Raw genomic sequence first — 57,671 nt, forward strand, 5'->3', positions numbered from 1 at the left:
AACTCGTTGCCATACCGGCTTTGACCAGGCACGCGCTGAACTTCTAGCAATGTTCACAACCACCGACTAAACAACGGCATCTACAAGAAATGGTTTTTCTATTTACACAAATTTCTTGACGCTACCACTTCTACACAGGGATCTCATAATTAGGAATTACAATTGAGTTATAAAAACTCATATAAGATAACCAAGAAAGGAAGTGAAGGTAAGATGAATTGGTACTGGTTGTTAATGCTTGTTTGTCCAATAATGATGATATGGATGATGAAAGGAATGCATGGCGATCATAAAGCCGGAAACTCAAATAACAGTCATTCTCTTGAACAAGTGACTAACGAGTTGAACGAATTAAAGGAACGGAATAACGAACTACATCGACAGGTTGAAAATTTGCAACAAAAACAGCATGTTTAAAACACGGAAGGGGCATATGCCTCTTCTTTGTATTTTTACATCGATTCTAAGCGCTATAACAAGGGACATAAAAACTCCCTGGTTTGTAGCGCTTTTTCCATGTCGTGGAATTATACTGAAATATGGTTGAAGCCTTTTTTAAACACAGTCAAATTTTCATTTGAATGTATAAAAAGATCGTGCTATGATAATAATCAAATAAAGGTTTGATTGAAGGGGTGACGAAATGAGCAAAAAGGAAAAAGACACTTGTGATATTTACTGTTATGACGAACCCAAGGTTCAAAGGGTACAAAAATCGCTTGAAGGGCAAAATATTCACGGCATGGTCAAAATGTTTAAGATATTAGCCGACGAAACACGTATGAAGATCGCCTTCGCCCTTTGTGAAGAAGATGAACTTTGCGTTTGCGACGTCGCGAATATTATCGGTTCAACAATGGCGACGGCTTCGCACCACTTACGGACGTTAAATCAACTTGGATTGGCGAAAAACCGTAAGGAAGGCAAATTAGTGTTCTACTCGTTAGAAGACGATCATGTTCGTCAATTGGTACAGTTAGCATCCACACATTCGGGGGATTTGATTACTAATGGCAAGTAATGTAGAAAATAACGCTATAAGTGAAGAAAATAAAAATGTTTTCCGCGTGCAAGGCTTTACATGTACCAATTGCGCGGGGAAATTTGAAAAGAACGTCAAGGACTTACCCGGTGTAAAGGGCGCACAAGTTAACTTCGGTGCTTCAAAAATAACTGTTTACGGCAAGACAAGCGTTCAAGAACTTGAAAAAGCTGGCGCTTTCGAGAACTTAAAAGTTACGCCAGAAAAAGAACGTGTAGTCGAGAAGAAAAAACCATTTTGGTTAGCAAACTGGAATGTATTACTTTCGGTCGTTCTACTGGTTGCGGGTTATTTACTTGGTGAACAATACGGGGAAGAAAGCATTCTATCTTCAATAACATACGGCGCATCGATCATAATTGGCGGGTACGCATTATTCATTAAAGGTATAAAGAATCTTTTCCGTCTTAATTTTGATATGAACACGCTTATGACCGTAGCAATTATCGGCGCCGCGGCTATCGGCGAATGGGGCGAAGGCGCAACGGTCGTCATTCTATTCGCTATCAGTGAAGTTCTGGAACGCTACTCGATGGAAAAAGCCCGTCAATCCATTCGTTCCCTTATGGACATTGCACCGAAAGAAGCGCTAATACGTCGCGGTTCCGCTGAACTAATGGTTAACGTTGAGGATATTCAAGTAGGCGATATTATGATCGTGAAACCGGGACAAAAACTTGCGATGGACGGCGTTGTTATTAAAGGGACATCAACGATTAACCAAGCCGCGATAACAGGCGAATCCGTTCCCGTATCTAAAACAATTGACGATGAAGTATTTGCGGGAACCTTAAACGAAGAAGGTTTGCTTGAAGTTAAAGTTACAAAATTAGTCGAGGATACGACGATTTCAAAAATTATCAACCTTGTCGAAGAAGCACAGGCGGAACGCGCACCTTCGCAAGCGTTCGTTGATCGGTTCGCGAAATACTATACGCCCGCGATTATGATTTTGGCGTTAGGTATTGCCGTTGTTCCTCCGCTTATCCTTGGTGGCGATTGGGGCGAATGGGTTTATAGGGGATTGGCGCTACTCGTCGTCGGTTGTCCTTGTGCGTTAGTTATTTCAACACCTATTTCGATTGTTACGGCTATTGGTAACGCGGCAAAGAATGGCGTTCTTATCAAAGGCGGTATTCACCTTGAAGAAGCTGGACGCCTTTCAGCAATCGCTTTTGATAAAACAGGTACTTTGACAAAAGGCTTCCCGGAAGTAACTAACGTTGAAACTTTCGGAACGATAGACGAAAAGGGATTGCTTGCTATCGCGTCAGTTATCGAAAAAGGGTCGCAACACCCGCTTGCTTCCGCGATTGTTCGAAAAGCTGAAAGCATCTGCGCCGATTTATCACTTACCGTTGAAGACTTTCAGTCCATTACGGGCAAAGGTGTAAAAGCGAAGGTAAACGGGGAATTGTATTACATCGGAAGTCCGAAACTTTTCACAGAACTTCATTCCAATATGAATGTTGAAGCGAATCAGCGTATCGAAGTTCTTCAAAAGCAGGGGAAAACAGTTATGGTATTGGGTACTGAACAACAAGTTCTTGCCTTAATCGCCGTTGCTGACGAAGTACGCGATTCCAGTAAAGACGTTATCAAACAACTGCACGAAATTGGCATCAAGAAGACGATTATGCTTACGGGCGACAATCAAGCAACCGCCGAAGCTATCGGGCAACGACTGAATGTTACGGACGTTAAAGCCGATCTAATGCCACAAGATAAATTAGACTATATCAAGCAACTTCGCAAAGATTACGGCAATGTCGCAATGATCGGCGACGGCGTAAACGACGCGCCAGCGCTTGCGGCTTCAACGGTTGGTATCGCAATGGGTGGCGCCGGTACAGATACGGCACTTGAAACGGCAGATATTGCGCTTATGGCGGATGATTTAAGTAAATTACCATATACAATTCGATTAAGCCGTAAAACCCTAACGATAATTAAACAAAACATTACGTTTTCGCTCGGTATAAAACTTCTTGCATTGGCGTTTATTGTTCCCGGATGGCTTACGTTGTGGATGGCGGTTTTCGCCGATATGGGCGCGACGTTGATCGTTACGCTAAATAGCCTTAGATTGTTGAAGATCAGAAATAGTAAGTAATTGAAGAAGCCCCGCCACTTTCCGTTACATTGAAAGGTCAGCTAAGCGCGGGGTTCGCTTCGAATAGCGAAGGTCGGGCGGCAATAACTATCGGCTTCGGCGTTCGCTTCGTCTACGCTTCATTTCTCGATCTGCATGTTGTTTGTGGATGTTTAGTTCAATTAATGCGACTTTCTTCGACAATACACCCGCCACGGTCAACGAAGTATGGGATTTTCGGCGATGGGAGTATTTATATAGACGTTGGCCACTTCAAGCATCACAACTGAACTATTAAAAAAATTCTCATCATGTTTTTCCAGTAATCCATTCCGTTGTCCATTGCATTGATACGTGTGAGTATGTGCGACTTGCATCATAATATCACTAAATATTGAAACACTATATTTCTACTAACTACTCGGATTTAGCACGACACACTTTATGCAAATGGCTTATGAGATCATCTAGCCTAAAACAAGTTTTGTAAAAGTATTTTTTGAATAACACAAACCAAATATGGATAAATTTAACTTATTAACCAAACTTGAAGGGGGATTAGGTTTGTTTGCTGGACAAAAACCAAAGCAACCAAAGAAATGTAAGAATTGTATCTGGGGATATTGGGACGGAATTAAACAATTTTGTTCGAAACAAACATGTGTTCATGCGCGTGACGCGAAAACACGGAATGAAACGGTGACGGTAGAATAGCGGTATCGGACCAGTTGTAAGCGAAAATGTCTAAAGAGAAGGGGCAACAAAAAATGACAATATTATCACTGAGATAACATTGTCATTTTTATTTGTTACTTTAAAATACTTCCTCCGAACAAGAAGCGCTTTTCCCACTGTTTACCCTCAATCGTATCGATTCTGACTCCACCCGACTTTTTGGAATAAGTGTGAAGGATTTTTCCATTCCCTAGATAAATACCGTTATGTGTAATACGTTCCTTACTTTTATCGATCCCGCGATAATTCGAATCTTTGCTGCCTTTATAGGACATAAAAAACATAATATCCCCTGGTTTTAGTTTTCGCCAATCTGTTGTGACTGTTCCGTTCTTCTTTACATAATCCCCTTGCTTTCTCGAATCAGCCGGAAGCTTAATTTTGGCTCCCTCCAGGTAGGCTTGTCTGACAAAATCGGAACAATCAAATGTCCTGGTGTTAGAACGGCTCGACCCAAATTCATAAGGAGTTCCTAAATATTTCTTCCCGCTACTGATCACACTATGCCTGACCGAAGAAATGTTTGTTAGCTTAATATCCTGTTGATTTTGCGAAGCGGCATAAGCTTGTCCTTGGTAGAAGAGAGGACTTACAACTAGAGTGCTGGTTATCAACCCTATTGCTGCGATCTTTTTCATAGAATCCCTCCTAAAATTAAAGATATATAACTTGCTTGTTCTCCCATGGTAACATGTGCGATAGGAGGGGGTTGGATGGAATGTTTTCCAATATACAAAAAGAGATAGGGAAAACGAATTGAGAGATTAATAGTTAATAGAGTTGCCGTGTTCATAAATCATTCGAATTTACAAGATAAATTAAACGATAAGACAGGTAAGCATGGCTGCGCAAATTGACACTAACTCGACATTACACTACAATGAGTAGTATAAAAACGGGTTAAAATACTACAATGAGACTTGGTAATAGGTTGCGATAGAAATTTCACTTTGAAGTTTGAACAAACGATTGGCGGTAAACCCGATTTCTTACAGAAAGGCTAATAAACCGGATGGGCCCTTTATTTAATGTCGATGTTATTGCAGAATGGCTAAGAAGTTATGGGGTATGGGCCATCCTGATTAGTTTACTGATCAACATTCTGATCAGTATATTAGGACTCGTTCCCACCCTGTTTTTATCAGGAGCTAACGCTGTTGTATTCGGATTTATCCCTGGATTTTTTCTTTCCTTGGCAGGGGAAGCACTTGGGGCAGCAGTTTCATTCTGGTTGTATCGATGGGGGTTCGGTAAGCAAAAGAAAGTAAAAAAAGAGAATTGGAAATGGTTACAACGATTTAACGAGGCGGGCCGCAGTCGTCGGGCAATGATTCTGTTTATAGCTCGGTTGACTCCACTGATTCCTTCCGGCGTCATAACTTTTGCCGCAGCGATCTCGCGAATGCCTTTTACCGATTTTTTTCTTATTACTTCGCTGGGCAAAGCCCCTTCCATTGCGTTGGAGACAATGGTGGGACATGATTTGATTCGCATCGGCGAATATTATCCCAGACTATTAATTTCGCTTTTTTGTTTATTATTAATTTATTTGTTATATAGAAAGAAACGAATATGAGACAATGTTCAGTTGCATTAGATTTGACTACATCATTACAGAAGAAGGGAATTTCATTATGAACACATTATTAATTGGAACAGGTGCATTATTTGTTCTATTCTTTGCGTTACATTGGAACGCATCCCACAAAGTAAAGCAGCTCAAAGATGTGAAGAGGCAGGAAGACCGATATCAGCGACAGAAGTGGACCAAAATAGCAACCGGATTCAGGTGGGCATGGGTCGCATCTCTAATCGCGGTCATCATTAGCGGCGTGTTGTCTTTGCAGGGAACGACTTCAAAAACGATTACGTTGACGCATGTCCATGGTCTCGGTTATTCAGGGGACGGACAGCGAATTTTAATCCCTTCTCACCTCGGTTTGAAAGTTTACTCACAAGGGAAATGGTCAGACGGTCAAGGAGAAAAACACGATTATATGGGATTTACCACTGTGGACAACGGTTTTTATAGCAGCGGGCATCCGGCACAGGGTTCGAATAAAAGGAATCCTTTTGGAATTGTAAAAAGTTCAGATGAAGGTAAAAGCTTTGAAATACTGGATTTGTATGGGAAAATTGATTTTCATTTAATGAGTGCAAGTTACAAGACGCACACCATTTACGCAGTTAACCCGGAGCCGAACTCTAGGTTAACAACAACGGGATTATATTATTCCAAAGACGATGCAAAGACATGGAACAAAAGCGAAATGACTGGAATAGATGTTGAACTGTCCGAACTGACATCTTTAGCTGTTCACCCGACCGATGATTCAATCGTTGCAGTTGGAACGACAAAAGCGTTGTATGTATCCAAAGATTCAGGCAACCAATTCGAAAAAATAGCCGATCTACAGGTAACTTCTCTTACCTTTGGTATGGAAGGAAATATAATCGTTGGCAGCTACAAACAAAAAGGGGTTATTTATCAAATGGATCTGCAACAGAAACAGTTGGTTGAGGTGAATATTCCAGATCTTGTTGAAGATGCAGCATCGTATATTGCACAGAACCCAACGAATACCAAAGAACTTGTTTTCGCCACTTTTAATCTGGATGTATATATATCCTTGGATGAAGGGATGAACTGGAGGAAAATTGCGGATAAAGGAAAAGGGGTTTAAGAATAACAGTGAAACGTAATCGAAGATGGATTCAAATTGTTGTATTGTCGGTCGTATTGGTAATTGGAGCTTATACAATTGGATCAGCGTTATTTAGATCAGATTCTTCCGTAAAAATTGGCTCAAAAGCCCCCGAGTTTAAGCTTTTTGGTTTGGATCAACAGGTTCATCAATTAGCAGACTATGAAGGGAAAGCACTGGTAATCAATTTTTGGGGTACGTTTTGTCCGCCATGTGTGAACGAGATGCCGGCTCTGCAAAAACAATATGATCAATGGAAAGACGACAATGTGGTAGTGCTTGGCATTAACTTAAGTGAAAGCCGGGTTACAGTCCAAAGTTTTATTGATCGATTCGCGATTACGTTTCCGATCATTATCGACAACGACAACGAAATCCGAAACAAATATAATGTTATGTCTTATCCCACGACGTTTTTCGTAGATTCATCTGGCGTGATCAAAGATAAATTTATTGGTGAGATGAAAGAACAAGATATCCTCATCCGGATAAATCGATTATTACAATAATTGCTTCGTGAGCAGTTTATGATCAGGAGGCTGCAATGGATAAATTATTCAACAAATATTATGATCGGTTGATGCAGCCGCTAGAAACAAAAATATTCGGCCGGATAAGAAAACAGCTTCTTTCTAAGGCGAAAGGAAAAGTGCTGGAAATTGGCTCAGGTACGGGTATTAACTTTTTGTACTATGAGTTTGCAGATCAAGTCATTGCAATAGAGCCAGATCCAATGATGTTGGAGCAATCCCTAATTAAAGCACGTGAAGCTACAGTTCCGATCGAAGTGGTACCGGGAGATGCCCAAAAACTACCGTATCCAACCAATTCGTTCGATTCAATCGTTGGAACACTAGTATTATGTACGATACCTGACCCGGCGAAAGCACTGGCCGAAATCCATAGAGTATGCAAGCCTGAAGGAACGATTTTAATTTTTGAACACGTAAGGTTAAATCATCTGGTCCTTGGTAAAATACAAGACTGGTTAACGCCCGTTTGGAAACGATTATGTGTTGGTTGTCATTTAAACCGCAATACACTTGAAACCGTTGAACAAGCAGGTTTCAGAGTGGTGCAAACGACGTCGATGTGTAGGGAACTGTTCCTAGTAATTGAAGCAAGAATAAAATAAATTGGAAATGTGAGACTGCGGTGAACGATAAAGCGGCAGTTATTCTGGAAATAAAATAGACAGCTTTTATGTCCGCTAAACACTACGTTATGTAGTTTATAATAGATGCTTGTCAAGGTTCGATGTGTGATGAAAGCATAACTGCCAAATCTATTTAACGGATTTTTGGGGGGTGAATAGTTAATGTACTCCTTTTTTAGTAAAATTAGCGCCTTCCTTAGCGAACCATTCGTTAACGCGGCGAACACTGATATCGCCTTTCTTGCGGCGCTGTTTCTCGGTTTTGTTGGTTCGGTTGCTCCTTGTCAAATGTCAGCGAACGTTGCGGCTATTACTTACTTTGGGCAGCGTCAAGCGCAAGCAAGGTTGTCGTGGCCCGAAACGTTCATGTATTTATTAGGGAAGATGATTGTATTCAGTATTTTCGGTGCTTTGTTTTGGTTTTTCGGTCAAAAGATATCCACTGACATGATCCCTTTATATTCTTTTGCAAGAAAGCTGCTTGGGCCGTTATTGATTTTAATCGGATTGTTTTTGCTTGGCTGGATTCGGCTTCCTTTTCAACTTGGGGCTCGAGTGGCAGGATTTTTTGAAAAATTGGCCGATCGAACCGGAGGAAGGAGCGGAGCCTTTTTAATGGGGATTGCATTTTCGCTAGGATTTTGTCCAACAATGTTTGTTTTGTTCTTCGGTTCGCTTATGCCTTTGGCATTGCAATCAACATATGGCGTAGTGTTGCCATCTGTTTTTGCAATCGGTACCGCGATGCCGTTTTTACTAATTGCCGGGCTTGCTGTAGGTTTCGGGTTAGATCGAGTTATTGTTAAGCGTGCCAAAAGGTGGGGGTTGTGGATACAAAAACTCGCGGGTATGTTATTTATAGTGCTGGGCATAAGCGATACCTTGACATATTGGACTTTGTTCTAGCACATGGGATTGTAGATGTACTAAAAGTGCATAATAGAATTTAGAAAAATCGAATGGACCCATTATGGCAGATATTTATCGCGCACCAATTCCTCATGTTCCTATGGTTTACTCTATATCGTTTTTATTAACACTAAGCAACACACGGGACTTAGGAATGTGCTCGAACTAATACTATGATTTGTGTAAAAATAATAGGAAAAATGGCAAACCAGATCGAAAGACTGGGACGCAAAGCCACGGGTCTTCTGCACTTTTGCAATGATCGCCGGGTTACCCTCTCATTGTGCATCAATGATTCGATCAGACACTACCTTTTGAGGGTACGTGTCTTTTTGTTGTGATTCTAGAATGAATATGAGGTGATGATTGATGGAGGAGCGTGCAAGTTATGTCATAGAAGTTGAAGAAGTCTTGCGCTGGAAGGCAGGCAGGATACAAGTATTACTGGTGGACAGTGACCCCGTCTGGCAACAACGGATGGCGGCGTTGATCGATGCTGAGCCAGATATGAATATATCTCATATTGCAACAAACAAAGAATCGGCCATTCGAGCCAGTACGCAATTGGATTTAGATGTGATTATTCTTGACCTTGCGTTACATTCATCAAAACAGGATGGACTGGATACGATTGCCGAAGTGATGAAGATCAAACCGCTGCCAATCGTTATCTTGACTTCGCTCTATGAGCCTGAGATCATTGTGGACTCAATGCTGGTCGGTGCTATCAATTATATTACCAAGAACAATTATGTGGATGTCGCGAGTGCCGTCAGGGAAGCCTATCAGGGTCAATCCTCACTTCATGCCGATGTTGCATCCATCATCCGTAATGAAATTGGGCTTGTCAAGCGAAAGGAGTTGCATCGAATGTTGACTCCTACTGAAAAAGAAATCTTGCAGTTGATCGGTTGGGGCTATACACAGTCGGTAATCAGAGAGTTGCTCGGTATCACGTCTAACACAATGAAGACGCATGTTCGTAACATCATTCGCAAATTCAACGCCTGTTCCATTCGCGAAGCAGCGGAAATAGCAAAACGAAGAGGTTTGTACGATCGGCAAGATCACATAACCTGTTAGCGATTCGTCTCCGGTTCGAGCCGTTTCGTGATCGTTCGACAACCATTGATCTGCTGGTGTGATGGGAAAATCACACTCCTCTTTTGATTGGATTATAGGTAAAATGGTGGGTATAGACGGATAAATATAGGAGAATTTTACCGGGTATGCAGGAGGTGGAAATTAAAAAAACTGGAATTGAGAAAAAAGGCATCTTTACAGCATCTCCAACATTACTAGGGGAAGGATGATGACGATGGAAACGGAGCGTGAACAATGTAAAACCATGACGATTAACAGGCAGACTGGGGGAAGAACGTACATTCAGTATGCCCCGCAAGGAGGGACTTGTGATGAAACTGACTACGCACTTCGTCCCCTATGAGAAAGTAGAATTATGGCTGAAATCCTACAAGGACTGGAAGGCGAGACTAGAGTACGTTCAGTCTGAACTATCCTACATCCCCGCATTGACGCGTACGCTGCAAATGGTTGCGGCTCACAGCAGCGGTAGAAAACAGGAAACGGTATTGCGCACGGTTATAAGACGCATCGAAATCACCGAACATGAAATCCCGTTGCTACTATCCAGAATCGGTTTAATCGACTACGCTTTCTCGGCTCTCACCCCGGAAGAAAGCTTGTTCATTCGGTTGCGATATATGGATAAACTGGCGCTTTCAGACGCCATGAGCCGCCTGGCACTTTCCCGCCGCGCATATTTCTACCTTCGAAAACGGACTTTGCACAAAATCTATATGAAAGTCAAAGATCGAGCGGTATTGTTGGATTTGGATTCGTCTCACGAAGACTGACCGATTTCAGAAGATGCACATGCGCATATTCTTTTTTTGCCTATTTTTCATTTTAATCCGTTTTTATTCGGTCTGTCCAATCCCGTTAAATACGATTAATGTCTTTACAACTGATTCGATGTGGTTGAAATAATTGTAACACACATTATGTATTCTGTGAATTGCGAATTCATCGAGTGTTCATTTGACTTTCCCCGCCTTATATGCTGAATGAATAAGGTGGTGGAAATGTTGATTTCAATTCGGAAATTATTTGGTCAGCGCATTCGCACATTGCGGGAACAATACGGATGGACGCAGGAGCAGCTCGCTGAGCGGGCGGATCTACATCCTAATTATATTGGACAAATTGAACGCGGGCTAAAAAATGTTTCGTTAGATAATATTCATAAGCTAGCTATTGGTTTGCGCATGAATTTATCCCAGTTATTCACTTTTGATAATCATGAGCTTCCAGCTCCGTCATCCCGGATCACCCAAATGCTTCAACACTGTTCCGAAGAAGATTTGGAGTTTCTCATGCAGCACATCGAACATCTGTTGAAGTGGAGACAAAAGTAGGCGGCTTTCTCAAAAGGGAGCGCCGAAATCGCACCGAACACGCACCGAACCAGCACTGGCTTTGCTCTTCATTTGCACAAAGTCTGCACGCTATATGCACGTATTACGTGATATGATGATAGTGTGGACAGGCAGTGCAGCCGTAAGTATCATGAAGGCTGGTTGTCACCCATCGTCTAGCGCCGTTTCTTTCCCTGCTTAACCAGTGGAAAGAACTCCGGCGCTATTTTATTTTGTCACTGATACAGCAGTCGTCGGCAATATCTCGGATGTAAAGGAGTTGAACTAAACATAGGGCAACGCTAACCATCAAAGGCCCGCACAATTTCTCGCACGGTGTTGCCAGGTGAGAAAGGGAGTTGATGTTGATGTTTCCCGACGACACATAATAACAAGCGGCGAATGATTCATCGGCATGCGTGGAATCAAGTTTATCAAGTCTTACGATCAGACCTGGTCGCAATCAAGCGTTGGCACGCTCTGCGGCAAGGTCTTTTTTGTTGTCCTTCCCGCTTGTCAGGAAGCGTCGGCTGTCGCTCTCCCCCCTCTGTTTTGATTGATCAAACAAACCAAAACGGAGGGACGAGTATGAAAAAGATCAATTTGAAAGACATATATCCTTTTTGGAAAACGGATGTATGGGTTGAAGTGGATGACGAGGTGGCTCAGGAGCTGCATCGGTTTGAATTAATTGAAAGCGCATACAAACTGCGCACGTATCGTCACCGGGCGTATTACTCGCTGGATCGAAACGATGGAATTGAGAAGGACGTTCTTTTTCTTTCGATTTCGCCGGAGGAGTACTATGAACGCAAGCTCTCCCGGCAACAGCTTTACGAAGCGTTGTGCCAGTTGCCGGAGAAATCGGCCAGACGAATTTATGCACACTTTTTTCTAGGCATGAGCAAAGTCGCTATTGCCAGAGCTGAGCATGTCGATGAACGGGCCGTTCGTAAATCTATTAAACAAGGCTTAAAGATAATGGAGCGTCTACTCAAAAACATGTGATTTTTCGTCATTGGGTCCGGTTTTCCCGTCAGAATGAAATGTTATATAGAGGATCTTTTCAGACAGCGGCTGGTTGCATCCAGCCGCTCATCATTCTCGGTGAGAGGGGCAAGTATCGATGCATCCTATTCGATTTCGGGATGAAGAACACGAGAGGTTCTATCATCAAATGCTGGCTGAAAGGAAATGCAACGACGGCTATCATCGTGCGCTTTTTTACACATTGGGCATTTCCCGGGAAACTAGGAGTCATGTACGTGATTTGTTTGATTTTTCTAACGGCGGCATTAATCCCAAGGGCCTTTCGGCCCCATGGCAAACCGGCAGTTCCATTCGAATATGTCGGCTCGCCTTTAACCTATGGAACGAGTGGACCGAACCAGGCGGGGAACGCTACTCCACTCCCAACGAATTATTCGATTGCAGATACGCCCCTTTCTTTTTCGAAGCAATTCATCTTCGTTATCCGGAATATTTCCGAGGTCAGGAAAGGATTTTCAAACGGCTATCTGAACAAACCCGCTGAACAGATACCAATTGTCGGGGGTGCATAAGAAGATGAAAGAAATTAAAACGAGGGTTGTTGTAAAAAACATAAAACGGCTGGATAGGTTCAAAAATTTAATGGAACGAGCAAGGAAAACGGGTGTCCGAGACAAGAATCATACAGACAACGATGAGACGACTTCCCCATCTCCTGTTGAATTTGCGCAACACCGCACCGCATCGTCAATTAAAACAATGGCTCAAATGGGCATTCGCATGAGGACCAACAGTAGACTGATTCGGTTGATTCAAAAAAAGAGGGCAACTCCAGTTGAAGATGCTGCCAATCCACAATCGAGTGGGTTACCCGTAAAAAAGTATAAGAAAAAGACAGATGGGGTTATGAAGGCGAGAAAAAATTCCGTTAACGATTCCCGACTTTCCCCGAATGCCGATACTTCTAACATGAGTACACTGCGATTTTCCCGTAGGATGCAACCCCGTGAGCCGGTCGATGGAAAATACCTTTTGCCTTCTGGTCAACTACCGGGAAAACAACGCTTTGTACGAAGCCGGGTCAATGCCCGGCTTTTGCATCGTTTTCGAAAAAATAGCTCTACTAGCCAGATATTAATACGGGAAGCTAGCAGTCCAAAGTCGGTCGGGAAAAAAGAAATAATCAGCGCCGTGGCATCTCCTTCAGACAATGTACGAAGCAATCGCCCTAAAACGCTGACGCCGGAGAGATTGAAGCCGCGACATTTCAAACAAGCGTTATCCCCCTCCGCCAAATCCAAACAACCAGGTTTTACGATTAAATTTAAGAACCGAAAGTTCAAGGCGTTGCCCCTATTTATTAAAACGGGGCAACGGATTAACCAGTTTAAACATCATTCGGATGCGCGTGTGGTGAGGAAAATGAATGCGTTCAAAACGGCACGGCGGACAGTACAAATGGTGATGAATGCCCGCCGATCTGTTCAAAGGGCACAAGCCGCCGCGAGATTTAATCTTCGGATCATTAGAATGGTTGCAAAAGCAACCGCCCTGCTCGTCAAGGGATTGACGGCGCTTTTGGGGATCAGTAGTTTTGTTATCATCTTGTTGTGCATTGTAATGGCAATAGCTGCAGTCATTTCCTCTCCCTTTGGCATCTTTGTATCCGGCGAAAATACGGACGCTGATGTAAAGCCTCTTTCCCGAATTGTTCAACAGATGGACGATGAATTTGCCGCCAGACTGGAAGAGGTACAGCAATCAGCCGGCCCCGTAGACCGGGTGGAATTTTATTATCCCGGTAGCGCGGACAATACCCGAATGGATAATTGGATGGATATTATAGCCGTATTCGCCGTGAAGACCGTTATGGATACAGAAAAAGGAATGGACGTGGCTACGCTAGATACAACAAGAATCGGTATCATCGAATCCGTGTTTTGGGATATGAATCCAATAGAATCTCTCGTTGAAACGATAGAATATAAGGAAACTATTACGGTTGAACATGAAAATGGGAGCATCAGCGAAGAAACGATTACCAGCTACGAGTACATTTTGCATATTACGGTCGCAAGCAGGACTGCGGAGCAACAGGCCGATATATACAGCTTTACAAGTGAACAGATTGACTTAATGAATGAAATGCTATCCGTTGAATTTCGACCTTTCATGCTAGCGATCTTAGGTAAAGAACAGGATATTGGATTTACGCCGGAATAACCTGAAACGATTAAACATCATCTGCCCTAAGAGGAATTGTTCGATTTGGATAAACAAGTCCTGTTTGGCAGATCGCATTCTACGAACGCAAATTGATCCTCCGAAAAGATAAGGCTCAAGTTCTGAGCCTTATTCGCGTTAGCGTGCCCCATGACAGCATATATCTTCTTGCTGGACAAAATTGGTTCACGGGCGGTTATCAAGTGTTGGCTTCAATAAACTTTGGCTGTGGAAAGCGCGTTTATTGCGAAAAAGAAGGAATAAAGTCCCCTTTTGTCAAATAGGTAACTTTCGGGAGTAGCGAAAGGTGGGTCTTCATGAACATATGTAATTATATGCATGACGATTTGTTTTATCAAAACAGGTCGGAATTATTTTATACTGTTCTCCAGTTAATTCTTTACGGATCGAGCTTGCTTTATATGACTGGTAACGGGCGGTATTTTGGCACGACAGCCATTGTCAGTTCTATGTGGAGGATTAATATTATGAGTACTGGTACCCTACCTCGAGTAAATGAACGATTATTTTTTTTCGATAAAGAGGTAATCGTTGTGAAAGTATTTTCTATTTTTCAATTGGCAGAAATTCGATACGCTTGCTCACTCGCTACATTTATGGTTGATATAAAAGTTTTGCGCCAAGAAGCAGATAAAAGTAGTTCTATCTCTATTAAGTTATTAGGTGGTACAGATAAATGATCTTAAATTTTATTGAAGGACCTTTAAACGGTGATTCTTGGGAAAGTCTAATTACTTCTTGTTACAGGATGAAATACCAAGATGAGCACTTCACCGAAATACCAGCAGTTCACGGAGGTGATGCTGGTATTGAGGGATTTACACGTCATGGAAGGGTTTATCAATGTTATTGCCCTGAACGTGAGTATTCTGATGATGAATTGCACGATCATCTAAGAGATAAAATGACAGCGGATATAAACAAATTGATATCGCCCAAATATGCCAAAAGATTAAAGGAATTGGGTGTGCCCAAAATAAAAGAATGGCATTTTGTAATTCCTCAGTACAGGGATTCAAGAATTGTTACACATGCAGAGACTAAACGTAAAGAAGTGCTTCTGAAGAAAGAATCCGAACCAAATAATTATGATTATATAGATGATGATTTTGTAATAGTCATTAAGCAAGCAGAAGACTTTAAAGTGGAAATATCTAAAATCATTCGAACAACATTGACGGATATGCAACTTAACTTTGCAATTTACCATACTACTAGTCCCGACTGGTCGAAATGCGATTCTGAGAAAGCCGGCAATATTAAAAGAAAGGTTAAAGCAGTAATGGGAGATGTTGAAGAGTCTGATGAGGATTTAAATGATATTGTTAATACTTACATAGATTCCTACATTAAAGGCATTGAAATTCTAAGAATATTACGTGTTTCTTACCCTGAGGTCTATGAAGAAATTTACATGCTGGAGCAATCGTATAAAAAGCAGGTATCCCTAAAAACTAAAATGAATACAGACAGTTCAATTAACTCTAAGTTATTTTTCGAAATACTCGATGATTTTCAGAATAAGCTAGAACAACAGTTTAAATATCTTACAACTGCATCAGTAATGGAATTAAAAATTGATCTTATTAGCGGGTGGCTTGCTGATTGTTCGATGCAGTTTAGAAGTAGGTGAACTGGGATAATGCTAGAGAAAAATTTTCTAATTGCGGATGAGATATTGTTTGATGCGAAGCCCGATGCAGTACCGTACAACTATAGAATTAGTTATAAGTTGGCACAACTTTGCTTAATTCTTGAAATGTGCTGTGGCCGTGGAGGGTGTTCATTGTTAAAGTTGCATATGATTTCACTCGGTCTTAGTACAAACAATGACATGGAGAAATTAAGTGATTTCGCTAACGATAGACTAACCAATTATACTATAGTGAGATTTGATCCAGCAGTAAACCATGCTGTAAAGTATGCACTTGCTGAAGAACTGTTCTTTCAACAACAAAATGGTTTATTTCGTCTGACAAAGAAGGGTAAGGCCTACGTAAAGAAAATTATTAGAAACACAGATTTATTAAGTAATGAAAAGCGGTATTTATTCACCTTGTCAAATAAACTAACAGAAGAAAAAATTAACAACCTCACTTCGCTTTGGAGGTATTCCAATGTTGAGAATTAGAAGATTGAAAACTGAAATTAAGACAAGTAACGGTGTGTTTGGATCTGACGATAAATTCACTGAAGGTCTGAATTTTATTGCAAGTGAAGATAACACCTGTGGAAAGAGTTCAATAATAGCTGCAATTTATTACTGTCTTGGTCTTGAAGAAATAATTGGTGGTCGCGGTGAGAAAGTCCTGACATCAGTGTATAAAACTTCTATTGAAGAAGGAGAAAGCGTATGGCCAGTACTTGAGTCAGGGGCTTATTTGGAAATTTCAAATGGTAAAGACGTGATTACAATTTACCGGGCAGCTAAGATGGAAAATAGAGATAGTAAACTGATTACGGTGTGTCACAGTGAATTAGACGATATCGGAAAACCCAATATATTGTGCGAAGATATGTACGTACATATGCCCAATTCAGCAGTTAACAAAAAAGGATTTCATAGCTTCTTAGAAACATTCTTACATATTGAATTACCGTTAGTACCAGCTTCTGATGATGCAATTAGAAAGTTATATTTGCAATTAATTTTCTCAGGGATGTTTATTGAACAGAAGCACGGGTGGGCGGATCTCTTATCAGGAATGCCTGTTCTCGGAATTAGAGAGTCCAAGAAACGGGTATTAGAATTTATTTTGCGCCTAGATACTTTGGAAAATGAAAAGAAAAAGGATTACCTTCGGACATCGGAAAGTAACATTAAGCATAAATGGGAGTCCCTTGTAAAGGAATTAATCATTTATACAAATAGGGAGTCATGTACAATAAGTGGGCTTCCAGCAGGCCCGAAGTTGCTGTCCGAGGATGATTTCTCAAAAATCCTTATTAGTAAGGATAATGACAGTATAGAGGAATATATTGAAGACCTTAACGAGCAGTATAAAGAATTGGGGCTTATGAAGCCCAAAATCATCGATAATTTTGATGAGGTTCAAGAAGAACTAAATGAGACTGAAAATTCAATAGACCAATTCGAAAGCGAGCTTCATAAACATAGAGATATGTTGCTTTCAGAAAATAGCAGTATTGAAAGATTAGCTAGTAATCTGGAAATAATCGATTCTGATATTAGAAATAATAAAGATGCTGCACGTCTTCGAGATCTCGGTTCTGAATTGAATTTAGCTACTTCGAAGGATCTTTGTCCTGTATGTAGTCAAGCTATTCAGGATACTTTGATTCCAGATTCAAGTCATATGCAGGTCATGAGTATTGATGAAAACATTAGGCATTTGAACGCACAGAAAGAGATGCTAGAATTTGCCCGAAATAGTCATAGACAAAATAAAGAGAAATTGCAGGGTAAAATAACTCAATTGGAAAATAGCTTATTTAAGCTTCGTAGTTTAGCTAAATCGTTACGCAGCGATCTTTATTCGACGAACGATAATATGTCAGAATCTATTGTTTATAAGAGATTGCAACTTGATTCCGAAATAAACAATCTCAATAAATTGTGTGATCTTTTATCAAGCCAGAAACTGAAACTAAAAGAGCTATCGGATGAATGGAAACAATATCTAACAGAAAAATCCGGATTGCCAAGTAAAAAGTTTACGGACTTGGATGAGGAAAAAATAAAGACATTAAGAAATCATTTTATTAACAATCTGAGGCAATTTGGTTATAAAAGTATTCTCAACTTAAATCAAATAGATATCTCTTTAGAGTCATATCTACCCATAATTGAAGGATTCGATATGAAATTTGATTCTTCAGCAAGTGATAATATACGAGCGATATGGGCTTTTATACTGGCATTACTCCAAACATCTAATGAAAAAGCAGGAAATCACCCCGGAGTATTAATCTTTGACGAACCTGCCCAGCATAGCATCGTTATTAATGATATGGAGCAATTTTTTAATTGTATTATCAAGTTGAAAAAGAGTCAGGTCATTGTTGGAATTACGATAAAGGATAGCGATACACGTCAAGTAATAAGTAAATTACCTTCGGAAGATTATAATTTAATTAGAGTACCCAATAAAGCTTTTCGAAAGTTCGAATCAGAAAGCGAATAGCAAATATCTAGAATCCCCGGGGAATTTATAACTAAGTTCAATCCAAAACCAGAATGAATGAGGGATTGAATGTTCTCGTTATAATAATCGTTCCGGGGATTTAGCTTGTTCAGGAGAATTGTCAGCACTTACAACTTACGTGCTTCGTCGGTGACGTAATACCGCCATTAACGTAAGCGCTTGTGAGTCAGACTCGACCACAGCGTAAAAAGTCTAACGCTACTGAACGGCGGTAATGCATTAAACCAATAAAGTCTGTGCCTATTTATCTCGACAGAGTAGCAATACCCCTTTCACGTCTGGCATCAAAAGAACGTATCCTCGTGTCTCGTTTTCCTTAGCCCCCTCGCCTTTTTCTTAGAAAACGCTCTCCGATCTGATCGATAGTTTTGCAACCAAGGTCCGATTTTGCATTGAAAATGAAATGAATATTAGAGGGACATTATTCAACCCCTCATTGATCCTTGAAAACTGAATAAAATCTTATCCGGTACGTTCCCCGCATGACCTGAAAGGAAAGCCAGATTGCAGGCGCGCCATGACCATTTTGCCGGTTCTTGTTTCTACATGCCCTGAAATCAGAAGCGGTAAACTGCGAGCGATTTTGCCCATGCAATGAAAAATGGTGGTGCTATTTATGGCGAAGACCCATGCGGAGGGATAATGATACTTCCGTCCAGCCACAGTTCAGCGCAATGGGGGCGGCTTGCAGCGATCCTGGAAGAGGTTTGAAGCCTATGAGGACGGCTAACCACTGTCCGCCGGATAGGATATTTGAGAGAAGCAACCAAAACAGAGGCGAAAACAGAGATGCGCACATACGGTTATGTTCGTTGCGCATCTCTGATTTTCAGCTTTGATGGATTAATGGGAGGTTATTATGAACCATAAACTCATCCGGTACAGCATGCAAATAGCTATGATAAGACAGTTACTGGCTTTATCTTTGATTACCGAAAACGAATTTCATTTGATAAAGAACAAAACGATGCGGGATTACGGCATCATTTCGGACCTTACTTCTTGATTCGCACATTTGTCGGTTCGCCCATCTCTTATTAAACTGATGGCGAGTAAATAAGAATGGAGGACAACACCATGGCTCTTGAAGTGGAAGTGATTAAAGCAAGTCGGAAAATATCGGATCGCAACGCCGGAAAGTTATCGGATGTTCTTCGCGTCGCCCCTTATGCCCGCGTAAGTACCGACACTGAGGAGCAATTGAACAGCTACAAATCGCAAGTCGCATATTATACCGATCTCGTAAGCAAGCGCAGCGACTGGATGCTTGTCGATATTTATGCGGACGAAGCCATAACCGGGACACAGGTAACGAAGCGCGAGGATTTTCAGCGCATGATTAACGATTGTATGGATGGGAAAATTGATATGATCATCACAAAGTCTATCTCCAGGTTTGCAAGAAACACGCTGGATACGTTGAAATACGTCCGAATGTTGAAGGAAAAGAACATCGCCGTATTTTTTGAAGACGAAAATATCAATACGCTGACGATGGACGGCGAATTGTTGCTTGTCATTCTAAGCTCCGTAGCGCAGCAGGAAGTGGAGAATATCTCCACCAACGTGAAAAAAGGTTTGAAAATGAAAATGAAGCGCGGCGAACTGGTGGGCTTTCAAAGTTGTCTGGGATACGATTACGATGTGAATACGAAACAGATAACCGTTAATCAAGAAGAAGCCGAAATCGTCCGCTATATTTTTGAACGATACTTATCGGGAATCGGCGCTTACGTTATTGCAAAGGAACTGACTGAGGCGGGACATAAAACCAAGTATGGAAGAGTCGAATGGCAGGACACAACCGTTCTTGGTATCATAAAGAATGAGAAGTACAAAGGCGATTTGTTGCAAGGAAAGACATTTACCGTCGATCCCATTTCCAAGAGAAGATTGGACAATTACGGCGAGGAAGATCAGTTTTATGTCAAAAATCATCATGAGCCGATTGTCAGCGAGGAAGTTTTTGAAAAGGCGCAGGACATATTGCATCGAAGAGGCGAGAATCGCCGCCGCGGCGCAAAAGGCAAGCGGGACAAGTACAGCAGGAAATTTGCTTTCAGCAGCAAGTTGGAATGTGCTTTCTGCGGAAGCAATCTCTCGCGGCGGAACTGGCACAGCGGAACCCCGCATGAAAAGGTGATTTGGCAGTGTGTGACAGCCACGAAAAAAGGGAAGAAATACTGCTCTCTCAGTAAAGCCTTGGAGGAAAAGCTGATTGAGGGTGCTTTTGTCGAATCGTACAAATTGGTGTGCCGCAACAATTCGGATGTGCTAGACGAGCTTATGAAAAGAATGGAGTCCGTGTTTAGCGACCAGAATAATCAAAAGCGACTGAACAAAATTATCAGCGATATTCAGGCTACGGAGCAAAAACGTTGCAAACTGATTGATTTGTGCCTGGATGAGAAAATAGACAGGGCTACTTACGAACAGAAGTATGCGGAGCTCGATACTTCGCTTACTAAATTGCTCGAAGAAAAGGAACAGTTAGAGCAATCCGCGCAAGATGAAATTGACTTGGGAAAACGGCTTGAACATTTTCGCAAAGTGCTTCAAACGAATGAGCTTCTGACCGCATTCGACCGGAACGTATTCGAAAGCATTGTCGATAAAGTGATTATTGGGGAGAACCCCGATCAAGGTAGTCCCGAGCCGTACAAATTGACCTTCGTCTATAAAACCGGCTTTCATAACAGCATCCAAAGCAAGATGCATAAGCAAAAAAAGTCCATGCGAAGTGAAAGGGGGAAAGTGCATTCCTATTCCCAGCACAACACATGTGGAGTGCGTAATATGGATGGAATGGAGGGGCGAGCTTAAATAGGCTACGCTCCCTGTATTAATGGGTTTTGGAAGTTGTAACTGATTTCGCTTGAACCGTCTTCATGAACGTCTATACGGTTAATCATCTTGTGAATCATATCTCGCAGGATTTCCTCGTTGCTTACGTCTAGCGCGGCGAACTTCATTAACTCCGCCTTAAACGCCGATACGCGCGCTTCCGTATCGTGTTCGTGGGCGATTTTAGTGTGTTCTCAATGTATATAGTGGATTGTGTGATATTGATGGTTCATACAGACGAAGATATGCCAATATTACTCACGATACAAAAGAAATGGGGATTGAAATGAAGGTTAAACGAATTGTTGCCAATATACATACGAAAGGTATCGCAGAAGGCGAACGCTTTTACCATGACGTGCTCGGTCTCGAAGTGTTAATGGATCATGGGTGGATTCGAACCTATGGTTCAGAGGAACAGATGAGCATACAAATTAGCTGTGCTTCACAGGGGGGCTCCGATACGGCTACGCCTGATCTATCGATTGAAGTTGATGATGTCGATGTTGCGTTTGAACGAATGAAGAATGCCGGATTTTCAATAGAATATGGGCCTGCGGACGAGCCTTGGGGGGTTCGGCGATTTTATGTACGCGATCCTTTTGGCAAGCTTGTCAATATTCTAGCGCATAAACATTAATACTTGAAATAACGTAGATGAACTGGAGTCATTTCTCGACGGATGAAGCGTTATTGAAAATGCTCAATTTGGCGATTATGGATGTTATCCGCAAATAGACAGGTCGCATCCAAAACTGGGGGCGAATTCTTCTACAACTATCTTTTTTTTCTTAGATCGTATTGACCACCATCTAAACTGGGAATTCGGGTTTACATAAAATTCCAGATAGGTCCAAAAAGAAGGGGGCTATAATGGGCCTCTCTCAAATCCGGTACGTGCGAGTCATTGCATATGGCTGAAGTACGATAATGGTGAACGTCCGCACCAGCTCTGTTAGTGTGAAAGGTCAAGTAGGCCGGTGCTGTATAGGCGCAGGTTAAGAACAATAAATTGAATGGCGGATTAGAGAGGTATGAATCCATGTAGATATCTAATTTTTATATGAAATTTGGGAAAATATTCTTAGTAGAAATGAAAATAAAAACATATTACAATTTTTTGGACACTTTTATTTGTGTTTTACTCAAAAAAATGCAAGGAGGATTCGGAATGATAAAGAAATGGTTGAGTGTATTCACAATTGCTGCCATGTTCTTTAGTTTTTTTTGTTAGCGCTTCCATTATTGAAGCTAAGGAGAAAGCGTTTACAATCCAGGAGTATGAGTGGAATAATGCACAAGTGGTCGGCGGGGGTTTCATTCCTGGTATAATTTTCAACCAAACAGAAAAAGATTTGGTTTATGTCCGCACAGACATGGGCGGAGCTTACCGTTGGGATTCCGAGAATGAACTCTGGATTCAACTGCTCGATTGGGTTGGATTTGACGAGTGGAGCAAAGCAGGTGTTGACGCTTTAGCAACGGACGCTATGGACCCGGATCGCTTATATTTAGTTGTAGGTACATATACGAATAGCTGGGATCCTGATAATGGGTATATTTTACGTTCGACAGATCGAGGAGAAACCTTTGAGGCGACCGAGCTGCCATTTAAGGCGGGCGGCAATATGCCTGGTCGTTCTATGGGCGAGCGCTTGATGATTGACCCGAATGACAACAGTATCATTTATTATGGCGCACGCAGCGGCAACGGTTTGTGGAAGAGCACAGACTACGGGGTTACTTGGTCTAAGGTAGAGAGTTTCCCTAATGCAGGCACTTATGTGGAAAATCCCGATTATGAATATCAAGCAGACATTGTTGGACTTTCTTGGATTACCTTTGATCCAACGACAGGCAGCGCAGGCGAAGCTACACAGACGATCTATGTCGGTGTGGCCGATAAAGCAGAAAGTGTTTATCGCAGTACGGATGGTGGAGTGACTTGGGAAGCCGTTCCAGGTCAACCAACCGGCTATTTGCCTCATCATGGGGTATTGGCGTCTACAGGTATGTTGTATATCTCTTACAGTGATGGCGTAGGACCGTATGACGGAGAGAAAGGCGAAGTATGGAAATTCGATACGAAGACTGGTGAATGGACAGAAATCAGTCCGGTACCTGCTTCTTCCGAGGACAGCAACTGGGGTTACGGCGGAATAGCTGTCGATGCTCAAAATCCAGACACTGTGATGGTTGCAACATTAAACACATGGTGGCCGGATGAGCATATTTACCGCAGCACTGACGGTGGCGAAAGCTGGACAGAAATGTGGCAGCTGGGTGAATATCCGAACCGGATCAATCGATTTACATTGGATTACTCCATTGCGCCATGGCTGGACTGGGGCGATAAGAATAAGGCACTGCCAGAGATTTCTCCAAAGCTCGGCTGGATGATAGGGGATCTGGAGATTGATCCATTCAACTCGGACCGCATCATGTATGGCACCGGCGCGACGATTTGGGGATCAGAAAATATCACAGCGCTGGATACAGAAGACGGTATTGTTCACATGAAAGTTATGGCTAATGGCATTGAAGAGACAAACGTACTTGGGTTAATTAGCCCGCCATCCGGCGCGCCGTTGATCAGTTCCATGGGAGACATTGGCGGATTCCGCCATGCGGATCTGACAAAGGCTCCTGAAATGATGACGAACCCGTTGATCTCTAACAGTCATGATCTGGATTATGCAGAGTTAAATCCGGACATCGTTGTACGTGTTGGAGAGGGTGGAGTAATTGGCATTTCGACCGATAACGGAAAGTCCTGGATCCCAGGAAGGACAATTGAGGGGGCAGCCGAAGGCGGCGGATGGGTAGCGCTTTCCGCAGACGCTTCATCTTTGGTTTGGGCGCCTGCAGGCGCACCGGTCAGCTATTCGACTGACTTGGGACAATCCTGGACTGCATCCCAAGGTATTCCTGCCGATGCGATAGTTTCTTCCGATCGTGTCAATCCAAATCTGATCTACGGATTGCATGATGGTGTATTCTATGTAAGTAAAGACGGCGGCGCGACGTTTGAAGCAACTGTCAACGAAGGATTGCCGACGATCATGACCAGCAAGATCAAAGCCGTACCTGGACAAGAAGGCCATGTATGGTTAGGAAGTGCAAAAAGCAACAGTGAAGAGGAAAGTGTGTATGGACTTTGGCAGACTGCAGATGCTGGTCAGACCTTTACGAAGCTGGATAACATCGATGAAGCCGCAACTGTAGGCTTCGGTAAAGCTGCACCGGGTGAGGACTATATGGCCATCTATACCTACGGTAATATCGATGGACAATATGGCATCTTCCGTTCCGACGACGCTGGAGCGACATGGATTCGTATCAATGATGACAAACATCAATTTGCTTCAGCTAACCGGGCCATTACGGGCGATCCAAGAGTTTACGGACGTGTGTATGTTGGAGGTAACGGCTTTGGCATTAATATCGGGGATATTGCCGGTTCAGAGATGCCGGAGTATATCGACAATAGTGGTGAATCCACAACAGCATCCAGCCAGGGGGTATACCAAGGCACACTTCCGGGCGGATGGCTGAGTGCATGGGGCGGCGCAACACCAGAAAAAACTGAAAATGACAGCACTCCGATTGATTCGGAAGTCAAATATAACGGAATCGGTGCCATGAAGTACAACATTACCGCAGAAGACGATGCATCTGGTGCGGGTTGGAATTCAGGAATGTACAAGTCGGATTGGAGCAAGTTCGATCTGTTTGAATTCGAGCAGACGGGTTACCTGCAGTTCATGATTAAAGGTGCTGAAGGCGGCGAGAATTTCAATATTCAATTGATGGATGGGACAGAAACTTCTACCCGATCGATTTCTGTAAGTGATTATGCAACGGTGGGAACAGATTGGACAGAGGTCCGAATTCCAATTGCAGATTTTGCTGCAGGCGAATCCGGTGTTGATCTATCTCAGGTTGGTATCGTCTTAAGCGGTTCTCCGGTTACGTTCTGGATTGCGGAAATTGTTTTTGAAAAAGAGGTTGCACAAAGCAGCTTTGAAGATTTGGGCGAAGTGGAATGGGCGAAAACGAGTATTGAAAAGCTTACAAAGCAAGGCATAATCAAAGGTACCTCAGCCTCCACCTTCTCGCCATTAGACGATATGACAAAATCAGAATTCTTCCGGTTGTTAACGAAATTTCTATATTTAACAGGCGTAGAGAATTTTGTAGACGGACAATTGACTTCAATCGATTCCATCACGCGTCTGGATATGATGCTGTGTACAGCCAAGGCATTGGAAGTCAGAGGACTGCTGAATCCAGAAGGTCAAACGATTCCGGCAGGCATGTTCGAGGATCAAGGTGAATTGGCTTCCGACGCAGCACCGTATATTGCGGCGTTGGTTAATGAAGGAATCATCAAGGGAGATGGCACTTTGTTGAATCTGCAGGACACATTGACTCGAGCAGAGGCAGTTGTACTATTAGATCAACTGGCGGAATGGTTGAATTAAATCATATCAAGTAAAAAGCAGGCCAGATCAATTTCTGGTCTGCTTTATTATTAAATCTGTTCTACGGGACGACGAGGAAACAATCTCGGTTTTTTCGGGATATGCGAAGATTCGCTTGTGTGTGTTAATCTCGATACTGAACATATATGGAAAAAAGCCCAGTCCCGAGCGAACCTCAACAAGGTTTTAACCGAATTAGGCTCATGCAATTGTATTCATGTTTACCCTTGACATATACTGCTGATTGATTCACGCTGCTTAAATATGCTATAAGTGAAGAAAAAGCTGGGACATGAACAAACTTGATTTTTATGATAGTGACTTGTCCAGAGTATAGAGAGGTTTTTGAGATGACACAACATTTTTGGCGTGATTTGCCACGGCCTTTTTTTATATTGGCGCCTATGGAAGATGTGACGGATGTCGTTTTTCGCCATGTCGTAAGTGAAGCGGCGAGACCGGATGTGTTTTTTACGGAGTTTGCGAACACGGAGAGTTACTGTCACCCGAAGGGAAACCATAGTGTGCGCGGGCGTTTGACGTTTACAGAGGATGAACAGCCCATTGTAGCCCATATATGGGGAGACAAGCCGGAATATTTTCGTCAAATGAGTATCGGTATGGCGAAGGAAGGCTTCAAAGGAATCGATATTAATATGGGTTGTCCTGTACCCAATGTAGCGGAGCATGGGAAGGGGAGCGGCCTGATCTGCCGTCCCGAAATCGCTGCGGAGCTCATTCAGGCTGCCAAAGCCGGGGGACTGCCCGTCAGTGTAAAAACAAGGCTCGGCTTTAGTGAAGTAGAGGAATGGCGCGGATGGCTAACCCATATTTTGAAGCAGGACATTGTGAATCTGTCGATCCATCTGCGCACAAGGGAGGAAATGAGTAAAGTGCCTGCGCACTGGGAGCTGATTCCGGAGATTAAGAAGCTTCGTGATGAGGTGGCGCCAAATACCCTTCTGACCATTAACGGGGATATCCCTGACCGCCAGACTGGCCTCAAGCTCGCTGAGAGGTACGGTGTGGATGGCATTATGATCGGGCGCGGCATTTTTCAAAATCCGTTTGCTTTTGAGAAGGAGCCGAAGGAGCACGGAAGCAGGGAATTGCTCGATCTGCTGCGGCTGCATCTGGATCTCCATGATCAATATGTAGAGCGGGTACCACGTTCGTACAAGGCTCTCACCCGTTTCTTCAAAGTTTACGTCCGCGGATTTCGAGGGGCAAGTGAATTAAGAAATGCCTTAATGAACGCAAAGTCCACCGATGAAGCGCGTGCGCTGCTGGATGAGTTTGCAAGCAAGGAGCAGGATGGCATGGAGGTACGCGAGAATTAAGCTGCCGGGTTCAAATGAATCAGATCATGAAAAGACCAAGCATCGAATGAATGGAGAAGGGATCACATGTCCTGGAGTAAATTGAAGCAACAGCTGGAGGGCTTTCTCAGTCCTGCGTTAAACGGAAGGGTAGAATACCGCGCGCCAGGGTATCGTTATCTGCCTGATAAATCAGGGATTTGTTATATTACCGTAGATAAAAAGAACATACTTCATATGCGTGATAAAACGAACCCGATTAGGTGGTACCATACAGAGCTGGAAATTAAAAATGATCCGGATATCCAAGTTCTTGTCAGCAGTGACGATATCGAAGCGGTCAGAGCAGGTACGAAGGGAACAGTGCCGGAGGATCGTCTAATCGTTATGGCCAGAAGCAGAAAAATGACTGAGCATGCAAAGGAGCTTTTGTCGGCACAGGCTTCATTAAGTAAATCGAATTTTATTGTTGCGGCGAATCAGTATTTATCGACTTCAATAGAGGAAAGTTTAGAGAGTCATGATATCTTATTGAATGTGCTGGCATTGGTGGACAGACGGGTTGGAAAAAAGCGGATCTTAAACATGTCCGAGAAGATCAAGCTAAAGCATCCGATTGTGCAGTATTTCTATGAATTGCGTCGGAGTACATTGTGAAGTGTGGTCCCTGTGAATGGTTTAGGATGGGCAAGATATGGAAAATTGCGGGTTAACGCTGAACAAGATCAATTAAAAAACCTCCGAGTTCCTCTCTGAAGTGAGAGCAATTCGGAGGTTTAGTGCTTATATATATTATTCCAGTACAATACTATTGCTTTCGTCAATCCATGTGACTTTCAGCCCGATGTACTCCGACATAACGCGGAGAGGGACATAGGTCACACCGTTTTTGACAACCGGCGGTACCTCTAAGCTGGAGTAATACGGTCCAAGCTTGACCAGTGTCTCGCCGACGGTCATGACGATTTCTGCTTCTTTTCCTTGGAAAATATGCATGCGGTCCGTCACGAAGGAGATGGTCTGTTCCTTGCTGTTCCACGTGATGTCGATGCCGAGCTTTTCAACGATGAGCCGCAGCGGAACCATCGTTGTGTTGTTCTGGATGAAGGGCTGATTGTTGGTTAGAAGTCTCTCGCCCTTATAGTAAATCTTTAATTCATTCGGATCGATGTTATAAATGGTATTCAGTTCTTCCCCCAGCTGCTCTGTTTGCTGCTTGAAATAGGCGATAAAATCTCGCTGGCTGACGCCGGGACTGTTGAATTTCCGCTGCACATTGTATGTATAATTCGTCGCAGCGTTCAGCAGCTGGATGTTTTGCCGGTGAGTCTCCAGCTCTGATCCTTCCATGCCTTCAGCAACAGCCTTCAAATGCTTGACGTTATAATCGTTAATATCGTGGACAAGCTCCCCATAAGCCAAGCCGAAGGAAACAGGATCCGTCATGGAAACCATAAGCGACGCCAGATCACCGGCAATGGTGTCTCCGAATTGTTGCTGCTCCGGACTCATCTGTTTTCTTGTCACGGTTTCTTGAATAAAGGTTTGAATGAATGTCTTAACGCCCATCGTCTTCACATTGCTGAGAAGATTGTCATCCAGCGTGCTGACGGCCGATTTCAAGAATGAATACTTGGCATTCGGATCAAAGTCTGGGCTGTTCTTCAGCATCTCGTAATCTTCAAACATCGTTTTCAGCAGATTTTTGAAATTATAGATTCCATCTGCGGCAACCGTCATGTTGTGTGCCGTGCTGGCATCCTCATCAAGGGACGGGATGCGGAAGAGACTGATATCAAGTAGATTCGCCTCAAAGTTATTTTCGATAAGCTCGACAGTTTCCTTAAATCTACCGGATGGATCAGCTAGTAAATTTTCATAGAGAGCCGAATAGGTCGGATGCTCCCGCAGCTGGAAGATCGACAACATACTGCTGCCATACTTTCGAAAGTATGCCCCAGTTTGCCCGTGTTCTGTGTCCATCAGTGTTGGATGATGAATGAGCTCGAGAAAGGCGTTCAGCGCTTGCTCCAGCGCCGGCAAGTCTTCTGCGTCGTCTCCTTCACATACGGATAATTGGGCGATCAGGCCTGTGATCTGGTCCATCTGGCTCAAGGCCATATCGAGTGCGCTGAGAGCGAGTCTGATATGGTCCTCCCGATAATCGGCATGGAACGGATCATTCGCGATGTCCATATTCCATTCATAATCGTTTAATAGATTTTCGAGAAATTGAACAGCGCTCTCCAGCTGATCGACCGACAAAGAACAGCTCGGATTTTTGGCAGCAGCCGTTTTGCTGGGGCCGCCGATCGGCATAATGGTAAAACCTAGTGCGATGGTGAGTGCGACAATGATGCTTTTCTTTAACATGACTTGTCTCCTAATGTTTTCTATCTATTTTATCCTAAATTGCCCATGAATTCGAGCCATATCATGAGAGCTAATGCAAAAATCCAATAGAATGAAGTAGTACTTCTTGCCTATACAAAGATAATTCTCTCTTAACATCATCCCTACGAGCACTACAGGGGGTATTTCGAAGTCTATGCCTATGGGTTGGTGCTAGTCGTTATTGAAATGTGAGTAAACCATCAGGATGTAAAGCTTTAATCCCAATGCATATTGAGTTACAATGTGGTGGATCAAATCCGAAAGCCTTGGAACCTGAAATAAAGATGGTGAAAGAAAATGGACAATTTTTCATGCATATATGTCATTCGCGGAGAGCCCTATCAATCTGGCACCTACGTCAATCTAAGTGCGGATGAAACGATAGCGGGCCGTGTATCCAATCATTCGATTCCAGATTTAGCATTTACGAACGCTTTTATTTCGAGGCAGCATTTCGTTATCCGCAAGGAGCAGGACAAGGCGGTGCTGTACGATATGGGGAGCCGCCATGGTACAGAGCTCAACGGTGAACGAATCACGCCGCACAGACCATACCCTCTGAATACTTCAGATATCATTAAGCTCGCGCAAGGTATGGTCGTGCTTCACTTTTCTTATATGTTTGCGGATCAAACGCTTGAAATCGAACCTCTCAGTATAACAAGCCGGCTGAAAGCTTCGGATCTGCTGACACAGATTGACTGGGAGAAAAGAGAATGTATCGTAGGTGGAAAACGCATTCCTATGTCTGAAAAAGAATATTTACTGATCCAAGTGCTGCATGAGAATGCAAACCGACTTGTTCCGCTCGAGGAAATTAAAACGAGAGTATGGCCAGAGAGGTATTCAGGAGTGGAATACGTCCCCGATGTAACGCCGGATGAGTTGAACACGCTCATTTACCGGGTTCGCAAAAAATACGGTAAGGATACCTTTCTTATTAGCGCAGTACGCGGCAGCGGCTACGTGCTCGAATCGGAATTCATATCATCATAATGAAAGTTGGAATCGAGGCATGAAGTATCTCAAGGTACATCAGTCAGGACCTCTGAATGGAAAAGTACATATACCGGGAGCGAAGAACAGCTCACTTGCTCTGCTTGCCGCCGCTTGTTTAGCGGATGATATCGTAACTTTGGAGGGTATTCCTCATATCGATGATGTACGTATCATTGAGGCGATCTGCCGGGATATCGGTATGGAGCTGAAACAGATGGGTGGACAGGTCATTGCTGACCCACGATGGATCCACAGCGCCGTAATTGATCCAGGTAAAGCTTCTAGTTACCGGGCATCTTATTATTTTGCAGGAGCACTCATATCTAAATTCGGCAAAGTGACCATCGGATTTCCGGGAGGTGACGATTTCGTTTCTCGACCCATCGATCAACATATCAAGGTGTTTCAAGCATTGGGGGCTAAGGTCCATATCTACAAGGATCATTACATCGTCGAAGCAGCTGAGCTGCGGGGCGCAGATATATATTTCGACACCATTACCTCGGGGGCTACGATCAATGCGATGCTGGCTGCCGTGCGCGCTAGTGGCATGACGGTGCTGCGTAACGCGGCTGTAGATCCAGAGGTGGTGGATACGGCATGCTTCCTGAACAAGCTTGGTGCAAAAATTTATGGGGCAGGAACCGAACGTATCCGCATCGAGGGTGTCCCGTATTTAAGGGGAGGGACGCACACGGTCATTCCGGATCGATTGATCGCCGGAGCATTTCTCATGGCGGCTGGGCTTCATGGAGGTCAGGTTACCGTCATGGATGTCATTCCTGAGCATCTTGGCGCAAGTCTCGCTAAGCTAGAAGAGATAGGGCTGCATATCGAATGCGGTGATAGCCACGTTACAGCATATCGTTCGGGTAAACTTAATGCAACGCGTATTAGGGCAGGGATGTATCCAGGGTTCGCGACCGATTTACAGCAGCCGATCACGTCGCTTCTGCTGCAAGCGAAAGGAAAAAGCATCGTTACGGACCGAGTATATCCTAATAGGTTCGCTCATTTACCGCAGCTGCGGCGGCTCGGAGCTAACATTGAACTTCGCAGGGAAAGCGCCTTCATTACGGGTGGACATCCGCTAAAGGGAGGCTGGGTGCATGCGACTGACGTGCGAGCTGGCATCTGCCTGCTTTTGGCCGGTTTTTCAGCAGAGGGTTGTACGCATATTACGGGAATTGAGCATATTCAACGAGGCTATGAGGACGTAATCGGCAGCTTTCGATCCATCGGGGGGAAGCTTTCTCTAGAGGAATTAGATGCAGAGGAACTGCTTAACAACGCGCCTGTCGTCTAACAAACGGGAGGCTGGAGTAAGGTGGAATAGGCTTTAAGAAATAAAATACAAGTATCGTTATAAGAGGAGGGCGTTCAAATGGCATTTCCAACGCATATTGTATCGGCAGGCGGGATCGTAGAAGATGGGGATGGAAACATCCTTTTAGTCAAAGCCCATGACGATGGTTGGGTGTATCCTGGCGGGATCACGGAAGTGGGGGAAAACCTGATTTATGGCGTCATTCGTGAAATCAAAGAGGAAAGTGGAATAGATGCCACGGTCAGCCATTTGATTAGTGTTATTTCCAATACAGCGATTCATAAGTGGTATGACGGTGTAACGGATGTTCCCACGAAGGTCATGTTTGATTTCGTGTGTAAAGCAGTAGGTGGGGAGTTAACGACTTCTGAAGAAACGAGCGAGAGCAGGTGGGTTCCAAAGGAACAAGTTCTCGATTTCATTACTTTACCTGCCATCCGTATGCGTTATGAAGCCTATTTGAACTTTAACGGCAATGTGAATTATATGGAATATGAAACCGTAACTACGACAGAATGTAGTATCAAACTTCAACGAAGCATATGAAGACGGTCCACATGTTCATGTAAAATAGATCTAGCTACCCGTTAGCTCTCATCTTATGCGGAGTGTGTGGCGTTGTTAAAGTTTACCTCTATTTTCGAGGCTCAAGCGTAGAGTATGCTTGAGCTCTTTTAATCCCTGCAATCTTCATTTACTACAAAATTCATCAACCTGGAGACTGTATAGGTCCAAGGCTAAAGGCTGGGTTCTAGACACTTCCTGAGACGGTTATTCCAATCGAATCCGTCGGCTATAATGGATTTATGACTTCGAGCGTGAACTTATGAATCCAAAGGAAGTGTGTGAAAATGAAGGCTACAGAAGCGACTGTCAAAAATCCGACAGGTAAAGTGAATTGGGTGGTTTTTAATTCAATAACGTATGCATCGATCCTCTATTTAATACTATCTCTCCCGCTAGGGATCATCTATTTTACAGTAGCGATCACGGGGATTGCTCTATCGATCGGATTAACTCCGATATTTATCGGAATACCTTTGTTTTTTGGAGTAGCCAAGCTGTTGAATGGAATAGTGAATTTTGAACAAAGCATGATTCGACAAATCTTAGGTTTACCGACTGTTCCTGCTCCGTATACCTATCATCCACAGCATGAAGCGGGGAAGAGCTGGTTTATGCGAATGGTGAGAGGCTTTGACGGCGGACTATTCATTCGCGACCTGATCCTTATTTTACTGAGATTCGTAACAGGCATTGTATTCTTTGTTATTATGGTCACGATGCTTTCATTGGGACTTGGACTTATTGCACTGCCCGTCGTGCATAAAATTTTGATCAATGAAATTCAGGTCGATATTTTAGAGGATAGCTTATTCAGTTATTTTGAAATCGATTGGTCCTTAAATCAGCAATATCTGTTGTACGTAGGCGTTGGTATTGTACTTTTTTGGGTCGCACTTCGCGTCGTGAATGGGCTGATGCAAATTCAGCGTAGAATCATGTATGTGGATGAGCCTTATCAACAAACGCAGCCGAAAGTGCTAATGCGGGATCCAATGCAAGAACCGGTTCAGCCGCAATATGATGGACACCCGATGGATGAGTACGCTCAAGGGTTACTGCAACCAGTCTATAGAGAGCCATAGGAGCTCTCTTTTTTGACCCCATAGGAAAGAGATGACGTTCATTAAAGGACTAAAGGGTTACACTATTCATATTGGGGATAAAAACTACCGCTTAAACACGGTCGTTCATCCTTAAAGGACCTTCCCCTGAGCAATGAAAAAATCCCTGCCGCCTAAGCAGGGATTTCAGGCATGGAGTCATTCGAATTAGACAATACCATACGCATTCGACTCGCCGCCATCGATGGCGATGGTTTGCCCGTTGACATAGCTGCAGTCTTCGCTCAGTAGAAATACTACAAGTTTGGCGACTTCATCAGGAAGACCCAGGCGCTTCGTCGGATTGTTTTGTGCGTATTCTGCCTCCGCCTTCTTAGGATCCTCCGGATTCACCTGCTTGAAGGCACCTGCAACCATCGGCGTCAAGATGGCACCTGGAGCGATCGCATTCGTAATGATCCCGTAACGGCCAAACTCGAGTGCGGCATTCTTGGTCATCCCCGAAACCGCGTGCTTGCTTGCAACATATGGAACCTGGTTTAGAACGCCGCGAATCCCGCCGACCGAAGCGGTGTTGACAATTCTTCCGTATTGTTGGTTCTTCATAACGGGAATGATATAGCGCATACCGTAGTACACACCCATCAGGTTGATATCGATGACTTTCTTGAAGACTTGAACATCGTAATCGGGGATGAGCGCTTGCTTGCCTTCAATGCCCGCATTGTTATAAAATCCGTCGATACGGTCAAAGGATTTTACAGTCTCCTCTACATAACGTTTCACGGCAGCCTCATCCGAGACATCCGAGGCAATTGTAAGAACTTGTGCCTCCGGATATTTTGCCGAAATTTCTTGTTTGGCTTGTTCCAGTGCGTCTTCTTTCAGATCGATCAACGCCAGTTTCGCGCCTTCCTTCGCAGTAGCATTCCCCAGTCCGCTTGCGCCGCCTGTGATGACAATGACTTTACCCTCTAATCGTTTTCCCATTCGATTCATCCTTTCAGTGCTTATCTCATCCTCGCTGCAACCGTTACGACACGCGTTACCTCATGCAGGTGAGCAACCTAATTATTCCCTAATTGTTTACATTTATGACCAAGCAATTGATTGGATTGAAGAAGGGCGGAATGAAGGACATGGTCCGAACTAAATGAAGAAAAAACCAGTAATCTGTTTGGAGCCGACCGGGCTGTCCAGCCTGCTCTTGATATTATTCATGATCCGCTTTAGAGGGCTGTAGCCGGCAGCCGTAAAGATGGATGACATCGCAATCCCAACGGCGACAGCCAGCAAGCATACCATGAGCACGCCCTCTTTCAAGCCGTCCATTTTATAATAGAAGCTTTTATCGGGTGTTGTCGTGTAAATTCTCCATCCGTTTCCTGCAAATTGATCATGGGTAACGACATAAGAGCCGTGGTCAAATGTATGAGCAGAGCTCCCATCTGCAGGGTTAAAGGAGAGCAGGGACTGAATCAGCGAATGCTCCTCCATGGGACGGCCCAGCAACGATTTGTCCGCGGCAGAAATGACGGTTCCATTCGGGTCCACAATAAATGTAGATTCATAGTCAGCAGGGAGCATATTATCGATGATCTGGCTGACAGCCGATTCTTTAATGTCAATCGCAATCATGAGCTCACAGTCCTGCCCCGAAGATTGAAACGGGTAGCTGTGGACGTAAGAGATTAGAGGATTCATGCTGCTTTGTTCGGTTAATTCGGTATAGGGGTCCTGTGGCACCATGCGAGTGTGCATCCATAAGGAGCTTTCTTCGGTCTCTTTCATCGCATCAATCCAATCGGCCGTGCCGCCCGCGCCCGAAGGGGTGCTCTCATAGAGCTGCAGCCCGTGCACGGATGAGATCATGAAATGATCCTCCGTATCGTACAAATGAATGGCTTGGATCAGATCGGAATGATTCTGCACCTGATTCTGGAGCAGCTGCTGAATGTCTAATACTTTGCTGTGGTTTCCCTTAAAGGTATCTAAATCTATATTAACGGGGCTTCCCAATGCCAGAGACAGATAGATCTGATGGACTCTCTGAATCACAGAACTTTCAATAGAGTTGACTGTATTTTTCAGCATCATCTGCTTGTTGATTCTGATTTCTTCGCTGTATTGGTGGGAAAAGAAGAGATAAAAGATCGAACCAAGAAGTAGCGCAATGACAAGCACGACAGCGATATAGGAAGATACCATCTTGGACCATACAGACTGAAAGGGCCTGCGCATCTTTTTCTCCTCCTTCACGAATAGCTTCCAGAATACGACATCATTATACATTAGCCCAGGACCCAGTGAGCGTCTTAATCATAATTTAACAATCCGAATCATTCTCATAATCCCTTGTGCTGCTTTCATCCAAACTACATGCTCAATCGAACGGTTCAATCGACCTAAGGAACTACCTCTCATCCACAATTTCCAATAAATGGATTAAGCTTATTATTTCAGTAATGTATTATTAATCCCCTGTTTTATGTAATGGAATCGTCGAAACGTACCGATTTGATATAAAGCGGAAATCGTTCTATAGATGCTGGAACCCCCGAATGCTAAAGTAACGGCATACCGGACAGGTGATGGAGCGGAGCTTGATTTGCCGTGTTCCAGATTGAGCTGTCTCATCATGTGCTGGTGCAGAAGAAAAATCAATGTATGAGGAGAGGATCATGTTGTTGCAAGCTGTAAGAAGACATCTCAAAAGGGCATTGGTGTTACTTCTAATGCTATCTATGGTAATCCCGACGCTCGCCAGTCGGAGTTTCGCAGTTAATCAGGAAGCTCCGTTCTCCGACATCAAGGGACACTGGGCAGAAGAACAAATTCAAGCTTGGATGGATGAAGGATGGATACAAGGGTTTTCAGACGGTTCAATCAAACCTGACCTTTTTATTACTAGAGCGGAATTTATGATTCTGGTGAACCATGCTTTTGGATACACAGGTCAGGCTGAAATAAGCTTTAAAGATGTTTCTGAGGATGCATGGTATTACCAAGCCGTATCCATTGCGATTGCAGCGGGATATATGGATGGTTATGCAGATCAAACGATAAAGCCAGAAGATCAGATCACACGTCAAGAAGCGGCAAAAATGATAGCAGCCATTAAAAATTTGGAAGAGAATGAGGAAGCGGCGAATTCCTTTAGCGATGCATCATCGATTGCGGCTTGGAGCAAAGGCTTTGTAGGTGCCGTTGCAGATGCAAAGTTGATGGTCGGATTTACAGACGGAAGCTTCAAACCGCTTCATAACATCACTCGTGCCGAAGCTGTTGTAGCGTTAAATAATGCTTTAAAGATGGATGAAGGTGCGGTCTCGAAACCATCTAAACCTGTGGGAACGACGTACGAATTGAATGTGGATGCCCCTGTAGTTGAGGCTCCTTTGCCTGCAGTACAAAATGGAGAAAATGCGGCGGATTCCATATTGAAAAATATTCCTGCAACGAATCCATTTATTCAGATTTTAGACGGTTTTGATCAAGTATGGTCCATGAATCAACCGGATTGGAGAGACGGAACCGCGTTAACGGAACCTGGAGCCAACGGAGAAGCTGCAAACTATGGAGATGGGCCTACCGTTTATTTTGACGGCTATAAGAATGATGAGAATGCAGTAGTCGCGGATAAGAAAACATATGCGAATGAAGAGATTAGAAATAAAGATACGTGGGTTGCTAATATCAAATATGTGGAAGACGTGACGCAAAATCGTACAGATGAGGAAGCTCTAGCAGCCTATTATGATGACCAGAGAGATAAGATTTACAGTATGATGGAGGCTTTCGGGCCTTTAGCGAATACCTATGTCGATATCGTGAAGCCTACAACAAGTGTGGTAAGAACGGTCGATGAAATGAATAAGGTATTGGAAGAAGAGACAGCGGAGGACCAAAGCCAAGGAATGGGTACCGATTGGGAGGAGTCTGAACTCGCGGATATGCTGGATTTAGTTGCTTTAATCCGATTTAGAACCCCTGCATCCTCCAATCCTTCTAAATACTTCTACTCTTCTCCAAGACCATGGAGAATGAATTCGAACGGAGAAGTGGTAGAGGTCGTCGATGAAAATGGATTACCTGTATGGGAAACCATCGGCAGTGGTGAAGCAGCATCAGAACCTTTAGCTTCAGGTGGAACGAAATCTACAGGAGAAAAGCATTTCCAACAATATGAAAGCAGCGTAGAGGTCATTCCTGCATTGCAATACGTAAGAAGAAAAGCGGAAGATGGAAGAGGAAAAGACGGAGTATTTCCAAGCGGACATACCAGTGCAGCGTACTTATCCGTATTTGGTTTTGCCTACGCTGCTCCGGAAAGATACGCTGAATTGTTAACCCGGGCCGCTCAAATGGGTGAAAATCGAATCGTAACAGGGATGCACTCCCCGCTGGATGTCATTGGTGCGAGAATACAAGCTACAGCGATGACAGCATATGCGCTCAATAAGGAAGAGAACAAAGAAGTATTAGAGAAAGCTTATGAAAATGCTGGAGAGGTATTTGGCGCCTTAGCAGAAGCGAATAACATGAGTTTGTATGAATATGCCCATACGGTAACAGAGGAATATACATTCGAAAGTGCATACGATGAGACGAAATGGGAAGATCATGACGCGAATAAGAAGTTCTATCGAGAAAAACTGACTTACGGCCTGCCGCAAACAGGAGTCAAAGGGTTAGCCCCTGTCGTGCCGGAAGGAGCAGAAGCGCTGTTAGAAACGCGTCAACCGTATTTAACAGATGAACAGCGCAGAGAAGTATTGTATACGACAGCCATTGACTCCGGTTACCCTATTCTAGATGAGTCTAACGGTTGGGGAAGAATGGATTTGGTCACGGCAGCCGATGGATATGGTGCGTTCTTAAGCAACGTCACCGTCGATATGGATGCTTCCAAAGGAAGATTTAATGCGCAAGATTGGTGGAGAAATGATATCTCCGGCAGCGGTATGCTTACGAAAAAAGGAACAGGAACCCTTACATTGACAGGGGATAACAGCTACACAGGCGGAACATTGCTGCAAGAAGGAGCGCTCGTCGCTGAATCTGCGACTGCTTTTGGTACGGGTGATCTTTATGTAGAGAATGGAACGGTTGTCGTGGATACTGATGGAGCACTACAATTAGCTGGCAGCTTTACCATGGATGATGGAGTTTTGGAAATTGCAATGGATGATGACAGCAGTCAAATGACGGTCGGTGGAATCCTATATGTTGACGGTGGAACGTTAAAACTAGATTTCTCTAACTATGCGATTAAAGGCTCTAAGGACATGACTTTAATCACTGCAGATGCAATTCAAGGTGAATTTAATCATGTAACGGCCGATGGTTATGAAGTAAGTGTCACTTATGAAGAGAATCGCATCATTGCACATATTGAAGCGAAATAAGGATCGTTGAATGATTTTAAGCTCCGGGCTGGCGACAAGTGTCGTCAGCTTTTTTTCTTTGGGGTACAGAAATATTTTGCTATACAGGACATGCGGAGTATCGGATTACAATGTTTTCCAATCCATGGTGTGATTTTACTAGCAGAGACGATTTCCCGTATAAGAGATTCTTCCACTTATGGAGGGGCGAGCCTAATTCAGGCTAGGCCCCTTTTTTAATGAGTTTTGGAAGCTGTACATATCCTTAGCTGCCGTGATCGGGTACGCCGTTCCGCGGAATATTTTGACTGGGTACCATCGGGCAATTAGCCGTTTGTTGGAAGCGCCAACAAGCGTTTAAGGTTATCATCAATAAATTGATTATCGGCACGGTTGATTCCGCGTCCGGCAAAATGGCCCCAGATGGACCTGATCGGATTGAAAACGGCATGAGGTATCAGATTTGCCTCGTATTCGTTATCATCCGCCGAGCAGAAGAGATCCGTGCTCCCTGGCATGATGCAGGCATGCGCTTTAATGCTTCTAAGCGCCTTACCGAAATCCCCATTATAGGAGGGGTTTGCACTAATATCTGCATGTTGTCCTGTCCATAACATGGCCAGGACATTGTGCGGATCCATCTGGATAAAGCTATCTTCCCAGACGCCAGCCATAAAATCAGCCAATGAATCAAATCCCAGCCCACGATAAAGCTCCTCTCTGTAAAATGCCTGCGATAAGCCCCATCCCCCATAGACTCGGCCAACGGTACGCATGTCTGCAGAAGTCAACTGATGGAGTTGACTTGAATCGAAGCGAACGGCAGCCATGAGTGCAGCTTTCATTCCGTCCAGGACGACATACGTATGCGGCCAAGTCTTGGCAACACCGGCGAATGGTGCAATTCGTTCCACCATGTCTGGATAACTGGCCCCCCACTGGAAGGATTGAATGCCTCCCATGGACCATCCAACGACGAGAGCAATCTTTTGGATGCCGAATTTTTCGGTCACCAATCGATGCTGAAATTTAACGTTGTCATAGATCGTTACCTGTGGGAAATTGGCTCGATCGAATGGAGGAGGCGTGTTACTAGGAGACGAAGATAATCCATTGCCCAGTAGATTGGGAACGATAATGAAATATTTCTGCGGATCTAGTGACTTGCCTACTCCAATCAACCATTCATTCTGGACATGCTGGTCGCCAAAAGCAGTTGGATAAACGATGACATTATCTTTCTTTTCATTCAATCTTCCATAAGTCTTATAAGCAAGATAAGCGCTCGGCAGCGTCACTCCTGATTGCAAGGTGACGTCACCTAAATCAAAAATCTCATAATCCATCGCATTGTCGCTCCTTTCAAAATGAAACCATAGAGTGGAATGAATTTCTTGTTGTTAGTATAGATCCGTGCTACTCTCAATAAAAGTGAGCAAAATTCAACGCAGTATTCAAAAATATTGAAAGTAAAAGGGGTTCGTATGATGGAATTGCGCCAACTGACTACGTTCCGCACGGTTGCATCAACTTTAAATTTTACTCGGGCTGCGGAGGTGCTGAACTACGTCCCCTCCAACGTCACGATGCAAATCAAAGCATTGGAGGATGAGCTGGGTGTTCGTCTCTTCGACCGCTTAGGCAAGCAGCTCGTTCTTACAACGGCGGGTAAACGCTTTTTAACACATACCCAAAGCGTGTTGGATAAATTGGAAGAAGCACGCAGCGTCGTTCATGACAATGAAAAACTAAGCGGCACCCTAACGGTAAGTGCCAACGAGGTTCTTTGCGCCTATCGGCTTCCAGTTGTCTTTCAACGATTTCGTTCGCGCCATCCTGGAGTGCGTCTCATCTTCCGCTCGGTTCCCAATCAGGAGCTCAAGCAAACGCTCTTTGACGGAACCGCGGATGTTGTCTTTATGCTGGACGAACCCATTCGCTCGAGCGGACTTGCAGTAGAACCGTTGCTGGAAGAAACCTTCTGCTTATTTGCCGCTCCAGATCATCCACTCACCCAAAGAACTGAGCTGCATCTTGAAGATTTTCACGGAGAAGTGTTCCTGACGAATGAAAAGGGTTGTACGTATCGAACGATGTTTGACCGGGGATTTGAGAAAGAGGGTATTGATAGTATTACGTATTTAGAGTTTCAAAACGCCGAGGCCATTAAACAATGCGCCATTGCGGGAATCGGTATTGCCTTTCTTCCTGAAATTGTAACGAAAGCCGAAGTCGAACGGGGCGAACTTGTCGCTCTTCCATGGCAAATTCCCGACTTGCACGTGTATACACAGATGTTATGGCATAAAGACAAATGGCTTTCACCCATCATGTTATCTTTCATAGAAGCAGCAAAGGAAGTTCTCGCTGCAGAGGAGTAGAATACAACCTTGTAGCCTATTCAGCGATAGGAAAACACATATACACTGCGTGCTTTTTGGAAAATCCAGTGAAGGTGGAAGGACTTCTGGAACATAATCAAAGCAACCATATTTATACTAAAGCCTAAAAAGCTGTGTTACGAGCCGAGCGAGAAGCGGGGGATCCAAGCCTGTTTTTCCTCGGTTTTTCATGTTTGATGGAAGGAGAGGAGAATGCTTTCAATAAATCACAACGACAGCCAAGAATCATCGGTTTGAGGCAACAGCGTACAAAGATTGAAATGATTGTCGCGTGTTAAAATGAAAGCGTTATCGTATCCATTGGTTGAGAGGTGAGGGGGAATCGTTAGCTTTTACCGATAACAACATGAAACCAGGTCGCAGGCAGGGGATGAAGGTACAACAAATTGGAAAAAAAGGGAGGATCCATCTTTGGTTAAAAAGAGCTGGCTACTCATGGTGATCTTTGCACTTGTGTTCGTCACCGCATGCAGCAGTGGGGGTACAGATCAAAATAATGGAAATAACAACAACACCAATACAGAACAAAATGTCAACAATCAGCCGGGCGAGACTGCAGGTGTCGAGGACGAGGGGATTCATGAGCCCGTTGAATTGGTGGTTTACACAACGAGCGGCGATTCCGAGGAAAGCTTTAATGCGCGCTTCGGTGATATGATCCGGGAAAAATTCCCTAACGTAACGCTCCAATACATCACGGCTACCCGGGAGTTCGGTATTGAAGAATTTATTGCATCCGGTCAAAAGGTTGATATTTACTGGGACTCTATTGGATACTTCCCTACAGGGCTTCAATATGAGGTTCCTGCTGATATGACGGATCTTATTGAAAAGCATCAAATCGATCTGACCCAATTAGAGCCATCCTCTGTCGATAAAATGAAAGAAATGTCTGGCGGCAAAATGTTTGGCATCCCCGTCTTCAATATGAATATGGTGCTGTACTATAATAAAGACATTTTTGATAAATTTGGTGTGGATTACCCAACCGATGGAATGACGTGGGATGAATTGGCTGACTTGTCTAAACAAATAACCCGAAACGACGGCAATACGTTATATTATGGTTATGCTGTATCGCAAGGTCACGCGATGAGATTGAACCAGCTGTCACTTCCTTATTTGGACCCTGAGACCAAGCAACCGACTATCCAAACAGACGAAAAGTGGAAAACTTTTTTCCAGAAGGTCTATACGAATCCCATGTTCCCGTATAAAGAAACAGGCGCAGTGCCTGGCGGGAATGATTTCATGAATAGCAAAATATTAGCCATGTACGCGATGTTATCCAATTGGTCTTTTAACTCTCCTGAATTTGAAATGATGAATTGGGATATGGTCGCTCTGCCAACATTCGAAGAGGCTCCAGGGGTCGGTTCTCAGCCGTATCCGAATTACTTCGCTGTTGCCGAATTGAGCGAGCATAAGGATGAGGCCATGAAAGTAATCAAATTTCTGATCTCTAAAGAAGCGCAATTGAAGCTTTCGAAAATAGGCGTTGTGCCTACGTTGGAAGATGATGAGGTCAAGAATGCACTTGGATCAGAAAGTATATTTAAAAATAAAAACTGGGGAGCCGTGTTTTATCATTCGTTTGCACCGATTCCTTACAAGGATATCTATGACAGTACTATTGAAAAGCATTATCGTGAAGCCATACTGCCTGCACAGGATGATATCAATACCGCTTTTAGGGTGGCAGCCGAAAATGCGAGTAAAGCTTATGCTGATGAAGCGGGTCAATAACCCGCACGGATTCCTGAATTAGACGTTTGGGGAGGATAGAATGTTCAGTATTGAGCATTCCATCCTCCTCTATTTTTTGTACCATTAGACCTTCATGCCGCGTCCATGGCACCACAGATGGGTAGGAATGTTGTCCGTACGGGTTGTGAGCACATAGACGATCAATGGCTCGTGAGCAAAGCTCGTTGACGCTTACGATACTGCAGCGGCGAGCAGCCGTTCATCCGTTTGAACAATGTGTAGAAATTCGCTGCCGGCCGAATGCCCGTCTGCTCCGCCACCTCGATAATTTTGAGGTCTGTCTCAATGAGAAGACGCTGCGCCTCCCGCATACGTACGAGCTGCACATATTCCGAGAATCCGAACCCCGTACACTGCTTGAATGTTCGGCTAAGATAATAACGGCTGACGAAAAATTGCTCCGCCACTTCCTTCAGCAGCAGCGGCTCCTGATAATGGGATCGGATATAAGCTGCAACCTCTGACATCATCTGGTGTGCGGGCGACAGCCGATCCTCCGATTCCGGTTGTTCCTCCTGCGCACGAAACACCAGCAGGAGAAGCTGCTTGAGCAGCAGCTCCAGCATTACATCGCGCCCCTTCGCCTCCACTTTCGCCTCGGAGAGCAGCTCACGCACAAGCGCTTCTCCTTTGTACCGTACCTGCGGAGACAGCCTCACCACACCGCTGTGCCCTCGTATTGGCAAGCCATCCAGTATCGAAGACGTGAAGTAGAATACCGCCCGCTCATGGTTCGGTACAGCCGTATCGATGGCTCGGTGCGGCTCTCCTTTCTCGATGAACACGAAGTCTCCTTGCTCCATCCGATACGTCCGTTCCCGGATGAAATAATCTCGTTCCCCAGCCATCAGACAGTACAGTTCATATTTATCGTGCATGTGCTCCTTCATGTTATAGTTGCTTGTACGCTTCACATGGTCGACCTCTAACGTTCCTGCGGTGTTTTCATAGACCTTCATACGGCAGTCAGCACCTCATTTCCGATTTGCAATAATTACAACTTTTTACGTGCAATCAGGCAATATTTAGGAAGATGATATCCCATTGGTGCGATATAGTCATTATAGTACAGTGATTCATTCACCCAGACAATATCTTCATTCGCATGGGCCTTCCGGTGAATGTGGATCGTTTCGTTGCAAGCAGAAGATGAATCTTGGAGGGGGTTATCCGCTTGGCGAAGTTACCGCAGGTTCGTTCCATGACGGAAAAAAACTTCACAATTGAATACCACCAGGTGAAAGTCCAAAATGAGAAACCGATCACACATTTTCATCCTAACTATCAAATCCATTATCTGCTGAAAGGGAAACTGAATTATGTCATCGATAACCGGAAATATACGGTACAACAAGGGGATTTGCTGTTTATTAATAAGTACGATGTGTTTCAAACCGTAAGCAGTGATGATTCCCCAACATTCGAACGGATTGTCATCCATTTTACCGATGGACGAATTCAACCGATGCTTCTCTTGCAAACCGATAAAGTGCTGCCTTTCAACAGACTTTCCCGTTTCATTCGATTCACTGAAGAAGAACAGCGTTCCATTGAACCTTTACTATTCAAAATGCTGGAAGAAGATCAAAAGCAAAATGAGTATTACGAATTTACGCTGCAAGCCTCATTCATCCAGCTGCTGGTCCAATTGCGAAGGTTCGAAGAGAAGAACTTGGAATGGTCGAAATCTTCGCACCCCATGTACCGAAAAATTTCCGAAATCACCGCATACTTGGGCGGGCGCTTCGAACAAGAGTTTCACTTGAACGAAATTGCCCAAAAGTTTTATATCAGTCCATCTTATTTAAGCAGAGTGTTTAAAATGTTAACCGGCTTTTATATGAGTGAATATGTACGGATCCTGCGGATTCGAGAATCTCAGAGGCTGCTGGGGGAGACGAATGAAAAAGTGCAGGATATCGCCGCTAAAGTCGGGTTTCGGGAAATCTCTCATTTTAATAAAACATTTAAGAATATTACAGGACATACACCGCTGACCTACCGCAAAAAGATTCGGAGAAACCATAGTGTTCACCCCGAGGTCGTAAGATGAACGCTTATGAGTAGACTCCTTTTGAAAGCGCATACAGTAACACGCATTCGTTTGCTTAAGCATGAGCAAATATTTTGTTGGGGGGGTGATCGTCCGGTTAGTTTGATGCAACGGAGTAGGATCTTCCGGTTTTGTCGTCAGTTGGAGCTGTCGCCTTTCGATTCCTAAATGAGAGAGGAGATTTCTTTGGTGAAAAGAATAGTCTGTCTATTTATGATGCTTTCCTTCATTGTAGGTATGGTGAGTACAACAATAGCAGCAAATGAACAGGTTGGGCAAGTCATCGTTGAAGCGGAAACAGCCGCTGCCACTGCCGGAGGCGATGATATCGCGGCCGCTCCAAACCAACGGACGATGATGAGATCGATGGAGAATTTAGGCCGGGGCGTTGTTGCCGTTCGAGAAGGTTCTCATGTGTTTATCAGTTGGCGTTTATTGGCGTTAGATCCTTCTTCGATTGGCTTCAATGTATATCGTTCGACAGATGGCGGCGATGCCGTCAAGCTGAATGATTCGGTTCTCACTCAAGGCACGAATTATACAGACACCACCGCGGATCTGACGAAGGACAATGCGTATTTCGTGAGGCCGGTGATGGGCGGCATCGAACAAAATGCAAGCAGCCCATTCACACTTCCTGCAAACCAAGAGGATGTCCCTTACTTCACGGTTCCACTTCGCGCGGGCGGCAGCATCAATCATGTATGGGTTGGAGATTTCGATGGCGATGGTGAATACGATTTTCTAGTCGTTCGGGAGACCATGCAGCCTCAGATCGTTGAAGCGTACAAACGCGACGGCACGTTGCTGTGGGAGGTAAGTCTTGGGCCGAACAGCTTGAATCAAGACAATATTTCCCCTGGATCGGCGACCATTAACGTGGGGCATTGGGATGGCATTACGGCGTATGACATGGATGGGGACGGTAAGTCCGAAGTCATTCTTAAGATCGCAAACGGTGTAACGTTCGGGGACGGCACGGTCTGGTCTGACGCAAGCGACACGAAGCAATGGCTGGCTGTGCTTGATGGCATGACCGGAGAACTCCGAAGCGCCAGCCCGATTCCGGATGATTACATTGCAATCGGTCCGCTCGCCGCTCATGTAGGCATAGGCTACCTCAACGGCACAACACCAAGCGTTGTCCTTTCCGCGAAAAATCGGAATCCCGATAAATCTTTCAATATGCTGATCGCCGCTTATCATCTGGAGGGGGAGCAACTGGTCATGGACTGGAAATGGCTGCGCGATTCAGAGGGCCTTGCGCCAGATGGTCACAATATCCGCCTCGCCGATGTAGATGGGGATGGCAAGGACGAGATCGCCCATATCGGCTTCGTCTTGGATGATGACGGCACAATGCTTTATTCTTTGACGGGCAGCAATGTTGTGCACGGAGACCGCTTTTATATCGGCAAAATGGACCCGAACAGACCGGGACTTCAGGGGTACGGCATTCAGCAGGATAACCCGTATGGCTTGCTTGAGTATTATTATGACGCGGGCACAGGTCAGATGATATGGCAGCATTCTGTAGCCCCTCCTGCATGGGATGTAGGGCGCGGCGACGTTGGTGATCTAGATCCAGGCTATCCCGGTTATGAAGTGTTTTCTTTCGAGGGGATCTACAATGGACCAACGAACACGGAGATTACCGCAGCCGATCATGAGGGGAATCCATGGCCGACCATTCGATTGATGTGGGACGGAGATCTGCTCAGTGAAAGCTATAACAACGGTAAGATTGAAAAATGGCAGTATGAAACCCAATCGCTGACTCGTTTGGAGACGCCTCGGAATTACGCTGTGGGTAGCTGGCGCGGGGTTCCCAAGTTCCTCGGCGATATAGTAGGGGATTGGCGTGAAGAGGTCATCCTAACGAGTGATGATCACGACGAGCTGATCATTTTCACGACGCCAATTCCAACAGATTACCGAATCTATACGCTCGCACAAAACCCGTTATATCGAAACAGTATGACGGTTCGAGGATATATGCAGTCTCACTTAACGGATTATTACTTAGGGCATGGCATGTCTACACCTCCAACGCCGAACATATATTATGCAGGCCAGGTGACGGCGGGTGTGAAAGTCGATCCAGGTACATTAAATTTGAAGAGCCAGGGAAATGAGATTACCGCTTACATTGAACTGCCTTCGAATGTTGTATCGCCCGTGGATGCCGATTCCATAGGGCTGCATGTGAATGGAACATCTATTGCTGCTGTGCGGTCTGCGGTGGAGAAGAGTGATCGTGACAAGGACGGCAGCGAAGAGCTCATGGTCAAGTTTGACAGGCAGCAGATCATCGGCGCGATCGCTGGGCTGCGTGATGCGGTGATTGAGGTTCGTCTCACCGGCCATTTGCAGGACGGAAGGACCTTTAGCGGCAAGGATACGGTTCATGTCATACATTAATGCAATGTAACGATAGAAGTGTAGAGACGGGCCGGTATGTTCCGGCCTGTTTTCAAGTAACGCCATGTTATTGGCGCCAACTTTAGGCGAGAAGGTTCCCACGACGGGCTTCTGCCAAGTTTACAGGAGGTACATATGCAGAATCATCATCAGACAGTCGTTGCTGAATTACCGTCGGTTCAAAGCAAGGCACAGGTATATAACTTCAATTATGAATGGAGATTTAAGCTTGCAGATGCTTTTCCGCTGCAACAGGCGTTAGAATCATGGAGAGATGAGGCTGGCAGGTATTTTTATGAAACAGATTATATGGAGAACGATTGGGAAGCGGTAGGCGTGCCGCATACCTTTAATGATAAAGATCTGTTCGTTGCACGAATTGAGGATGCCGGAAGCGGGCAGAAGAGAACGTTCTCGTTCTATAGAAAATGGTTCCGCCTTCCGAGAGAGCATGAGGGTAAAAAAGTATTGATCGAATTCGAAGGCATCCGCCAAACCTGTTATCTCTATGTCAATGGAACCATGGCAGGATATTGCGAAGCGGGAGTCGCCCCGTTCGCCTTTGACTTAACGCCATATGTGGATTACGCTGCGGAAAATTTAATTGCGATTGCAACAGACAATACCTCTTCAAGGAATATGGACTTTTTTGCTGCGGAGACGCCAAATATGCCGGAGGCGGTGCCCGGTTCGTTCATAGCTTCCTTAAACCCGGAGAAGGAGATCGATGCAAACCGCGGCGTGGCCTTTTTCTGGAATTGCAATGATTTTAATCCGAGCGTCGGGGGGCTCACCAGAAATATAAGGCTGCATGTGAAGCCAAAGCTGTATATTACACTTCCAATCTACAGCAATTTGCAAACCAAGGGCGTCTATATTTACGGAAAGAACTTTGATATTGCACAGAGAAAAGCGGTCATTCATTCGGAAGCCGAAATCCGAAACGAAACGGGCTCTGACCAAACCATTACATTAGATTCCATTATCTATGATCATCAGGGAAGAAAAGTAGGGCGCATGTCTTCGGATCAGGTGCGCATTCCTGCTGCCCAGCATCTGCCCGCAATTTCTCCATTGTCGATTATTCCGCAAGATGCGTACCGAAAAGAAGGGGACCAATATGTACCACTGCCAGAGGATGAAGTACAGCCCACCGTTATAGACTCTCTTGAAGTATCTGTAGTAGAAGCTTCTGCTTTGGTATCTGGACTCCGCTTCTGGTCACCCGATGATCCGTATCTATATACAGTGCAGACAAATTTAATCCACGATGGGGAAGTCATTGATTCCGTCACGACGGTGACAGGTTTTAGAAAGGTCGCCTACAGCTTTCAAGATGGTCTCATGATCAATGACACACGTGTATGGCTTACTGGCTATGCACAGCGTGCCACCAATGAATGGGCTGCGATTGGCACCGCCCCCGATTGGCTGAAGGATATGGATGCGAAATTAATCCGTGAAAGCCATGCCAACCATATCCGTTTTATGCATGTGGCGGGCTCCCCAGCAGATATCCGCTCGTTCGACCGTTACGGTGTCGTCTGTACCCAGCCGGCGGGAGATAAGGAAAAGGAGAATTTCGGCAGGCAGTGGGATCAGCGCGTTGAACTGATGCGAGATGTGATTATCTATTTTCGCAACCATCCTTCCATCCTGTTCTGGGAGGCGGGCAACCATGCCATCAGCAAGGAGCATATGCGTGAAATGCGATTGCTGAAGGAAAAGCTCGATCCGCACGGCGGCAGATATATGGGCTGCCGTACGTTGAACACGGAGGATGTGGTGAGTGAAGCGGAATACGTCGGTACGATGCTGAACCGCCATGCCGGACGTTACCAATCGGAGAAAATGCCGGTCACCGAGACCGAGTATTTGCGTGAGGAATCGCCAAGAAGGGTGTGGGATGATTATTCACCGCCTGACTTCGACTATGATAATTTATGGGTTGGACGCGGCGGCAAGAAGCAATTGGGTCGAGACGTCCATGATCTGACCTCGGAGGATTTAGCGCTATGTGCTGCGAAAGGATACGCCGAATTTTTCAATGATCGGATTGGCGGCGCCTCGGGTAAGAATTACTATTCGGCTGCGGCTGCCTTATGCTGGACGGATTCGGCGCAGCATGGAAGACAATCGGCCAGTGAAAATGCGAGAATGAGCGGACGGGTAGACCCTGTGCGGATCAAAAAGCAAAATTTTGACGTGTTCCGCGTCATGCAATCTCCGGTTCCTGCGATCAAGATCGTCGGACATTGGAATTATCCGCAGGAAGACGGCCGGAGCTACAGATATCCCGTCAAAGAATTCGACGGGGAGGTATGGCGGAAGACAGGCGAATACCGATTCCGCAATCCAAAGGATAAGACGGTCTACGTGATCGGCAGTTACGCGGTTGCCAAGATCGAGCTGTTCATTAATGGGAATTTGGCAGGCACTTGTGACAAACCGATCCATACGTTTGTTTTCCCGTTTCACCATATCGATATTACCCAATCGGGTTCAATTACGGCAAGGGCGTATGATTACCAAGGAAAAGAAGTCGCTGCGGAAACGATCGAGACCGTGTCTGCACCCTCCCAATTAAGGTTGACGGTACACAAAGGGGAGCGGGGATTGTTGGCGGATGGAACCGATATCGCTTATGTCGACGTAGAAGTGTTGGATGAGAAGGGCCGTCTGCATCCGCTGGCCTCAGGCCGGATCGATTTGGGCATCGAAGGGGAAGGCATTCTCCTCGGAGGCTATAACAGCGGGCGATTTAACGGCTATGGTAAAAACGACAGCGTCATTCATCAGCATCATGTGTACGCCGAATGCGGCAGCAATCGGGTGTTTATCCGATCTACAAGGCATGCGGGCCAGATTCGGCTCACGGCTCGGATGCAGGGTGTTCCCGAGGCAGCCTTTACTCTTGAGAGTCAGCCGGTCGACATCGGGTCGCTTACACGGGAGATGCCGCAATATCTGGTTCCATCGTATCCGGACACCGCGCCTGAACGGGTTTATCCATTCGAATCGATTCCAGAGGCTGATCAGGCGAAGTACAATCCGGAGGGTAAAGTATATTGCAAGGTCGTCGTCGATGGGGAGGAGCCGAATACGAATGGGATCTTAAGTATCGTGAGTCATGGGAGCATCTACAGTCCGATACTCTTCATTCTAGAGAGAATCAAGAACGACCGCCCGGAATTATTCGATTATCATTATGATGACAAGCGGGGAATTCTAACCATCACATCAGGTGGAACAAAGGTTGTCGCTGAAAAAGGGCGTACACATCTTCTTGTCAATGGGGAAGAGAATCTGCTGCATGGAGAACCTTATATCAACGATCAGGGTGTATTCATCGTGGAGATTAATGCAGTCATATCTTATATCCAGGGTGTCGTTTCCTATTATGATGAGAGGGCCAGCTTATTCCGTATTGAGCTGCCAAGTAGAGCAGAAAAAGGTTAGTAGGGAGGGCATGAGTTCGGTGTTTTGCCGGGCTTGTGCTCTTCGTTTTTTGAGGTTGTAATCCTCAATATAATTGGGTTAGTTTAAACGTTCCATTCGTCTATTCCTGTGTCAAATGCTGATGCAAGGAGTTACGACTTCTTTAAGCCGTCGGATCGTTTTTTAAGATGTGGACTGACATGTCCAATCTTTCCGCGAACTGATGTGATCAATGCGTTAAACCAGCAAAAGGGCGCAGCCTAGGTAGGCTGCGCCCTTAGTGCGGAGCGGGTGCTGCTGTCCGTCACAGCGTGGCGTAAGCCGCGGCACGCACGCGCAGATGGTGGTATTCCTCCATATTGGGTGAGAGCTGGTGCATATAGACGACGGAGAATCGTTCACTCGGGTCAATCGAGGTCCAAGTACCGGCGGCACCCGTCCAACCAAATTCGCCAATGGAGCTGTTGGAGTGTCCCGCCGCCGGGTCCATCATCGTGCGTACGCCTAATCCGTAGCCATAACCGGAGTGATATGAGTTCGTAAAGTCCGTAAGCTGCGCTTCGCTAAGGTGATTGCTTCTCATCAAATCGATCGTCTTGCGTCCCAAAATCTGAACGCCGTCCAGGGTCCCGCCGTTCGCCAGCATTTGCGAGAACCGGAGGTAGTCGCGAACCGTCGAATACAAGCCGGCACCGCCCATCTCATAGATAGCATCCTGCTGATGGAATTCGTCCAGGAATCCGGGGATCTCGATCATCTGACCGTCCTCTGTGCGTTGATACATCGTTGCCATACGATTCTCGATGTCATCCCGGTAACGATAGCCGGTGCTCGTCATGCCGAGCGGATCGAAGATCTCGTCCTGCAGGAATTGTCCCACCGTCTTGCCAGAGACGACCTCGATCAAACCGGCGACCAGCTCGTGGCCGTAACCATACAGCCAGCGGCTTCCCGGCTCGAAAGCCAAGGGAACCTCTGCTACCGCCTTAATTTCGGTCTGCAGGTCGTACTTGCCATGCTTCTCCTTCAATTCCCGTTTCACCCGAGCCAACTCCCGTGCCGATATCGAATCGCCGAAGGTGTACGGGAGGCCGACGGACATGCAGAATGCGTCCTTCACTAGCATCGATTTCTTAGCGGGGACAATATGCGTGTAGCCGTTGGGGGAGTTCTGCACGACCCGGTGGTGGCGGTACTCCGGGAAGTACTCGTACAGCGGATCGTTTAACAAGAATTTTCCGCGCTCATACAGAATGAGCGCCGCTGCGCAAACGATGACTTTGGTGTTGGAGAATAGCCGGTATACCGTATCTGGGGTAATGAGCTGCTTCTTCTCGAGATTGGCGTAGCCGTGGTAATCCTCAAAGAGGATCTTGCCGTCTTTGGCTATCGCGCAGCCACAGCCTGACGGACCTGTCTTGACGAATTCCTTCAGTAGATCGGATAAGTGCGAATAGTTACTCATGATCATCCCTCCTCGATGGATGGAGATTGGTCTGCTCTGATGAACTCGAATGGGTTAGCAGACAAAGGCTGTTTCGTTTTAGTAATTATGAAAATGCTATCATTGACAGATTTATTTGTCAATTATTGGTAGGGTCGAGGGGGTTGAGGGAGATACGAAGGAGCTATAGCCTATCAAAAATATATCGTCCCTTATCTGTGATTAAGCTTGGGTGCACGGTATTTGGCGTCGGTCTAACTGGGACACGCGGCTTGGAATCGTCACACTGCTTCGAGTCTCTTCGTCGTTTTAGTGAGTTTTCCGTGATTCAATCTTTTTGAAGGAAATATCCATGTAGTTTCGTGATTCGATTAGGTAGATAGGCACGAATGATAGGCGCATCGTGTTTTTTCCTCATATTGACTATCGGATAAAAGGGTACCTATAATGACGTTAAAGCTAAAACGATATCGCTTTGCGCGATAAAATTGTGCTGCTCAATGAAAAAATGATGAAGGAGGTCAAAATGAAACGATCACCGGACTCTGCCAAAGTACCTGTCGATGAGCATGGTTTGGATTCTCACGGAAGAATGGTTGCTTATTTCGGTTCGCCTGTCATTGACGACCAAGTAGATCCGATATGGAGCAATTTGCAAGCGGTTACACCGACTAAGATCTCGGGCCATCCCGATGCCTCGGCGACTTTTAAAGTGCTATGGGATGATCGAGCGCTGTATGTCCTTGCAGAAGTCAAAGATAAGAACGTCTCGGCACAAGCTGAAGCACCGTACAGGCAAGATGCTTTGAGCATATTCATAGACGAGAACAATGACAAGACACTAGACTACGGGGTAGACGACGCGCATTTTACGATAAATTGCGAGAATGTTCTGTATGTGGGCAGCGGGGATGCGGAGCGGTTGTACTCGACTGCATATGAAACGGAGGATGGCTACGTCATCCAAGCGAGAATCGCACTCAAGACGAAGCCGGAGAATGGGAAGGTTCTCGGTTTCGATTTGCTGATGAATGATGCGGTCCAATCAGAGCAAGCCGGTGCTCTTAGCGTATTCGATTTGACAGGCAATGCGTGGAAAGATACGGGATTATTCGGTGAAATTTTGCTTACCTGCAAGCCCGAGGGGGCGGTCAGCGGTCGCAATCCTTATGACCTGATGAGCTTGACCAAGAATGCGCGAAAGTTAGATTTCCAGCGTTACCGTAATGCGAGGATTGTGAAAGAAGCGATAGAATTCGCCGAACGCGTTCTCTCAAATAATCAAGTTCCCCAGAATTGCATCGATGAACAGTATGCGGTTCTAAAGGATGCGATTCGGAAGCTGCAACTGACGGATGAAGCGGCAGCGGAAAAATACTTCAAGCCGGTTCCGGATGAATATCGCGTAGAGAGCGATCGGCCGGGGACGATCGAAACCTTGATGTATAAGGCGCCGAACTTAAATAACGGTACGGACGACAAGAGGATGCATGTCTACCTTCCGTACGGCTATGACGCTTCTGACTCGAGCAAGAAATACAATGTTCTCTATCTGATGCATGGCGGAGGCGAGAATGAGGATCTCATCTTCGGCGGACCCGGCCAGAGCAGGCAGCTGAAGAAAATTGTGGACAATATGATTGCCAAAGGCGATATTGAACCGCTTATCGTCGTCACGCCTACCTTCTATGGCGGCAAGAACGATGTCGCGCTCTTCCACGAGAAGTTAATGCACCACATCGTTCCGTTCGTGGAGACCCAATATCATACCTACGCCAAATCCGGAAGCTTGGACGATTTGAACGCGTCCAGAGCGCACCGGGCATTCGGCGGGTTTTCGATGGGTTCCGTCACGACGTGGTATACCTTTATCCATTGTCTGGACTATTTCAAGTATTATATGCCGCTGTGCGGTGACAGCTGGGTTTACGGCAGGTTGGGAGGCGGCACGAAGCCGGTAGAAACGGCTGAATACCTTGCAAATGCAGCCAGAGCATCAGGTTATGCGCCGCAGGATTACTACATTTTCAGTGCAACAGGCGATCTGGATATCGCATATCCCAATTTGAAGCCACAGATCGACGCGATGAAGCAATTGACGGATGTCTTTATTTATTCATCGGATACGAACAAGGGCAATTTTTACTTCATCGCAGCCGGCGGCGGTTCGCATGCTTGGACTTGGGTTACTCCGTATATCTACAATATTTTGCCGGATCTCTTCGATCATTAGGTATCGCCAGCGAAGTCGTGTTCGCGAATACTAGGCAAGTTATTGTGATTGCGTAAATAGGGTATAGCCGCTTCTCCTTTTTTGGGGAGCGGCATTTTTTTCTCTTTGTTTAGAAATTGTGCAGTATCATCCTGTATAGTCTGTGACGTACTTGAAGTTTTTTCGAAATAAGAGAATGAAAAGACATGTTAACGAGAAAGAACCAGTTATTGCTGTGGTTAGGCTTCTCTGTTGTCATGTTCAATATCATTATTTTTGTCCTCCAGCGAACCTTGCATCCGTTTCTCACTCATAGTCATGGAACGCTCGCAGTAATGACGGATTGGATCATTTGGGTCAGAACATCCTGTTCATCTTCCCGATCCTACTTTGCGGGGTGTCTTTTTATATATTCCGAAAAAATAAGATGCACTCGCAACTGCCGCTCCTCATCGTCCTTACCCTTACATTCTCCAGCATCTCCATCATCAGCGGCGGAGGCGGGGGTGTTGAGTTTCACTTTTCCATCTTTATTGTCATAGCGGCGGCAGCTTACTATGAAAATATTCGTCTTATCATGATGATGAAGATATTGATTGTAGTGCAGCATTTGGGCAAATTCTTCTGGTGCCCCCAGATTGTGTTCGGAACGGACACATATCCTTTCCTCATGCTCGTTATTCACGCGGTTTTCCTGATTCTGACTTCTAGTGCAACATCGATGCAAATTTATTCGAAACACAAGATCATGAATCAAATTGAAAAGAGAAAACAGGAATATGACGAGAAATTGCTCTCTTTGGTTGAGCAGGTACAAGGAGCAGTCCACAGCGGTTGAAGAGACTGAACAACGATTGCTTCGTATCCGCGAAGCGCAGCGGAGAGAATGGAGCAAATCTTCGCTGTAATCTCGCAAAACATCGCTTCGATGGAGGAAGTCAAAGGATTGAGCGACAGTCTCATCGATGCGGCGGAGCAAGTCAATACAGAAATCGCCACATTGGAAGGCTTAAGTCAAAGTCTGCAGCAAAAATTCGAAGATACCAGTGAGCCCAAAAATGCCGACGTTGAATCTGAGTAAGGCTGGTCCAGAATTTCCAATAAAGTTAGAGCCATTAGAGGTCTTCAAATATAGAATTGTATAGAGGGATAATGGAAACCCTTGTAAACAGTCAAGACAGAGAGTTTTAGTGCTTAATCCATAGTCTAAAAGACCCTATAAAACTCCCTTTCAATTCATAATGATGAAATGATATAAAGGGATGAGGGGTCTTTTTGTCGAAAATACAATTAAATTTGACCGTTGATAATTGTTAGGTCACTCGAACTAATAGTATCCAGCACTGGAGTGGTTTTCGTGGATCCGAGACAAGAGTATGAACAAGAAGTTCTGGAATCAAAGTTATCTGAAATTGACCAATTACTGTCCTCCTTGTCTAAACGAAAGACAAGCGTCACAAGCACAGCCGATGCGATCATTCAGAAGAGACGCATAGAAAAAATAGATAGAATCGAACAAAGCAGATCCAGTCCGTACATAGGCCGTATGGACGTTGTCGACGAGAATGGTAAGCGCATTCCTTTTTATGTAGGGAAAACGGGAATTGGTGATGGCACTCATGAGATTGTTGTCGATTGGCGTTCTGATTTCGGCAGCATGTTTACTTCATACAGTGGTGGTAAAAAATCCATTCCTGCAATAGGTCAGCTGGTGGGGAAACGGCAGATTACAATTAACAATAAGATGGTTAAAAGAATTGTAGATGTCGGTCAAGTGAAAGATCCGAGTAACTCGACTCAATTGACGATCGATAATGAGTCAAGAGAAATCAGTAATGACGAATATCTTAATGAAATATTAAGTCAACGTTCTACCGATCATCAGCTGCAGGAAATTATATCTTCTTTACAAGAAGAGCAGGATGAAATTGTGCGTTTAAGTATAGATCAGCCCATCATCGTTCAAGGGGTGGCAGGTTCAGGTAAGTCGAGTGTGGCAATGCACAGGATCTCGTACTTGCTCTATCGGTATGAGGAATATCTGCAACCGGAGGACATTATTGTCATCGCACCGAACAAAATGTTCATCTCGTATATGCAAAGTGTTATACCTGATCTAGATATTGAAGGAATTGAACAAAGTACATTTTTTGATTTGGTTGTATCGATGTTGAAAATCAAAGGGTTAAGCGATCCTTACCAAAACATGGTTCAACGATTAAACCACTCTCTTCAAGGTCAAGTGAACGAAACAGCGGCTAAATTTAAAGGATCGATAAAGTTCTTACACATGCTAGAGACATATCTTCAGTTTATTGAATTTAACGAATGTCCAAAAGCAAAAATCAATGTCAATTCTGATTTCTCAATATCTGAGGAGCAGTTGAAGGCTATGTATAATGGGTACGCGCATCTGCCTCTTGCGAGTAGAAGAGAAGAGACAATCGAATCTGTAAAAATCGCAATGAAAGATTATTATCAGAAGCAACTGGAAGTATTAGAAATACAATTTGATGACATTGTTAACAATTGGGTCGAGACGATGCCCGCAGGGCACCCTGGCCGAAAAAACTTATTTGTGTCGTTGGAGCATTCACTAAGTATAAAGAAGGAAAAACTCAAGTCCGAATGTAACAAGGCAATAAAAGAATTCGTTGATACTTGGGAGCCTAAAAATACTATAGGGGTGTATAAGCAGTTATTGGGCAATCCGGAGCTGTTAATGGGACTTGATCAATCGATTCCTGCGGAGTTAGCCCATGAATTGGCGGGTTCCGTACAAATGGGTGTAACTTTTGATGATTTAGCTGCTTTGCTTTATATCGAGCAGAATTTACGAGGCCTTGATCGGTTTTATAAATATATGGTTATAGATGAGGCGCAAGATTTGAGTCCTTTTCAAATCTATATGCTAAATCAAATGACGTCTTCATTGACCATTCTCGGGGATATTACACAAAGTATCTTCCCTACAGGGATTAGAAGCTGGGATGAGGTTGATCAACAAGTTATCGGTACGAATCCAATTCGGCGGATGCAGATGAATACAAGCTATCGCTCTACATACGAAATTAT

At 44.7% G+C, this 57,671-nt stretch carries 44 protein-coding genes and 1 riboswitch (1 of these 45 running past the window's edge); of the genes, 37 read left to right on the top strand and 7 right to left on the bottom strand.

The features are described from left to right. Window positions 1–213: 213 nt before the first annotated feature. The 3 genes from ACFPXP_RS16965 (at window position 214) to ACFPXP_RS16975 (ending at window position 3,155) form a co-directional block, all read left to right on the top strand. A complete protein-coding gene (locus ACFPXP_RS16965; RefSeq protein ID WP_054798818.1) occupies window positions 214–417 on the top strand; it encodes a DUF2933 domain-containing protein in 204 nt (67 codons plus the stop codon). 226 nt (window positions 418–643) lie between these two features. Next, window positions 644–1,021 (top strand): ArsR/SmtB family transcription factor, encoded by a 378-nt coding sequence (locus ACFPXP_RS16970; protein ID WP_379895545.1) that lies wholly within the window; start codon window positions 644–646, stop codon window positions 1,019–1,021. Then, complete coding sequence (locus tag ACFPXP_RS16975; protein ID WP_379895546.1) at window positions 1,011–3,155, top strand: heavy metal translocating P-type ATPase; 2,145 nt, start codon at window positions 1,011–1,013, stop codon at window positions 3,153–3,155. The genes ACFPXP_RS16970 and ACFPXP_RS16975 overlap by 11 nt, the downstream gene beginning before the upstream one ends. 788 nt (window positions 3,156–3,943) lie before the next feature. Here ACFPXP_RS16975 and ACFPXP_RS16980 read toward each other — a convergent pair. After that, complete coding sequence (locus tag ACFPXP_RS16980) at window positions 3,944–4,507, bottom strand: C40 family peptidase (protein ID WP_127608022.1); 564 nt, start codon at window positions 4,505–4,507, stop codon at window positions 3,944–3,946. A gap of 374 nt (window positions 4,508–4,881) precedes the next feature. Between ACFPXP_RS16980 and ACFPXP_RS16985 the strand changes: the two genes are divergently transcribed. The 20 genes from ACFPXP_RS16985 (at window position 4,882) to ACFPXP_RS17080 (ending at window position 27,781) form a co-directional block, all read left to right on the top strand. After that, the gene (locus ACFPXP_RS16985; RefSeq protein WP_379895548.1) at window positions 4,882–5,445 is read left to right on the top strand and encodes a TVP38/TMEM64 family protein; all 564 of its coding nucleotides are present in this window, start codon (window positions 4,882–4,884) and stop codon (window positions 5,443–5,445) included. A gap of 265 nt (window positions 5,446–5,710) precedes the next feature. Beyond that, window positions 5,711–6,553, top strand: coding sequence for a F510_1955 family glycosylhydrolase (locus ACFPXP_RS16990; protein WP_379895549.1), 843 nt, complete (start codon window positions 5,711–5,713; stop codon window positions 6,551–6,553). 8 nt (window positions 6,554–6,561) lie between these two features. After that, window positions 6,562–7,083: a thiol-disulfide oxidoreductase ResA gene (resA, locus tag ACFPXP_RS16995; RefSeq protein WP_379895550.1), complete on the top strand. Its 522-nt coding sequence runs from the start codon at window positions 6,562–6,564 to the stop codon at window positions 7,081–7,083. A gap of 35 nt (window positions 7,084–7,118) precedes the next feature. Continuing rightward, window positions 7,119–7,709, top strand: coding sequence for a class I SAM-dependent methyltransferase (locus ACFPXP_RS17000; protein WP_141336219.1), 591 nt, complete (start codon window positions 7,119–7,121; stop codon window positions 7,707–7,709). A 183-nt stretch (window positions 7,710–7,892) separates the two neighbouring features. Continuing rightward, a complete protein-coding gene (locus tag ACFPXP_RS17005) occupies window positions 7,893–8,636 on the top strand; it encodes an urease accessory protein UreH domain-containing protein (RefSeq protein WP_379895552.1) in 744 nt (247 codons plus the stop codon). Between the two features lie 195 nt (window positions 8,637–8,831). Beyond that, window positions 8,832–8,917, top strand: a riboswitch (cyclic di-GMP riboswitch). Window positions 8,918–9,008: 91 nt separating this feature from the next. Further along, on the top strand, window positions 9,009–9,722 hold the full coding sequence (locus tag ACFPXP_RS17010) for a response regulator transcription factor (RefSeq protein ID WP_379895553.1): 714 nt from the start codon (window positions 9,009–9,011) through the stop codon (window positions 9,720–9,722). Between the two features lie 332 nt (window positions 9,723–10,054). Further along, entirely contained in the window at window positions 10,055–10,516 is a 462-nt protein-coding gene (locus tag ACFPXP_RS17015; protein WP_379895554.1) for a hypothetical protein, read from the top strand. 228 nt (window positions 10,517–10,744) lie between these two features. Further along, a complete protein-coding gene (locus ACFPXP_RS17020) occupies window positions 10,745–11,077 on the top strand; it encodes a helix-turn-helix domain-containing protein (RefSeq protein WP_379895555.1) in 333 nt (110 codons plus the stop codon). A 588-nt stretch (window positions 11,078–11,665) separates the two neighbouring features. Then, on the top strand, window positions 11,666–12,085 hold the full coding sequence (locus tag ACFPXP_RS17025; RefSeq protein ID WP_127608015.1) for an RNA polymerase sigma factor: 420 nt from the start codon (window positions 11,666–11,668) through the stop codon (window positions 12,083–12,085). 169 nt (window positions 12,086–12,254) lie between these two features. Beyond that, a complete protein-coding gene (locus ACFPXP_RS17030) occupies window positions 12,255–12,611 on the top strand; it encodes a DUF6075 family protein (protein ID WP_379895593.1) in 357 nt (118 codons plus the stop codon). 32 nt (window positions 12,612–12,643) lie between these two features. Continuing rightward, window positions 12,644–14,290, top strand: a complete 1,647-nt coding sequence (locus tag ACFPXP_RS17035) for a hypothetical protein (protein WP_379895556.1) — start codon at window positions 12,644–12,646, stop codon at window positions 14,288–14,290. A gap of 488 nt (window positions 14,291–14,778) precedes the next feature. Beyond that, a complete protein-coding gene (locus tag ACFPXP_RS17040) occupies window positions 14,779–14,991 on the top strand; it encodes a hypothetical protein (protein WP_127608012.1) in 213 nt (70 codons plus the stop codon). Beyond that, window positions 14,988–15,944, top strand: coding sequence for a hypothetical protein (locus ACFPXP_RS17045; RefSeq protein ID WP_379895557.1), 957 nt, complete (start codon window positions 14,988–14,990; stop codon window positions 15,942–15,944). Before ACFPXP_RS17040 ends, ACFPXP_RS17045 begins: the two co-directional genes overlap by 4 nt. Before the next feature lie 9 nt (window positions 15,945–15,953). Next, window positions 15,954–16,442: a hypothetical protein gene (locus ACFPXP_RS17050; protein ID WP_379895558.1), complete on the top strand. Its 489-nt coding sequence runs from the start codon at window positions 15,954–15,956 to the stop codon at window positions 16,440–16,442. Further along, complete coding sequence (locus tag ACFPXP_RS17055) at window positions 16,429–18,456, top strand: hypothetical protein (protein ID WP_379895559.1); 2,028 nt, start codon at window positions 16,429–16,431, stop codon at window positions 18,454–18,456. Before ACFPXP_RS17050 ends, ACFPXP_RS17055 begins: the two co-directional genes overlap by 14 nt. A gap of 1,098 nt (window positions 18,457–19,554) precedes the next feature. Then, entirely contained in the window at window positions 19,555–21,300 is a 1,746-nt protein-coding gene (locus ACFPXP_RS17060; RefSeq protein WP_379895560.1) for a recombinase family protein, read from the top strand. A 307-nt stretch (window positions 21,301–21,607) separates the two neighbouring features. Continuing rightward, window positions 21,608–21,961 carry a VOC family protein gene (locus ACFPXP_RS17065; protein WP_379895561.1) on the top strand — a complete coding sequence of 118 codons (354 nt, stop codon included), beginning with the start codon at window positions 21,608–21,610 and terminating at the stop codon, window positions 21,959–21,961. A gap of 715 nt (window positions 21,962–22,676) precedes the next feature. Then, window positions 22,677–25,805 (top strand): S-layer homology domain-containing protein, encoded by a 3,129-nt coding sequence (locus tag ACFPXP_RS17070; protein WP_379895562.1) that lies wholly within the window; start codon window positions 22,677–22,679, stop codon window positions 25,803–25,805. 350 nt (window positions 25,806–26,155) lie between these two features. Next, window positions 26,156–27,145: a tRNA dihydrouridine synthase gene (locus ACFPXP_RS17075; protein ID WP_379895563.1), complete on the top strand. Its 990-nt coding sequence runs from the start codon at window positions 26,156–26,158 to the stop codon at window positions 27,143–27,145. Window positions 27,146–27,211: 66 nt separating this feature from the next. Next, a complete protein-coding gene (locus tag ACFPXP_RS17080) occupies window positions 27,212–27,781 on the top strand; it encodes an SF0329 family protein (RefSeq protein WP_379895564.1) in 570 nt (189 codons plus the stop codon). A 135-nt stretch (window positions 27,782–27,916) separates the two neighbouring features. Here the strand turns inward: ACFPXP_RS17080 and ACFPXP_RS17085 are convergent, their stop codons facing one another. Continuing rightward, a complete protein-coding gene (locus tag ACFPXP_RS17085) occupies window positions 27,917–29,497 on the bottom strand; it encodes a copper amine oxidase N-terminal domain-containing protein (RefSeq protein ID WP_379895565.1) in 1,581 nt (526 codons plus the stop codon). 318 nt (window positions 29,498–29,815) lie between these two features. Here ACFPXP_RS17085 and ACFPXP_RS17090 point away from each other — a divergent pair, with 318 nt between their 5' ends. The 4 genes from ACFPXP_RS17090 (at window position 29,816) to ACFPXP_RS17105 (ending at window position 33,493) form a co-directional block, all read left to right on the top strand. Beyond that, complete coding sequence (locus ACFPXP_RS17090; RefSeq protein WP_379895566.1) at window positions 29,816–30,514, top strand: FHA domain-containing protein; 699 nt, start codon at window positions 29,816–29,818, stop codon at window positions 30,512–30,514. Window positions 30,515–30,533: 19 nt separating this feature from the next. Beyond that, window positions 30,534–31,823 (top strand): UDP-N-acetylglucosamine 1-carboxyvinyltransferase, encoded by a 1,290-nt coding sequence (murA, locus tag ACFPXP_RS17095; protein ID WP_379895567.1) that lies wholly within the window; start codon window positions 30,534–30,536, stop codon window positions 31,821–31,823. 78 nt (window positions 31,824–31,901) lie between these two features. After that, on the top strand, window positions 31,902–32,390 hold the full coding sequence (locus tag ACFPXP_RS17100) for an NUDIX hydrolase (protein WP_379895568.1): 489 nt from the start codon (window positions 31,902–31,904) through the stop codon (window positions 32,388–32,390). 305 nt (window positions 32,391–32,695) lie between these two features. Then, the gene (locus ACFPXP_RS17105) at window positions 32,696–33,493 is read left to right on the top strand and encodes a sensor domain-containing protein (protein ID WP_379895570.1); all 798 of its coding nucleotides are present in this window, start codon (window positions 32,696–32,698) and stop codon (window positions 33,491–33,493) included. Window positions 33,494–33,679: 186 nt separating this feature from the next. Here the strand turns inward: ACFPXP_RS17105 and ACFPXP_RS17110 are convergent, their stop codons facing one another. Next, on the bottom strand, window positions 33,680–34,462 hold the full coding sequence (locus tag ACFPXP_RS17110; protein ID WP_379895572.1) for an SDR family oxidoreductase: 783 nt from the start codon (window positions 34,460–34,462) through the stop codon (window positions 33,680–33,682). Window positions 34,463–34,621: 159 nt separating this feature from the next. Next, a complete protein-coding gene (locus tag ACFPXP_RS17115) occupies window positions 34,622–35,713 on the bottom strand; it encodes a cache domain-containing protein (RefSeq protein WP_379895573.1) in 1,092 nt (363 codons plus the stop codon). A 440-nt stretch (window positions 35,714–36,153) separates the two neighbouring features. Here ACFPXP_RS17115 and ACFPXP_RS17120 point away from each other — a divergent pair, with 440 nt between their 5' ends. Then, window positions 36,154–38,880 (top strand): S-layer homology domain-containing protein, encoded by a 2,727-nt coding sequence (locus ACFPXP_RS17120; RefSeq protein WP_379895574.1) that lies wholly within the window; start codon window positions 36,154–36,156, stop codon window positions 38,878–38,880. 305 nt (window positions 38,881–39,185) lie between these two features. Here ACFPXP_RS17120 and ACFPXP_RS17125 read toward each other — a convergent pair whose 3' ends face one another. After that, window positions 39,186–40,205 (bottom strand): alpha/beta fold hydrolase, encoded by a 1,020-nt coding sequence (locus ACFPXP_RS17125; RefSeq protein WP_379895575.1) that lies wholly within the window; start codon window positions 40,203–40,205, stop codon window positions 39,186–39,188. Window positions 40,206–40,346: 141 nt separating this feature from the next. On the opposite strand from ACFPXP_RS17125, the gene ACFPXP_RS17130 reads away from it, so the two are divergent. Both ACFPXP_RS17130 and ACFPXP_RS17135 read left to right on the top strand, forming a co-directional pair. Beyond that, complete coding sequence (locus ACFPXP_RS17130; protein ID WP_379895594.1) at window positions 40,347–41,240, top strand: LysR family transcriptional regulator; 894 nt, start codon at window positions 40,347–40,349, stop codon at window positions 41,238–41,240. A 432-nt stretch (window positions 41,241–41,672) separates the two neighbouring features. Further along, window positions 41,673–43,007 (top strand): ABC transporter substrate-binding protein, encoded by a 1,335-nt coding sequence (locus tag ACFPXP_RS17135; RefSeq protein WP_379895576.1) that lies wholly within the window; start codon window positions 41,673–41,675, stop codon window positions 43,005–43,007. A gap of 161 nt (window positions 43,008–43,168) precedes the next feature. Here the strand turns inward: ACFPXP_RS17135 and ACFPXP_RS17140 are convergent, their stop codons facing one another. Next, window positions 43,169–43,987: a helix-turn-helix domain-containing protein gene (locus tag ACFPXP_RS17140; RefSeq protein ID WP_379895577.1), complete on the bottom strand. Its 819-nt coding sequence runs from the start codon at window positions 43,985–43,987 to the stop codon at window positions 43,169–43,171. A 215-nt stretch (window positions 43,988–44,202) separates the two neighbouring features. Between ACFPXP_RS17140 and ACFPXP_RS17145 the strand changes: the two genes are divergently transcribed. The 3 genes from ACFPXP_RS17145 (at window position 44,203) to ACFPXP_RS17155 (ending at window position 50,961) form a co-directional block, all read left to right on the top strand. Beyond that, window positions 44,203–45,081: an AraC family transcriptional regulator gene (locus ACFPXP_RS17145; protein ID WP_379895578.1), complete on the top strand. Its 879-nt coding sequence runs from the start codon at window positions 44,203–44,205 to the stop codon at window positions 45,079–45,081. A 189-nt stretch (window positions 45,082–45,270) separates the two neighbouring features. After that, window positions 45,271–47,502 (top strand): rhamnogalacturonan lyase family protein, encoded by a 2,232-nt coding sequence (locus tag ACFPXP_RS17150; RefSeq protein ID WP_379895580.1) that lies wholly within the window; start codon window positions 45,271–45,273, stop codon window positions 47,500–47,502. Between the two features lie 135 nt (window positions 47,503–47,637). Beyond that, entirely contained in the window at window positions 47,638–50,961 is a 3,324-nt protein-coding gene (locus tag ACFPXP_RS17155; protein WP_379895581.1) for a glycoside hydrolase family 2 protein, read from the top strand. Between the two features lie 283 nt (window positions 50,962–51,244). Here the strand turns inward: ACFPXP_RS17155 and ACFPXP_RS17160 are convergent, their stop codons facing one another. Next, complete coding sequence (locus ACFPXP_RS17160; protein ID WP_379895583.1) at window positions 51,245–52,405, bottom strand: serine hydrolase domain-containing protein; 1,161 nt, start codon at window positions 52,403–52,405, stop codon at window positions 51,245–51,247. Between the two features lie 505 nt (window positions 52,406–52,910). On the opposite strand from ACFPXP_RS17160, the gene ACFPXP_RS17165 reads away from it, so the two are divergent. The 4 genes from ACFPXP_RS17165 to ACFPXP_RS17180 all read left to right on the top strand — a co-directional run. Beyond that, a complete protein-coding gene (locus ACFPXP_RS17165; RefSeq protein ID WP_379895584.1) occupies window positions 52,911–54,617 on the top strand; it encodes a sugar-binding protein in 1,707 nt (568 codons plus the stop codon). A gap of 406 nt (window positions 54,618–55,023) precedes the next feature. Next, window positions 55,024–55,434, top strand: a complete 411-nt coding sequence (locus ACFPXP_RS17170) for a hypothetical protein (RefSeq protein ID WP_379895585.1) — start codon at window positions 55,024–55,026, stop codon at window positions 55,432–55,434. 48 nt (window positions 55,435–55,482) lie between these two features. Continuing rightward, window positions 55,483–55,677: a hypothetical protein gene (locus tag ACFPXP_RS17175; RefSeq protein ID WP_379895586.1), complete on the top strand. Its 195-nt coding sequence runs from the start codon at window positions 55,483–55,485 to the stop codon at window positions 55,675–55,677. A 276-nt stretch (window positions 55,678–55,953) separates the two neighbouring features. Next, on the top strand, window positions 55,954–57,671 hold the 5' portion of the coding sequence (locus ACFPXP_RS17180) for a HelD family protein (protein WP_379895587.1). 523 nt of this gene lie beyond the right edge of the window; only the first 1,718 of its 2,241 coding nucleotides appear in the window; its start codon is at window positions 55,954–55,956; the stop codon falls past the right edge of the window.

The sequence above is a fragment of the Marinicrinis lubricantis genome (assembly GCF_042658665.1).
In the GTDB taxonomy this organism is placed as follows: Bacteria; Bacillota; Bacilli; order Paenibacillales; family KCTC-33676; genus Marinicrinis; species Marinicrinis lubricantis.

Coding starts and splice junctions, on each gene's coding strand:
- ACFPXP_RS17060 (WP_379895560.1), top strand. CDS start 19,555: ATGGCTCTTGAAGTGGAAGTGATTAAAGCAAGTCGGAAAATATCGGAT.
- ACFPXP_RS17040 (WP_127608012.1), top strand. CDS start 14,779: ATGAGTACTGGTACCCTACCTCGAGTAAATGAACGATTATTTTTTTTC.
- ACFPXP_RS16985 (WP_379895548.1), top strand. CDS start 4,882: ATGGGCCCTTTATTTAATGTCGATGTTATTGCAGAATGGCTAAGAAGT.
- ACFPXP_RS17175 (WP_379895586.1), top strand. CDS start 55,483: ATGGAGCAAATCTTCGCTGTAATCTCGCAAAACATCGCTTCGATGGAG.
- ACFPXP_RS17025 (WP_127608015.1), top strand. CDS start 11,666: ATGAAAAAGATCAATTTGAAAGACATATATCCTTTTTGGAAAACGGAT.
- ACFPXP_RS17015 (WP_379895554.1), top strand. CDS start 10,055: ATGAAACTGACTACGCACTTCGTCCCCTATGAGAAAGTAGAATTATGG.
- ACFPXP_RS17020 (WP_379895555.1), top strand. CDS start 10,745: ATGTTGATTTCAATTCGGAAATTATTTGGTCAGCGCATTCGCACATTG.
- ACFPXP_RS17055 (WP_379895559.1), top strand. CDS start 16,429: ATGTTGAGAATTAGAAGATTGAAAACTGAAATTAAGACAAGTAACGGT.
- ACFPXP_RS16965 (WP_054798818.1), top strand. CDS start 214: ATGAATTGGTACTGGTTGTTAATGCTTGTTTGTCCAATAATGATGATA.
- ACFPXP_RS17120 (WP_379895574.1), top strand. CDS start 36,154: ATGTTGTTGCAAGCTGTAAGAAGACATCTCAAAAGGGCATTGGTGTTA.
- ACFPXP_RS17080 (WP_379895564.1), top strand. CDS start 27,212: ATGTCCTGGAGTAAATTGAAGCAACAGCTGGAGGGCTTTCTCAGTCCT.
- ACFPXP_RS17110 (WP_379895572.1), bottom strand. CDS start 34,462: ATGGGAAAACGATTAGAGGGTAAAGTCATTGTCATCACAGGCGGCGCA.
- ACFPXP_RS17000 (WP_141336219.1), top strand. CDS start 7,119: ATGGATAAATTATTCAACAAATATTATGATCGGTTGATGCAGCCGCTA.
- ACFPXP_RS17115 (WP_379895573.1), bottom strand. CDS start 35,713: ATGCGCAGGCCCTTTCAGTCTGTATGGTCCAAGATGGTATCTTCCTAT.
- ACFPXP_RS16980 (WP_127608022.1), bottom strand. CDS start 4,507: ATGAAAAAGATCGCAGCAATAGGGTTGATAACCAGCACTCTAGTTGTA.
- ACFPXP_RS17105 (WP_379895570.1), top strand. CDS start 32,696: ATGAAGGCTACAGAAGCGACTGTCAAAAATCCGACAGGTAAAGTGAAT.
- ACFPXP_RS17125 (WP_379895575.1), bottom strand. CDS start 40,205: ATGGATTATGAGATTTTTGATTTAGGTGACGTCACCTTGCAATCAGGA.
- ACFPXP_RS17050 (WP_379895558.1), top strand. CDS start 15,954: ATGCTAGAGAAAAATTTTCTAATTGCGGATGAGATATTGTTTGATGCG.
- ACFPXP_RS17005 (WP_379895552.1), top strand. CDS start 7,893: ATGTACTCCTTTTTTAGTAAAATTAGCGCCTTCCTTAGCGAACCATTC.
- ACFPXP_RS17085 (WP_379895565.1), bottom strand. CDS start 29,497: ATGTTAAAGAAAAGCATCATTGTCGCACTCACCATCGCACTAGGTTTT.
- ACFPXP_RS17130 (WP_379895594.1), top strand. CDS start 40,347: ATGGAATTGCGCCAACTGACTACGTTCCGCACGGTTGCATCAACTTTA.
- ACFPXP_RS17035 (WP_379895556.1), top strand. CDS start 12,644: ATGAAAGAAATTAAAACGAGGGTTGTTGTAAAAAACATAAAACGGCTG.
- ACFPXP_RS17140 (WP_379895577.1), bottom strand. CDS start 43,987: ATGAAGGTCTATGAAAACACCGCAGGAACGTTAGAGGTCGACCATGTG.
- ACFPXP_RS17010 (WP_379895553.1), top strand. CDS start 9,009: ATGGAGGAGCGTGCAAGTTATGTCATAGAAGTTGAAGAAGTCTTGCGC.
- ACFPXP_RS17160 (WP_379895583.1), bottom strand. CDS start 52,405: ATGAGTAACTATTCGCACTTATCCGATCTACTGAAGGAATTCGTCAAG.
- ACFPXP_RS17155 (WP_379895581.1), top strand. CDS start 47,638: ATGCAGAATCATCATCAGACAGTCGTTGCTGAATTACCGTCGGTTCAA.
- ACFPXP_RS17170 (WP_379895585.1), top strand. CDS start 55,024: ATGCACTCGCAACTGCCGCTCCTCATCGTCCTTACCCTTACATTCTCC.
- ACFPXP_RS17075 (WP_379895563.1), top strand. CDS start 26,156: ATGACACAACATTTTTGGCGTGATTTGCCACGGCCTTTTTTTATATTG.
- ACFPXP_RS17090 (WP_379895566.1), top strand. CDS start 29,816: ATGGACAATTTTTCATGCATATATGTCATTCGCGGAGAGCCCTATCAA.
- ACFPXP_RS16975 (WP_379895546.1), top strand. CDS start 1,011: ATGGCAAGTAATGTAGAAAATAACGCTATAAGTGAAGAAAATAAAAAT.
- ACFPXP_RS17030 (WP_379895593.1), top strand. CDS start 12,255: ATGCTGGCTGAAAGGAAATGCAACGACGGCTATCATCGTGCGCTTTTT.
- ACFPXP_RS17100 (WP_379895568.1), top strand. CDS start 31,902: ATGGCATTTCCAACGCATATTGTATCGGCAGGCGGGATCGTAGAAGAT.
- ACFPXP_RS16970 (WP_379895545.1), top strand. CDS start 644: ATGAGCAAAAAGGAAAAAGACACTTGTGATATTTACTGTTATGACGAA.
- murA (WP_379895567.1), top strand. CDS start 30,534: ATGAAGTATCTCAAGGTACATCAGTCAGGACCTCTGAATGGAAAAGTA.
- ACFPXP_RS17045 (WP_379895557.1), top strand. CDS start 14,988: ATGATCTTAAATTTTATTGAAGGACCTTTAAACGGTGATTCTTGGGAA.
- ACFPXP_RS17065 (WP_379895561.1), top strand. CDS start 21,608: ATGAAGGTTAAACGAATTGTTGCCAATATACATACGAAAGGTATCGCA.
- ACFPXP_RS17165 (WP_379895584.1), top strand. CDS start 52,911: ATGAAACGATCACCGGACTCTGCCAAAGTACCTGTCGATGAGCATGGT.